Source organism: Rhodoferax ferrireducens, from assembly GCF_049302455.1.
In the GTDB taxonomy this organism is placed as follows: Bacteria; Pseudomonadota; Gammaproteobacteria; order Burkholderiales; family Burkholderiaceae_C; genus Rhodoferax; species Rhodoferax ferrireducens_B.
In genome coordinates, this window is sequence record NZ_JBAQMD010000024.1 from 1 (window position 1) to 56637 (window position 56637).

Below are 56637 nucleotides of genomic sequence, written 5' to 3' on the forward strand. Positions count from 1 at the left end.
GTTTTTGCGCGGCTTGAGTTCCAGTCGCCGAATTTTTGAACGTCTGAGCCTGCCATTGCCGCTGCGTCTGGCTTTGGGTGGCTTGGTGGTCGGGCTGATCTCGCTCTGGTGGCCCGAGGTCTGGGGCAACGGGTACAGCGTGGTGAATTCGGTCCTGCATTCACCATGGTCGATCACGGCATTGCTGTTGTTGCTGGTAGCCAAGGCGATTGCTACCCTGTCTACCGTGGGTTCGGGGGCCGTCGGCGGGGTGTTTACGCCAGCCCTGTTTTTTGGCTGCATGATGGGCGACGTTTTCGGCCAGGCGGTCCAGGTGCTTTGGCCTCAGACCACTTCGGCGCCCTTCGCCTACGCCATCGTGGGCATGGGAGCGTTTCTGGCAGGTGCTACCCAGGCACCGCTGATGGCCATCCTGATGATCTTTGAGATGACACTGAGCTACCAGGTGATGCTGCCCCTGATGACCGCCTGCGTGGTGGCTTACTTTGTGGCCCGGTCGGCCAACGCGGGTTCGATGTATGACATCACCCTGCTTCGCATGACCAAGCGCGACGAACAGCTACGTCTGCGCACCCTGCACATGCGCGATCTGGTGCAGCCGGCACGGACCGTGGTGCACCCGGATGCAGGCCTGGAAGCGATGAGCCAGCTGTTTCTGCAATACCCCGTTAAATACCTCTATGTCACCGACACGCTGGACCGGTTTCTTGGCGTGGTTCCTCTGAAAAAACTCGGCGCGGCTGCGGGCGTCAGCGACCTGGCGCAAAAATGTGCAGCTGATTTGCTGGCGGATGAAGTCACACCACTGACGTCGGACATGACGCTGGCCGAAGCGCTGCAACGCTTCATGGATCACCGCGGTGAACGCTTGCCCGTGATCGACAGCCTGGCCTCGCCGGTCTTGCTGGGCGTGGTCAACAAAAGCACCTTGCTGGCCACCTATGTCCGGCTTAGTGAGTAGCCAGTTGGGGTTCCGTGATTTCTTGGGCCAACAGCTTGGTAAAACCCCAGTGGCCGTAAAAAAAGCGGCCTCGGCCGCTTTTCTTTTAAGGTGCTTGCGGGGCCTATTCGACTTTGGCCTTGGCGCGCAGTTCTTCCTGGTATTTGGCCATTTTTTGCTGCTGCAGTTGCTGTGCAATTTGCGGTTTGACATCGTCAAATTTTGGCAGTTGGGCATCGCGCACATCGTCCAGGCGGATGATGTGGTAGCCAAACTGTGACTTGACGGGCGTCTCGGTCGTCTGGCCCTTGGTCAGCTTGATCAGGGCTTCTGAGAATTCAGGCACGTAGTTGCTGGGGTTGGCCCAGTCGAGGTCGCCGCCGTTGGCACCGGAGCCCGGGTCCTTGCTGGACTTCTTGGCGATTTCGTCAAATTTCCCACCCTTTTTCAACTGGGCGATGATGGCTTTGGCCTGGTCTTCTTTTTCAACCAGGATGTGACGGGCACGGTATTCCTTGCCACTGTTGGCGGCTGCGAACTTGTCGTACTCGGCCTGGATGTCCGCATCGGTGACGGGACTGGTTTTTTGATAGTTGGCAAAGAGTTCCCGGATCAGCAGCGTTTGGCGTGCCAGGTCCATCTGGGTTCTGAAGTCTTCCGTGGTGTCAAGACCCTGTTTTTTGGCCTCTTGCATGAAGATTTCACGTGCAATCACTTCTTCTTTCAATTGCCCCTGCATTTCAGGTGTGATCGGGCGGCCCGAGCGGGCCACTTGCTGGGCGAGCGCGTCCACGCGTGCGGTGGGCACTGCCTTGCCGTTGACGATGGCCACGTTTTGCGCCGATACCGCCGGTGCCAGCGTGCTCAGGAGTGCGGCCGCGGCGATGGCGGAAAGACATTTCATTTTCATTCGGGATCCCTGGTTAACAAAGTTTAAAAAAGATCAAGCAGTTGGCGCCTGGGCTTCAATGGCCAGGGCGTGCAAGCCGCGTGCCATGAAATCGTGCAGCGCATCATACACAAGGCGGTGTCGCATCACGATTGACTTGCCGGTAAATAAGTGTGAAGTGATGCGCACCCGAAAATGAGTGCCAAAACCGCTGCCGTTGGCACCGGCATGGCCGTGGTGCTGACAGCTTTCGTCGATCACCTCCAGCGCGCTGGGTTGCAGGGTGTCGCGCAAACGTTGTTCAAGCTGCTGTGCGGTGGGGGCTGTGGAGAGGGCGGCGGCGGTCATGGTGGTTGGTGGGGTCAATGGGTTCAGGCCTTGGGTTCATCGGTCTTGAGGTAGCGCGAAATATAGAAACCCTGGGCGACGATAAAGACCAGGGGAAACGCGTAGCCCCAGAGCTTGAAATTGACCCAGGCTTCCGTGCTGTAGTAGGCCGCCACGTAGGCATTGATGAGCGACATGAAGACGCAATACACGACCCAGACCAAATTGAGCCGCATCCACACCGCGTCCGGCAATTCCATCTGGCTGCCCAGCAGCAGCTTGAGGAAATTTTTCTTCCACACCCACACTGCCAGCGCCAAACCAATCGCCATGGCGGCGTACAAGACAGTAGGTTTCCACTTGATAAAACGTTCGTCGTGCAATACCAGGGTCAAGGTGCCAAAGACCAGTATCAGGGCCAGCGTGATCTTGTGCATGACCGTCAGTTTGCGGTCCAGCGTGTAGATCAGGCCCATTTGAATCAAGGTGGCCGCCATCAGGACGCCAGTGCCGATATAAATGTCATAGGCCTTGTAAGCGCCAAAAAACAGCAGGATGGGGAAGAAATCAATCAGTATTTTCATGTGGGGTGAATTTTAACGAAGCTGAGTTCATGCAGTAGCGCAAGCCGGTCGGGGCCGGGCCGTCCTGAAACACATGGCCCAGATGCGCGCCGCAATCGGGGCAATGCACCTCGGTGCGTTGCATCCCCATCCTGCCATCCACTTTGGTTGCCACGGCCGCCTTGTCGATGGGCTGAAAATAGCTCGGCCAGCCGCAATGGGATTCAAACTTGGTACTGGAGTCAAACAGGGGTTTGTCGCAGCAAATACAGCTGTAGATGCCCGCCGCCTGGTTGCCTTCGAGCCGGCCGGTGTAGGCGCGCTCCGTGGCTTCATGGCGAGTGACTTCAAACGCCAACGGCTCGGCGCCTTTGGCCGCCAGCAGGGCCTGCCACTGGGCGTCGGTTTTTTCAATTTTGTAGGTCATGGTATTTTTTGCCTGATGAGGGCTCAGGTACATCTGTCACCGCGAGCCCACTGTGAAACGGTTCAGTCAAGAGCTGCAACTGATTTCGATGCCGCCGGCCCAGTCGGGTGGGAAATCGGCGTATTTATCAAAACCCGGATGTTCCTCAAAGGGTGATTCAAGCAGCATCAGCAAGGTTTCGACTTGAGAAAAGTCTTTTAGTTTTGCGGCCTGGATAGCTTGTTCGCCCAAATAGTTGCGGAGTACAAATTTCGGATTTGTTTTAAGCATCAAATCAGCCGCTAGCCCCCGTGGAATATGCTCAAGCCGCTCTGAATAGCGTAGCAAACACGCGTCCGCGGCGGATCGGTCAACAAACAAGTCCCGGACCGTTTGAGCGTCCGTATCGGCGTTGCAATGGCTCAATCGCCGCCAGAAGATGGTGTAGTCAACCTGCTCCTTGGCCAGCAGTTGCAGGATGTCCTGCAGCAGTGCCCGGTCGGCAGTGGCCGTGCTGTCACTGGCATCGATCAGACCGAGCTTGGCAAACATCCGGCGCTCGAATGCGGCAGGAAATACGGTCTTGTAGGACTCCAGCGCGGCGATGGCGAGCTCCTGTTCACCGATCAGGGGAAGCAGAGCCTGCCCCAGACAAAACAGGTTCCAGTAGGCGATGTTGGGTTGCTTGTCGAACGCGTAGCGGCCTTCCTGGTCCGAGTGGTTGCAGACGTGGCCGGGGTTGAATGCATCCAGAAATTGAAACGGCCCGTAGTCGATGGTCAGACCCAGAATGCTCATGTTGTCGGTGTTCAAGACGCCATGGCAAAAGCCCACCGCCTGCCACTGTGCGACCAGTGCCGCCGTGCGTTCACTCACCGCCTCCAGCAAGGCTGCGTACGGGTTGCCTGCGAATTTGTCGCTTGCGCGGCACGCCGGGTAAAACCGGTCAATGACATAGTCGGCCAGGACCTTGAGTTGCGCATGCTGGCCATGATGGGAAAAATGCTCAAAGTGGCCAAACCGGATGAAGCTGGGCGCCACCCGCGTCACCACCGCTGCGGTCTCAACAGTTTCGCGCCGTATCGGCGCATCCGAGCCGACGACACACAGGGCGCGCGACGTGGCAATGCCCAGGCCCTGCATGGCCTCGCTGCACAAGAATTCGCGGATGCTGGAGCGCAACACGGCACGCCCGTCGCCCATGCGGGAGTAGGGTGTCAACCCGGACCCCTTCAGTTGCACCTCCAGGCCGCCGGTTTCCCCCAGCAAAATAGCGCGGCCATCACCGAGTTGTCCCGCCCACTGGCCAAATTGATGACCGCTGTAGACGCTGGCCAGTGGCTGTGTGCCTGCCATCGGCTGGTTGCCGGTAAGCACCTGCAGCAGTTCTGGTGAATCCAGCCACGACTCATTGAGACCCAACTCACGGGCCGTCGAGGTGCTGCGGCCCACCCAGTAAGGCGCGGGCAGCGGCCAGGGCGCCAGCGGCGTGTAAAAGCTTTTGCCCAACTGGGCGAAGCTGTTGCGCCAGGCTAATCCCACATCGAGCGCCGTCAAGTTTTGTGTGGCCATGGTCATGGCCGAATTGTCTCGCAGTACGGCGTTGCACAAAGTCCGCAGGGTTATCCACGCGCCAAGCTGCGCCCGGTTCAACTGTCAGGTCAATCCGATGGATTTTCGGGCGCTGAAAAGATGAAGCGTGTCAGTGCGTCGTCGTCGACAATATCCACGCGCCCGAATTCAAGTGTCACCAGCCCACGTTGTGCCAATGCCTGCAAAGCCCGGTTGGCGGTCTGACGCGATACCCCGACCAGACTGGCCAGTTCGTCCTGTGACAGGCCAAGTTTGCGGGTCCGGCTCCAGAACTGGCGGCTCAGGGACAGCGCGACACGCTGCTCGGGCGTGCGCAGACGGCTGGCTTCGATGAGCGCCATGGCCTGACTCACCCGAAGATTTAACTGGCTCACCAGAAACTGGTTGAACTCAATGCTGGTCGCGCGCAGGTGGTCAAATTCGGCCAGCGGCAGGCACAACAACTCGGTATCGCGCAACGCAATGACTTCATACCTGCGCGGCTCGGTCTTCAGTGCCGAGCCTTCCCCAAACCATTCGCCGCACGCCACACCCAGAAAACTGGATGACCGCCCCTTCACGGGAACGGTCTGTACCTTGATCAGGCCCGACAGAACCGCGTAGCAGCCCTCTACCTTCGCATTGGCCTGCAGCATCACATCGCCACGTCTTGCGGTCGTGCGCAAGAGGCTTTCATCGACCCGTATTTGAGTCAAACGCGGCAAGCCGGCGAACCAGGGTTGCGCGGCAAGAAAGCGTGAAGTTGATGAGGCGGTGCTGGGAAACATGGGTAAGGGTAAACACAGATCAATTGTCAGCTCAATGACAACTTGTCGCGTACGTGACAAGTTTTGCATACGTCCGCCATGGACGTCAGACTCCAGTTGCAGACGCAGCGTGGATGCTATGAAATGCGAAGCTGGCAATGCCAGCGTCGCATGGCGTCACGGTGTTAACTTGATTGGAAACCGCAGTACCATGCGAGTGGACCCATAGACCAATTTACAGGAGAAATTTCATGCTCGGGTTGATGCAAAACCACCAGTTGTTGATTTCGTCGCTGATCGAGTTTGCGCAGCGCCACCATGGCGAGGGTGAAATCGTGTCGCGGCGGGTGGAAGGCGATATTCATCGCTGCACCTACAAGGATATTGCGTCGCGTTCACGCCAGGTTGCCAATGCGCTGGATGGCATGAAGCTGCCCTTCAGCGACCGGGTGGCCACACTCGCCTGGAATGGCTACCGCCACCTGGAAATGTATTTTGGCGTGAGCGGTTCGGGTCGTGTGCTGCATACGCTCAATCCGCGCCTGCACCCGGACCAGATTGTCTGGATTGCCAACCACGCCGAAGATTCCGTGCTGTGTTTTGACATGAGCTTTGTGCCCATTGTCAAAGCCATCCACAGCCGTTGCACCACCATCAAACACTTTGTGGCGATGTGTGACGCCGACAAACTGCCTGCCGACAGCGGCATTCCCGGCCTGATCAGCTATGAAGCCTGGATTGGCGCCCAATCGAGCATTTACCAGTGGCCCTCATTTGATGAAAATTCGGCGTCCAGCATGTGCTACACCAGCGGCACCACCGGCAACCCCAAAGCAGCCCTGTACAGCCATCGATCCACCATGCTGCACGCGTTTGCCGGCGCTTTGCCAGATGCCTTGAACATGAGCGCGCGTGATACGGTGTTGCCCGTGGTGCCCATGTTCCACGTCAATGCCTGGGGCCTGCCGTATTCAGCGGCTATGACGGGGGCCAAACTGGTGTTTCCGGGGCCGGCCATGGACGGAAAGTCCATCTTTGAATTGATCGAGAGCGAACGCGTGTCGTTTGCGGCCGGTGTTCCCACCGTGTGGCAGATGATGCTCAGTCACATGCACAGCGGCGGTCTGCGTTTCAGCACACTCAAGCGCACTGTCATCGGTGGCTCGGCCTGCCCGCCGGCCATGATCACGGCGTTCAATGACCTCTATGGTGTGGAGGTACAGCATGCCTGGGGCATGACGGAAGTGTCGCCCCTGGGCACGGTTTGCACCCTCAAGAACAAGCATCTGACGATGACGCCAGAGGAAAAAATGAAGGTCCGGCTCAAGCAGGGACGCGGCATTTTTGGCGTGGACATGAAAATTGTGGACGGCAACGGGGATGAGTTGCCTTGGGATGGCAAGGCGTACGGTGACCTGATGGTCAAGGGCCCCTGGATCATCAGTGACTATTTCAAAGGGGAGGGCGGCTCCCCACTGGTAGACGGCTGGTTCCCGACCGGTGACGTCGCCACCATTGATGCCGATGGCTATATGCAGATCACCGACCGGAGCAAAGACGTCATCAAGTCCGGGGGCGAGTGGATCAGCTCCATTGATGTCGAGAACGTTGCCATGGCGCACCCCGCCGTGGCGATGGCGGCCTGCATCGGCATGAAGCATCCCAAGTGGGATGAGCGGCCCATCATCGCCGTGATGAAGAAGCCGGGCGCGGAGGTCTCGCGTGACGAACTTCTTGCTTTTTATGAGGGCAAATGCGCCAAATGGCAGATACCGGACGACGTCGTGTTTGTTGACGCGATTCCGCTCGGTGGCACCGGCAAGATGCAGAAGAGCAAATTGCGTGAGTTGCTCAAGGATTACAAGCTGCCGGATGCTTGAAGCCTGAGTCGAGCCGTGTCGCCTGGGTGATTCATCGTACGGGAAATCCCTCATGGGGCAAGCCACAAATGCTTGTACGCTGGACGGGTGTTGATGTATCAAAACCCAGGAGATTCTTATATGAAATTGGTCAGGAATGTTGTCGCTGCCACGGTGGCTGCTCTGTGCGCCGGTGGTGCGTTGGCCCAGGCTGGATCAACCGTCAAAATCGCTTTTATTGATCCGCTGTCCGGCCCGTTTGCCAATGTGGGTCAAAATCAGCTCAAAAGCTGGCAGTTTGTGGCAGAGCGCCTGAGCGGCGCCAAGAACCCGGCTGGCGTGAAGTTTGAAGTCACAGGTTTTGACAACAAGGGGTCTCCCCAGGAAAGTCTGAACTCACTCAAGGCCGCCATCGACCAGGGCTTTCGCTATGTGACCCAGGGCAACGGCTCAGGCGCCGGTCTGGCGATTTCTGATGCCGTGTCCAAGCACAATGCGCGCAATCCGGGCAAGGAAGTGGTGTATCTCAATTACGCCGCCGTCGATCCGGCCTTGACCAACGACAAATGCGACTACTGGCATTTCCGTCTGGACGCCGATACCACGATGAAGATGGAGGCCTTGACCGCTTTCATGAAGGACCAGCCGAGCGTCAAAAAAGTGTATTTGATGAACCAGAACTACTCGCACGGCCAGCAGGTGTCCAAGTATTTCAAGGAAGATATTGCCCGCAAGCGTCCCGACGTGAAAATCGTCGGCGACGATCTGACTCCGATCGGTCAGGTCAAGGACTTTTCGCCTTATGTTGCCAAGATCAAGCAAGCCGGCGCCGATGCTATCGTGACCGGCAACTGGGGTGCGGATTTGACGCTGCTGGTCAAGGCGCTCAATGACGCGGGTCTCAAAATTCCCATGTATACCTACTACGCGCAGGTCACCGGTACACCAACCGCATTGGCGGCTGGCGGCGACAGCGAGGTTTATGTGATTGCCTATGGCCACGCCAACCAGCCCGGTGAAATCGGCAAAATCGCTGAGGATTTCAAGCAAAAATTCAACGACGATTACTATACCTACGCGACATACAACGGCATCAACCTGATGGCGGCCGCGATGGCCAAAGCCAAGTCCAGCGACCCGGTCAAGGTAGCAGCTGCGCTGGAGGGCTTGACGGTCAAGAGCTTTGCCGGTGAAGTGCAAATGCGCAAATCCGATCACCAGTTGCAGCAGTCCATGTTTGTGACCAAGTGGCAAAAAGTAGACAAGAAAAACCCTTACAGCGTTGAGAACACCGGCTACACCTTTGCGCCGGTCAAGCAGATGGACGCTTTCATTGCGAGCACGCCAACCAGCTGCCAGATGAAGCGCCCGGGCTAAGCTTTTCGCGCTATGGCACTTTGACGCTTTCTCGTACGGTTGAGCTTTGCCGCTTCTTGGCAATGCTCACCTTTGTGATCATGCGTTGCGAGTCGCATGGGCGATAAGCGATGCTGGAATTTGGTCGTGGTGCAGCGCAGAATCACTTTCCGACGATTACATATTTCTAGGAGATTTTGAATGACATTTGCTATGAAAATTGTTGCTGCCACGACCGCTGTGTTATGCGTCAGCGGTGCACTTGCCCAAAAAGGTGAGACGGTCAAAATTGCCATGATCGAGGGCCTGTCCGGGCCGATGGCCAACGTGGGCCAGAACCAGTTGAAAAACTGGCAATTTCTGGCCGACCCAGGCAACGGCGTCAGGAACCCGGCAGGTGTGAAGTTCGAAATAATCGGCATGGACAGCAAAGGGTCGCCACAAGAAGCGCTCAACACCTTCAAAGCAGCGGTTGACCAGGGCTTTCGCTACATCGCGCAGGGAAACGGGTCCGGCGCGGCGCTTGCCTTGTCCGATGCAGTCGCCAAGCACAACGAGCGCAACCCCGGCAAGGAAGTGGTCTACCTGAATTATTCAGCGGTGGATCCGGCGTTGACCAACGAGAAATGCAATTATTGGCACTTCCGGCTGGATGCAGACACGTCGCAGAAGATGGAGGCATTGACCAGCTTCATGAAAGACAAGCCCGAAGTCAAAAAAGTGTACTTGCTCAACCAGAATTACTCACACGGCCAACAGGTCAGCAAGTATTTCAAGGAAGGTATGACCCGCAAGCGGCCCGATGCCCAGATGGTCGGCGATGATCTGGTGCCCATGGGTCAGGTCAAGGATTTTTCGCCCTATGTCGCCAAGATCAAGGCATCGGGTGCCGACACCATCGTGACCGGCAATTGGGGGCAGGACCTGACGCTGTTCGTCAAGGCATTGAACGACTCCGGCCTCAAGCTGCCGATGTATACCTACTATGCCGGCGTGTCGGGCACACCCACCGCGCTGGCCGCCGGCGGTGAGGGCGAGGTCTATCAGATCGCGTACAACCATTCCAATTACACGGGGGCCATGGGCAAACTGGCGAACGACTTCCAGAAGAAGTTTGGCGACGACTTCTACACTTTCTCCATCTACAACGGCCTCGTGCTTTTGAGTGAAGGCATGGCCAAGGCAAAGTCCACCGACCCGGTCAAGGTGGCCGCCGCGATGGAAGGGCTGAAGTTCCAGGGCTTCAACGGAGATTCCGAGATGCGCAAATCAGATCACCAGATGCAGCAGGGCTTGTACATCTCCAAATGGCAAAAAGTGGACAAAAAGAACCCCTACAGTGCAGAAAAAACCGGCTACACCTTTGCGCCGGTCAAATACATTGAGGCGTATGTGGCCAGCACACCCACCAGTTGCCAGATGAAACGCCCAGGCTAAAACCGGCCAACATCTGAACCCAGGGTGACCTTGGTCGTTACCCTGGCGTTCATTGCCGGCGCTTGATGGCCGGTTTTTTTTGTATCAGCCCTGCACGTTTGTTGCGTTGGCTTTTGTTCACTACTTCACGGGTACTGCATGGAGTTCTATACCATTTCACTGCTGAACGGCATCAGTTACGGCATGCTGCTGTTCATGCTGAGTTCCGGGCTGACGCTGATCTTCAGCATGATGGGCGTTCTCAATTTCGCCCATGCTTCCTTTTACATGTTGGGCGCTTATTTCGCGTACACGGTCACTTCGCTGATTGGATTCTGGGCGGCCCTGCTGGTGGCGCCTGTGTTGGTCGGCCTGGTGGGCGCTGCGTTTGAAAAATATTTCCTGCGCCGGGTTCACAAGTTTGGGCACGTCCCTGAACTGTTGATCACCTTTGGCCTGAGTTACATCATTCTGGAATTGGTGCAACTGGTGTGGGGACGCAGCTCGGTGGACTACCGGGTGCCGGTGGCGCTGGATGGCCCCCTGTTTACCCTTTTCGGCACCCAATTTCCGATGTACCGTGGTTTCATGATGGGTGTCGCGTTATTGATGTTGATGGCCATCTGGCTGTTGCTCACCCGCACGCGGATCGGTCTGGTGATTCAGGCGGCCCTGACGCACCCGGAGATGGTGGAGGCCTTGGGGCATAACGTGCCGCGGGTCTTCATGCTGGTTTTTGGTGGTGGCTGTGCGCTGGCGGGCCTGGCGGGTGTGATTGGAGGCAATGCCTATGTGACGGAGCCGAGCATGGCATTTTCGGTGGGCGGTGTCATCTTTGTGGTGGTCGTGGTTGGCGGCATGGGCTCCTTGGCCGGTGCGTTTCTGGCCTCCATACTCATTGGTGTCTTGCAGACTTTTGCGGTGGCCATTGATGCGTCCCTGATGTCGGCGCTGCAGACGGTTGGGGTGACACTGACGCCCTCAACATTCGGCTATGCGTTGTGGAAGCTCAAGCTCAGCCAGGTAGCGCCTATCTTGCCGTATCTGTTTTTGGTGCTCATCCTTATTTTTCGGCCCAAGGGTCTTCTTGGCACGCGGGAGGGCTGATCCATGAGTAGCAAGGTTTATCAGTTCAAGCCGTTTAATGTCGGTCGTGTTGTTATCTGGACGCTGTTTGCCCTGGTTTTGCTGACGGCGCCTCTGTTGTTTACCAGCAGTCTGAGCCAGACCATGCTGAGCCAGATGGGCATTGCCATCATTGTTTGCCTGAGCTACAACATCCTGCTGGGGCAGGGTGGCATGTTGAGTTTCGGCCATGCGGTTTATTCGGGCATGGGCTCGTTTCTGGCCATTCACACCCTAAATCAGGTCAGTGGTGGATGGCCCTTGCCGGTGAGTCTGGTTCCCATTGCGGGTGGCCTGGCCAGTATGGCGGTTGCCATCTTGTTGGGCTGGGTCACAACCAAGAAAGCAGCAACGCCGTTTGCCATGATCACGCTGGGCATTGGCGAGCTGGTGTGGGCCATGTCCTTGATGTTTCCGGAATTTTTTGGCGGTGAAGGCGGTGTATCTGGCAACCGTGTGGCGGGTGCCAAGACCTTTGGCATCAGCTACGGGCCCCAGATCGAGTTGTATTACCTGATTGCCGTCTACACTTTTATCTGTACCGGCCTGATGTTTGCGTTTACACGCACGCCGCTGGGGCGCATGCTCAACGCCGTGCGTGACAACCCCGAACGGGTGGAATTTGTGGGCTATGACACCCAGAAGGTACGCTACATCGCTTTCATCATTGCGGCTTTTTTTGCCGGCATCTCGGGCGGTCTGGCAGCCCTGAATTTTGAAATTGTCACCTCGGAGGTGGTCAGTGGTTATCGCTCGGGCGCCTACCTGCTGTTTACCTTTCTGGGCGGCGCGACCTTCTTCTTCGGACCGATCATTGGCGCCATTCTGATGGTGCTGGCGTTTGTGCTGTTGTCCGAATTCACCAAGGCATGGCTTTTGTACCTGGGCCTGGTTTTCCTGTTCATGGTGATGTACGCGCCGGGTGGCGTCGCCTCCTTGCTGATGATGAATCTGCGCGTGGCTAAATTTGGTCACCTGCGAAAACTCTGGGTCAGCTATCTTGCGTTGGGTCTGACGGCACTGGTCGTGCTGCTGGGTGCGGCCGCGATGATCGAGATGGTCTATCACCTGCAGCTCAACTCGGCACTCGGGCCTGAATTGACCTTCCTGGGAGGCACTTTGAACTCGAAGAGTCTCAACAGTTGGTTTGGCTCCGGGTTTGTGATGTTGACCGGTTTGGGCCTGTTTGAAATCTGCCGCCGACAGTTCGCACGCGAGTGGGGGCAGATTCAGGAGAGTATCGAAAAGGAAATCAAACGGATGGAATCGCTATGACCTTTGCCCTGGAATTAAAGGACTTGCGCAAGAGTTTTGGCAAGACGGCCATCATTCGTGGCATTAATCTGGCGGTGCCGCAGGGCGAGCGGGTCGGCATTATTGGCCCGAATGGCGCTGGCAAATCGACCTTGTTCAACCTGATCAGTGGCCGCTTTGAACCCACCAGCGGCGATGTACTTCTTAACGGTCAACGCCTGAATGGGAAAAAACCGTTTGAGATCAACCGCATGGGTTTGAGCCGCAGTTTTCAGATCACCAATATTTTTCCCAAGCTTAGTGTGTTCGAGAATTTGCGCTGCGGCGTGCTGTGGAGTCTGGGCTACAGGTACACCTTTCTGAAGTTTCTGGCCGACCTGGACGACGCCAATGAGCGAGCCGATGAATTGATGAAAATGGTCAAGCTGGATAAAAAACATGATGTGCTGGCCATCAACCTGACCTACGCCGAGCAGCGTGCGCTCGAAATCGGTATCACCATTGCGGGTGGCGCCAACGTCATCCTGCTCGATGAACCGACCGCCGGGATGAGCAAGTCAGAGACCAGCCGCTTCATCAAGTTGATCAAGGAGGTGACGGTTGGTAAAACCCTTTTGACGGTGGAACACGATATGGGTGTGGTGTTTGGCCTGGCCGACAAGATCGCCGTGGTGGTTTACGGCGAATTACTGGCCTACGACACACCCGAGGCCGTGCGCGCCAACCCGCTGGTGCAAGAGGCCTATCTTGGCTCTTCAGTGGCCGACTTGCAGGCAGGGGGGCAGCAGGCATGCTGAAAATAGAAAATCTTCATGCCTTTTATGGCAAGAGCCATGTGCTGCACGGTGTTCATTTTGGTGTGTCGGCGGGCGAAATCGTCTCGCTGTTAGGGCGCAACGGGTCCGGCCGGTCCACTACCGCCAAAGCCATCATGGGCCTGGTTGATTGCGAGGGTTCCCTGCTGTGGCGCGGGCAGGAGCTATTGGGAAAGAAGACCTTTGAAATTGCGCATCTGGGTCTTGGCTACGTGCCCGAAAGCCGTGATATTTTTCCCAATCTGACGGTGGAACAAAATTTATACCTGGGTCAAAAAAGTGCCCGTAAAGCGGGGCGCTGGTCACTCGATGACATGTACCAGATGTTTCCCCGGCTCAAGGAGCGGCAAAACATGCTCGCCGGGGTGATGTCGGGTGGCGAGCAACAGATGCTCACGCTGTGCCGGTCCCTGATGGGGGACCCTGATCTGATCATCATTGACGAGCCCACTGAAGGCCTGGCGCCAAAAATTGTTGAACTGGTGGCGCACTACCTTAAGGAGCTCAAGAAACGGGGTATTTCGGTGTTGCTGATTGAACAGAAATTGACCATTGCGATGGATATTTCTGATCGCTGTCTGGTCATGGGCCACGGCAGTATTGTTTTCAGCGGCACCCCGGATGAATTGCGCAAAGACAGCTACACCCGCAAGGAATGGCTGGAGGTCTGAAAGCCTTGTCCCACCTGTGACAAACCCGAAGTGCACTCGTGGGTATAGTTGCCCCTTGCAATTAATCGCACGATCGTTCTATTTTTATTTCCGAGGAATGCAAGCATGACCGCTGACTACAAAGTGCATGGCGACATCGCCGTACTGACGCTCAATAACCCACCCGTCAATGGACTGGGCTATGCCACACGATTGGCACTCACCGATGGTCTGGCCAAGGCCAATGCCGATGGGGCCGTGAAAGCGATTGTCATCACCGGCGCGGGCAAAGCGTTCTCGGGCGGCGCCGACATCAAGGAGTTTGGCAGCCCAACGGCCTTGCAGGAACCCAACCTGCTGAGCGTCATTCTGACGATTGAAAATTCGAGCAAACCGGTCATTGCCGCTATTCACTCGGTCTGCATGGGCGGCGGGCTGGAACTGGCCCTGGGTTGTCATTACCGTATTGCCGCGCCTGGGTGTAGCGTTGCGCTGCCCGAGGTTAAATTGGGCTTGGTGCCGGGCGCTGGCGGTACGCAGCGTCTGCCGCGTGCGCTCGGGGTCGAGCCGGCATTGAACATGATTGTCAGTGGTGAGCCAGTCAAAAGCGAGTTGCTGGCGATGCTGCCGGGGCAACAGTTGTTCAACAAAATGGCCACCTCGAACGAATCCCTGGCTGAAGAGGCACTGCTCTATGCGCGCTCGGTCGCCGAAACGCGGCCGCTGCCACTGGTGCGCAACCTGCCTTGCAAACACCCGCAAGGTGATGCTTATTTCCAGTTCGCCCGCAATATGGTGGGCGGCATGTCCAAAAATTTCCCGGCGCCGCTCAAATGCGTGGATGTCGTCGAAGCAGCCACCAAGCGCAAGTTCGACGCAGGCATGGCGTTTGAGCGCGAGAGCTTCATCAACCTGATGTGGACTCCCGAGTGTCGCGCCCTGCGGCACATCTTCATGGCCCAGCGTGCAGCCTCCAAGATCCCGGATGTGCCCGCGGACACGCCGCAACGCGCGATCAACTCAGTAGCGATCATTGGTGCCGGCACGATGGGCGGCGGTATCTCGATGAATTTCCTCAACGCCGGCATTGCGGTGAAGATGCTGGAAATGAAGCAAGAGGCGCTGGACCGCGGCATTGCCACCATTCGCAAGAATTACGAAGCCCAGGTCAAAAAAGGCAAACTCAAACAGGACAAATACGAGCAGCGCATGAGCCTGCTGAGTACCACATTGAGCTACGACGACCTCAAAGACGCGGACATGGTCATTGAAGCCGTGTTTGAAGAAATTGGCGTGAAAGAGGCCGTGTTCAAGGAACTTGATCGGGTGATGAAGCCGGGCGCGATCCTGGCGTCCAACACCTCCACGCTGGATGTGAACAAAATCGCATCGTTCACCAAGCGCCCGCAAGACGTGGTCGGCATGCACTTCTTCAGCCCGGCCAATGTGATGAAGCTGCTTGAAGTGATACGCGGTGAGAAAACGGCCAAGGACGTGCTGGCCATGGTGATGGCGCTGGCGAAAAAGATCAAGAAGACGGCCGTGGTATCGGGCGTGTGCGACGGTTTCATTGGCAACCGCATGATCGAGCAATATGGCCGCCAGGGTGGCTTTTTGCTGGACGAGGGTTGCACCCCGGCGCAGGTTGACAAGGCGGTGGAGAAGTTTGGCTTCGCCATGGGCCCGTTCCGCATGGGTGACCTGGCGGGCAACGACATTGGCTGGGCCATCCGTAAGCGCCGCTACCTTGAAAAACCCGACATGAAGTACAGCAAGACCGCTGATTTGTTGTGCGAAAAAGGCCGCTTTGGCCAGAAGACCGGTGCGGGCTGGTATGACTATGTGGCTGGCAAACGCGATGCCATTCCGAATGCCGAAGTCGTCAAGATGATTGAAGACCATCGCGCCGCACTGGGCATCACCCCGCGCAAGATTTCGGATGAAGAGATCGTGCAGCGCCTGGTCTATTCGCTGGTCAATGAGGCCGCGCACATTCTGGAAGAAGGCATTGCGTCCAAAGCCAGCGACATCGACATGGTGTATCTGATGGGCTACGGTTTCCCCATTTGGCGCGGCGGCCCGATGAACTATGCCGATGAGGTGGGTCTGTTCAATGTGGTGCAAGCCATGCACCGCTTTGCCAAGAACCCGCTCGACGATGCCAAGTTCTGGCAGCCTGCGCCCTTGCTGGCCAAACTGGCGGCTGAAGGCAAAACGTTTAATTGAAAACTTGCGGGACAGACCGTCGCCACACGAAGTGGGCCAACTCTGTCCCCAACACTTTAGGAAATCAAAATGACTGCAGCCGTAATCGTTTCCACCGCCCGCACGCCGCTCGCCAAGAGCTGGAAGGGTTCTTTCAACATGACCCATGGCGCCACGCTGGGCGGCCACGCCGTCGAACATGCCATCAAGCGCGCCGGCATTGAGGCCGCTGAGGTCGAAGACGTCCTCATGGGCTGTGCCACACCCGAAGGTGCCACTGGCGCCAATATCGCGCGTCAGATCGCCCTGCGCGCTGGTTGCCCGGTGACCGTGCCGGGCATGACGGTCAATCGTTTTTGTTCCTCCGGTTTGCAAACCATTGCGCTGGCTTCGCAACGCATCATCGCGGGCGAGGGCGATATTTTTGTCGCCGGTGGCGTGGAAGCCATCTCCTGCGTCCAGCAAGAGATGAACCAGCACATGCTGACCGATCCTTGGCTGGTGAAAAACAAGCCCGAGGTTTACCTCAACATGCTGCAAACGGCAGAGATCGTCGCCAAGCGTTACAACATCAGCCGCGACGCGATGGACGAGTACGGCGCTGCCAGCCAGCAGCGTGCCACGGCCGCACTGGCCGCGGGCCTCTTCAACGACGAGATTGCCCCGATTAGCGTCATCATGGGCGTGGCCGACAAAGTGATGGGTCTGACGACCAAAAAAGTCACGGTCAGCCAGGACGAAGGTATTCGCGCGGGTACCACCAAGGAGGGCATCAGCGGCCTGCGCTCGGCCGTGCCGGGTGGCCTGATTACCGCCGGCAATGCCAGCCAGTTTTCCGACGGGGGTGGCGCTGTCGTGGTGATGCACGAGTCCATCGCCGCGAAAAAAGGTCTCAAGCCGCTGGGTCGTTTCCTTGGCTTTGCTGTCGCCGGTTGTGAGCCGGACGAGATGGGCATCGGCCCTGTGTTTGCCATCCCGAAAGTGCTGGCGCGCCTGGGTTTGAAGATGGACGACATCGACCTGTGGGAGCTCAATGAAGCCTTTGCGGTGCAGGTGATTTACTGCCGCGACCGGCTTGGCATTCCGAATGACCGGCTGAACGTCAACGGCGGCGCCATTGCCGTGGGCCACCCCTACGGCGTCAGTGGTCAGCGCCTGACCGGCCACGCCCTGATCGAGGGCAAGCGCCGTGGTGCCAAACGCGTTTGCGTCACCATGTGTATTGGCGGCGGCATGGGCGCGGCAGGCATTTTTGAAGTGTTGTAAAACGTTGCGGGACAGACGGTAGCTTCACGCAGCGGGCAAGCTCTGTCCTCAATTGAACCGCCGTTGCAGAAAGAACCACGTACATGACTACTCACGTGTCCCCTGAAGCCTTTCTTGCCATGGGTCAGGCGGTGCTGGCCTCCCAGCCTTTCAGCGTGCTGATCGGCGCTGAGCTGCACAGCCTGGCGCCGGGGCAGTGCGAACTGCATGTGCCGGTGAGCGACAATATCCGCCAGCAACACGGCTTTGTGCACGGTGGCGTTGTCAGCTATGCGGCGGACAATGCACTGACCTACGCAGGCGGCACCGCCTTGGGCGTGCCGGTTGTCACCTCCGAGTTCAAGATCAACTATCTGCGCCCGGCCGTCGGTGAGCGCCTGATGGCGCGGGCCCACGCCGTCCATACTGGCAAATCCCAGGCGGTCTGTCGTTGCGATGTGTTTGTGGTCCAGGACGGCAAGGAAAAGCTGTGTGCGGTCGCGCAGGGCACGATCGTCGCCATGCCAACGGGTTCTGCGAATTTGTAATTATCTGGCACCGGCAACTGGCAGTTGCCGACCCTTCCGGCCATCTTCTGAGAGGCGCCCATGAGTCTGCGTTCCACCCTTGAATTTCTCCTGTACCAGTGGCTTGATGCTGAGTCGCTGAACCGGCGACCCCGTTTTGCCGACCATTCGCGCGAGACTTTTGATGCTGTGCTCGACACCTGCGAGCGTATCGCGCGTGAAAAGTACGCGCCGTTCAATCGCCTGGTGGACACGCAGGAGCCGCGTTTTGACGGCGACCAGGTGATCCTGCCGCAAGCCACGCATGACGCACAAAAAGCCTACGCTGAATCCGGCATGTTGAGCGCGGCGCAAGATTTTGAGCACGGTGGCATGCAACTGCCGTACACGATTGAGGCGGCGGCGAATGCTTTTTTTGCCATGGCCTCGGTCAGTATCGGCTCGGGCATGCTCAGCACCGGCAACGCCAATTTGCTGATGGTGCATGGCACGCCGCTGCAAAAAGAGGTGTTTGCCAAGAATGAATTTTGCGGGCGCTTCTCGGGCACCATGTGTCTGTCTGAGCCGCAGGCAGGGTCTTCTCTGAGTGACGTGGCCACGCGCGCCACACCGGACGGCGAGGACTATGCGCAGGACCCGCTCGGTGCGCGCTATCGCCTGCGCGGCAACAAGATGTGGATCTCGGCTGGCGACCACGAGTTGACTGAGAACATCATCCACCTGGTGCTGGCCAAGATCCCCGGAGCGGACGGTCAGTTGCCGACGGGCACGCGCGGCATTTCCCTGTTCATCGTGCCCAAAAAATTGGTGAACGAGGCGGGCGTTCTTACCGGTGAGCGCAACGACGTGGCCCTGGCGGGCCTGAATCACAAACTGGGCTGGCGCGGCACGGTCAACACCTTGCTTAATTTTGGCGAGGGCAAATACCCGGTTCGCAGCACGGGCGGTGGACTCGATGGCAAGGGCGCCGGCGCCGTCGGCTACCTGGTCGGCCAACCGGGCGAGGGCCTGCGCTGCATGTTCCATATGATGAACGAGGCGCGAATCGGCGTCGGCATTGCAGCCACCATGCTCGGACTGGCAGGTTATGAAGCCGCGCTGGACTATGCCAAAAGCCGACCCCAGGGTCGGCCGGCGGGGCCCGCCGGCAAAGATGCCACCCAGCCGCAAGTGCCCATCATTGAACACGCCGACGTCAAGCGTATGTTGCTGGCGCAAAAATCTTACTGTGAAGGTGCGTTGGCGCTGGAGCTGTATTGCGCCCGTCTGGTCGATGAGCAACACAGCGGCACACCCGAGGCCGCCGATGAGGCACGCCTGCTGCTCGAAGTTCTGACCCCGATCGCCAAGAGCTGGCCGAGTGAATGGTGTCTGGAGGCCAATTCGCTGGCGATTCAGGTCCACGGGGGTTATGGCTACACGCGTGACTTCCCGGTTGAACAGTATTGGCGCGACAACCGTCTGAACATGATCCACGAAGGCACGCACGGCATTCAGGCGATGGACTTGCTCGGACGCAAAGTGTTGATGGAGAGCGGGCGCGGGCTGGCGCTGCTGGAAGGGCGCATCCAGGCCACGGCCGCGCAGGCACAACAGGTGGCAGAACTGGCGGCGCACGCAGCGGCTTTGACAGCCGCCTGGCAGCAGGTCACAGACGCCACCCGGGCGGCCTGGGCCAGTGGCAAGCCGGGTGACGCCCTGGCCAACGCGGTGCCGTATCTGCAGGCTTTTGGCCATGCCGTGCTGGCCTGGATCTGGCTCGATGTGGCGTTAAGCGCGCAGCGCCAGAATGCTACACAATCAATAGCTGCTAACGTAGGAAGGACGAGGGCTGCAGCCTATTTTTATCATTATGAATTGCCCAAAATAGGCGCGTGGCTGCAGGTGGTGGCCAACCGTGACCTGACCTGCGCCAACATGCCTGAAGACGCGTTCTGAGGTGGCCGCTCTCAATCGGTGCCGTGGTGGTTTGCGTGTAGGATAAAAAATGCACATCAACAAAAACCCGCGCCTCAATGAGTCACCGTCGTAACCCGCGCACCTTGCTGACGCCTGCCATGCACAGTGTGCTGGACCGCATGACGCGGGCCAACCAGATGCCTTTGCATGCGCTCACGCCCGCTCAAGCACGCATCGCCTATGAGGTTGGTGCCGGCTTTCTGGAAATCACCTCGCCGGCGTTGCAGCGGGTGGAGAATTTCAACATTCCGGCACGCGATGGCTACAGCGTGCCGGTGCGACTCTATGCCGACAGCGCTGAAAAGCTGCCGGTATTGGTCTATTTTCATGGTGGTGGTTTCACCATCGGCAGCATCGCCACGCATGACGTGCTGTGCCGCACCCTGAGCCACCTGGCGCATTGCGCGGTGCTCTCGGTGGGTTACCGGCTCGCACCCGAACATCAATTCCCGGTGGCGCATGACGATGCCTGGGATGCGGTGCAGTGGGTCGCCCGGCACGGCGCCGGCCTGGGCCTGGATGCGACTCGCCTCGCGGTCGGTGGCGACAGCGCCGGGGGCACGCTGGCCGCCGCCTGCGCTTTGCAGGCGCGGGAGGTGGGCCTGCCACTGGCGCTGCAGTTGCTGTTTTACCCCGGCTGCACCGCGCACCAGGACACGGCGTCGCACAAGACCTTTGCCCACGGTTTTATGCTCGAAGAACCTCACATCCGCTATTTTTTTGATCACTACATTCCCGTGCACACAGATCGAGATGACTGGCGCTTTGCACCCCTGAATGCACCCGATGTGGAAGGTGTCGCGCCGGCCTGGTTTGGCCTGGCCGAATGCGACCCGCTGGTGGATGAGGGCGTGGCTTACGCCGATAAATTGCGCGCCGCCGCCGTGCCGGTCGACCTGGAAATTTACCGTGGCGTGGTGCACGGCTTTGCCCTGATGGGGCGCGCTATTGCAGAGGCGCGCCGCGCCCATCTGGATGCAGCACGCGCGCTGCAACATGCTTTTCAGAGCACCACTTCAACCCATACGCACCATGACTGATACCAGCCGCCAGGAGTTCCGCTTTTTCCACCGCCTGCGTGTGCGCTGGGCTGAAGTGGACATGCAAAAAATTGTTTTCAACGCGCATTACCTGATGTACTTTGACACTGCCATCACCGACTACTGGCGGGCTCTGGCCCTGCCGTACGAGGCCACTTTTGCGGCACTGCAGGGTGACTTGTACGTCAAGAAAGCCAGCGTGGAATTTCACGCGTCGGCACGGGTCGACGATCAACTGGACGTGGCGCTCAAATGCCATCGCATCGGTACCTCGTCCATTGTTTTCACCGGCTCTATTTTTCGGGGTGAAGAACATCTGATCAGTTGCGAGCTGATTTACGTGTTTGCCGATCCCGCCACACAGACTTCCAGGCCGGTCCCGGCGTCCCTGCGTGACATCCTGCGGGGCTATGAAGCGGGTCAAACCATGATTGAGGTCGCGGCGGGCAATTGGCAGACGCTGGCTGATGGCGCGCGCGTGGTACGGCGTGAGGTGTTCGTACAAGAACAGCAGATACCGATTGAGATGGAACAGGACGATGCTGACGCGCACGCGCTGCACGTGCTCATTACCAACCGGCTGGGCCTGCCGGTGGCCACCGGGCGACTGTTGCAGCCGATACCGGGTGTTGGCCAAATTGGCCGTCTGGCCGTGAACCGCGTGCTGCGCGGCTCACATCTTGGCCGCGCGGCGCTGCAAGCCTTGATGACTGCGGCCGCCCATCGTGGCGACTTTGAGGTGATGTTGCACGCGCAAAGCAGCGCCCAGGGTTTTTATGCGGCACAAGGGTTTGTGCCGCGCGGCGGACCCTTTATGGAAGCCGGGATTAGACACATTGAGATGGTGCGTGTGCTGAGGTAATTTAAAAAAATGCTATTGTTTAGATAGCTGCTAGTGCTTTATTTGTAGGGGCTAGAGGCTGATTTCGTACAAATTTGTGCATTCTGGAATGTTTTTTCGGGCCAGCCGGGGAAGACGGCGAATTCATCACCGAGGACTGGGCCGGCGCCTGCTGAGATAGACTTCATATGACGGATAAGTTCCTGCCTGTGTTCCTGTTGCGCTGGCAGGTTTTTTATTGAGGAATTCTCTTTGCAATCATCCAAACCCATTGAATTACACGGTCAGCCCATCGCGGGCGGCAAGCTGCCGCTGATCTGCGTCCCGCTGGTCGGACACACACTGGACGAGGTGATGGTTGAGCTTGCCATTGTTCTGTCCAAGAAGCCCGACGTGCTGGAATGGCGGGTTGATTTTTTTGAGTCAATTGGTGACGCAGCTGCAGTCATTGCCGCGGCCAAAGCCATAAAGAGCAAAGCAGGTGACATTCCGTTGCTATTCACCCGCCGCTCGGTCATGGAGGGCGGTGAAAAGATCGCCTTGAACGAAGACCAAGTCATTGCCCTGTATGGGGCGGTGTGTGAGAGCAAAGCCATTGATTTGATCGACTACGAGATGGCCAATGACACGGCCAACATCGCCCACGTGCGCGCGGCGGCCAGGTCCAACGACATCAAGCTGGTGCTGTCTTTTCACAATTTTTCGAGCACGCCGGGGCTGGAAGCGCTGGCGAGCAAGTTTCTCATGGCCGACCAGCTGGGTGCCGATATTGCCAAAGTGGCTGTGATGCCGCGCGATCCTAACGATGTGCTGATACTGCTTGCTGCCACGCAGCAAGCCAGTCAGAAATTGAGCATTCCACTCATCAGCATGTCGATGGGGCCCTATGGTTCACTTACCCGTCTGTTTGGCTGGGCCTTTGGATCAGCCCTGACCTTTGCCGTGGGGGCTCGCAGTTCAGCGCCCGGCCAGGTGCCGATTGAAGACTTGAACACCGTGCTTGGCATCTTGCACAAGGCCATGGGAGACGGGCAGACCACTCCATAGTGCAGCTTGCCGGTGCTGCACTCCTCCCATGTTCAGTTGCCGCCGCCGATCCGGCTGACCAGCGCCTTCGTGAACGCGGCGGTGCTGGCCGTGCCGCCGAGGTCGCCGGTGCGCACCTTGTCGATGTTCAGGGTTTCATCGATGGCCTGGCGCAGGCGAACGGCCAGTTCGGGTAACTTGCAGTGATCGAGCATCATCGCGGCTGCCAGCATCAAGGCGATGGGATTCGCAATGCCCTTGCCCGCAATGTCCGGGGCCGAGCCATGCACCGCCTCAAAGATGGCCGCATCGGCCCCGATGTTGGCGCCCGGCGTCATGCCCAGGCCACCCACCAAGCCGGCGGCCAGGTCGGACAGGATGTCGCCGAACAGGTTGGTGGTGACCAGCATGTCGAACTGCCAGGGGTTGATCACCAGTTTCATGGCGCAGGCATCAATGATCACGGTATCGAGTTCAAAGCGGCCCTTGTACTTGCGTTCGTACAGTTCCAGACCGGTGTCCAGGAAGAGTCCGGTGAGCGCCTTCATGATGTTGGCCTTGTGCACGATCGTGACTTTCTTGCGGCCGTTTGCGACGGCATACTCAAAAGCGTATTCAAGCAGGCGGCGCCCGCCCGCCCGGGTATTGATGCCGGTGGCCATGGCCACCGCACGCGGGTCGTCGTCGATCGGAATGTAGTATTCATGACCGATGTACAGGCCTTCCAGGTTCTCGCGCACCACCACCAGATCGATGTTGTCGAAACGTCCGCCCGGGATGATGGTGCGGGCAGGGCGCAGGTTGGCGTAGAGCTGGAACTCTTCGCGCAGTCGCACGTTCGACGAGCGGTAGCCGCCGCCTGAAGGCGTTTCCAACGGGCCCTTGAGCGCAAGCCGGGTGCGACGGATGCTGTCGAGCGTGGCGGCTGGCAGGGGGTCGCCCGCGGCCTGGATGCCGCCCAGACCGGCGATCTGACGGTCCCAATCGAAGGGCGCATGCAGCGCATCAAGTGCAGCCAGGGTGGCGTCAACGATTTCGGGGCCGATGCCGTCTCCTGGGATCAAGGTAGCGGGAATAGTGTTTGACATGTTTAGGCCTCTCTAATGGTTGGTTGATCAACTCCGATTATCGCGGGCACGGTAATGACCGGGCCGCACCGGTACGTTATGCTCGTGAAAAAACTCCCTATCACCTATGAAATTTTTTATCAGAACTTTTTTTAAAACCTTGCGGCTGGTGCTTGGCCCCGTGATGCTGCTGCGCGAAAGACTCACCCGCCCTGTTGGACCGGTGCGCCCGCCCGCAGTGCAGGCACAGGTGGATCAGCAGTGTGGTGGCCTGGTGCTGTACCAATTCACGACCTGTCCCTTTTGCATCAAGGTACGCCAGGAAATGCGGCGTCTGTCCTTGGACATTGAACGGCGAGACGCACAGCATGATGTCAAGAATCGCGAGGATTTGGTGCAGCAAGGCGGGCAGGTCAAGGTGCCCTGCCTGAGAATTGATGATTCGACGGGTGAAAGCCAGTGGCTGTATGAATCCGGCGCGATCATCAGTTACCTGCGCGGTCGATTTGCCACTGCTTGAGACAACAAAAAACCCGCTATGCCTATGAAACATGCGGGTTCTGAGGGGTTTTTGATACTGTCTGATATCACCAAATGGTGCCCGGGGCCGGAATCGAACCGGCACGCCTTGCGGCGCGGGATTTTGAGTCCCGTGCGTCTACCAATTCCACCACCCGGGCGACGCTTTGTGCAGCCGCGAATTATGGCACAGTGTGGGGTATGAAATATCCAACTATTGAAGATTCCATCGGAAAAACCCCCCTGGTCAGGCTGCAACGCATCGGTGCACAAGAAAACGCTGCCCGTGGCAATGTGATTTTGGGAAAACTGGAGGGCAATAACCCCGCCGGCTCGGTCAAGGATCGACCTGCCTTGTCCATGATCCAGCGTGCGCAGGAGCGTGGCGAGATCAAGCCGGGCGACACGCTGATCGAAGCCACCTCGGGCAACACCGGCATCGCATTGGCCATGGCCGCAGCCATCAAGGGCTACCGCATGATTTTGATCATGCCTGAAGACCTGTCGATCGAGCGTGCGCAAACCATGAAAGCGTTTGGCGCCGAGTTGATCCTCACACCCAAAAGCGGCGGCATCGAGTATTCACGCGATCTGGCCGAGCAAATGCAGCGCGATGGCAAAGGCCGCGTATTGGATCAGTTTGCCAATGCCGACAATCCGCGCATCCATTTTGAAACCACTGGCCCCGAAATATGGGCTGACACCAAAGGACAAATTACCCATTTTGTAAGTGCCATGGGCACCACCGGCACCATCACGGGCGTTTCGCAATTTTTGAAAAAGAAGAACCAAGCCATCAAAATCATTGGCGTGCAGCCCAACGAGGGCTCCCGTATTCCCGGTATCCGCAAGTGGCCACAGGCGTATTTGCCCAAGATTTACGACCCGGCCAATGTGGATGAGTTGGTCTACGTGAGTCAGGAAGATGCTGAAGACATGTGCCGACGGCTGGCGCGTGAAGAAGGTATTTTTGCCGGCATTTCAGCGGCCGGTGCGTGCTGGGTGGCGCAGGAGATTGCCAAGCGTGAATCCAATGCGACCATTGTGTTCATTGTGTGCGACCGCGGCGACCGCTATCTGTCCACCGGTGTCTTCCCGGCCTGAACTTTAGAATCGCCCCAATTTCAAGAAAATTCAAGGAAATTCGATGCAAATAGACAAAGAACTCGACGCCCGAGGTCTGAACTGCCCGCTGCCCATTCTCAAAGCCAAAAAAGCATTAAGCGACATGCAAAGCGGGCAGACGCTGCGGGTGGTGGCGACCGATGCTGGCTCGGTGCGTGACTTTCAGGCCTTTGCCAAACAGACTGGCAATGAGCTGCTGGAGCAGCAGACGGTGGGCGCCGATTTTATTCACGTGTTGCGCCGGCGCTAACCTGACATCAGGCCTTTGTTGCGGCCTGTGATGCCCTAGCCCAGGCGCGCGAGTTGGTCTTTTATTTTCGCCAGGGTCGCACCAAAATCAGCCATGCGCTTGCGTTCTTGTTCGATGACGGCGGCCGGCGCGCGGGCGACAAACGCCTCATTGCTCAACTTGCCTTCGGTCTTGGAAATTTCACCTTCCAGACGCGTTGCCTCCTTACCCAGACGCGTTTTTTCGGCGGCGACGTCAATTGCCATGAACAGGCAAATGCGTGCCTCACCCACCACGGCCACGGGTGCGGCTTGAGCGGCGGCGGCCCAGGCGGCTTCGTCGTCAAACACGCGAACCTCGTTCAGCTTGGCCAGCGCCTTGAGGACCGGCGCCGATTGCGTCAAAAAGGCCGCTTCATCTGCCTGGTTGGCGATCACGAACAAGGGCAGCCGGGTGGCCGGTGACACGCTCATCTCGCCGCGCAAATTGCGGCAGGCATCGACCAACTGTTTGAGTTTGCCCACATGCGCCAGCGCCGCTTCATCAATGCGCTCGGGCTGCGCCTGAGGGTAAACCGCGATCGACACCGATTCGCCGGCCCGGCCGGCGACCGGAGCTACTTTTTGCCATAGCTCCTCGGTCACAAAAGGAATCACGGGGTGCGCCAGGCGCAGGATGGTTTCCAAAGTGCGAATCAGGGTACGGCGCGTGGCGCGCTTCTGTGCGTCATTGCCACCCTGAATCTGCACCTTGGCGATTTCCAGATACCAGTCGCAGAACTCGTTCCAGACGAAGTCGTAAATGGTGCTGGCGACGTTGTCCAGCCGGTACTCTTCAAAGCCTTTGGCGACCTCGGCTTCGGCGCGTTGCAGCAGCGAGACGATCCAGCGGTCGGCCGGGCTGAACTCCAGGTAGCCGTGCGCGGCACCGCCGACGGCGCATTCTTCCTTGGTGTGCTCGTTCAGGCCGCAATCCTGGCCTTCGCAGTTCATCAGCACAAAACGGCTGGCGTTCCAGAGTTTGTTGCAGAAGTTGCGGTAACCCTCGCAGCGTTTGGCATCGAAATTGATGCTGCGGCCCAGCGAGGCCAGTGAGGCGAAGGTGAAGCGCAGCGCATCGGCACCAAAGGCCGGGATGCCGGCCGGAAATTCTTTCTCGGTGTTTTTTCGCACTTGCGGCGCGGTTTCGGGTTTGCGCAGGCCTTCTGAGCGTTTGACCAGCAATTCGGGCAGCGCGATGCCGTCGATCAGGTCCACCGGGTCAAGCACATTGCCTTCCGACTTGCTCATCTTGTGGCCCTGCGCGTCGCGCACCAGGCCGTGGATGTAGACGTGTTTGAACGGCACTTTTCCTGTGAAGTGGGTGGTCATCATGATCATGCGGGCGACCCAGAAGAAGATGATGTCGTAGCCGGTGACCAGCACGGAGGAGGGCAGGTACAGGTCGAAGTCTTGTGTCTTTTCGGGCCAGCCCATGGTGGAGAAGGGCACCAGCGCCGAGGAATACCAGGTGTCGAGCACGTCTTCGTCGCGCGTCAAGGTCCCGGTATACCCAGCTTTTTCGGCCTTGGCCCTTGCCTCATCTTCGTTCCTTGCTACAAAAACAGAACCATCTTCAGCATACCAGGCGGGAATCTGATGACCCCACCAGAGCTGGCGGCTGATGCACCAGTCCTGGATGTTGTTCATCCACTGGTTGTAGGTATTGACCCAGTTCTCGGGCACAAACTTGACGTCGCCGGACTGCACGGCGTCGATGGCTTTTTGCGCGATGGATTTGCCAGTCGGGTCAATCGGGCTGACCTTGCTCATGGCGACAAACCATTGGTCGGTCAGCATGGGTTCGATGATCTGGCCGGTGCGGGCGCAGCGCGGCACCATCAACTTGTGTTTTTTAACCTCAATCAGCAAGCCCAAAGCTTCCAGGTCTTTGACAATTTTCTTGCGCGCCACAAAGCGATCCATGCCGACGTAGGCGGCGGGTGCCACCGCATCAATCTTGGCATCCAGTGTCAGCACACAAATCATCGGCAACTTGTGGCGCTGGCCCACCGCGTAATCGTTCTGGTCGTGTGCGGGCGTGACCTTCACCACGCCGGTGCCAAACGCCTTGTCCACGTAATCGTCTGCAATCACGGGAATGGTGCGGTCGCACAAGGGCAGGGTAACGTGTTTGCCGATCAGGTGCTGGTAGCGCTCGTCGTCAGGGTGCACCATCGCAGCCACGTCACCGAGCATGGTTTCCGGGCGGGTGGTGGCAACGACCAGGCCGGGCGCCAGTTCACCGTTGACCAATTGCGGGCCGTCAGCAAATGGATACAGGATGTGCCACAGAAAGCCGTCTTCCTCTTCGCTTTCCACCTCCAGATCGCTCACCGCGCTTTGCAGCACCGGATCCCAGTTCACCAGCCGTTTGCCACGGTAAATCAGGCCCTGCTCGTAGAGTTGGACAAAGGTTTCGGTCACGGTCTTGGACAGTTTCGGGTCCATGGTGAAGTATTCGCGGCTCCAGTCCACGCTGTCGCCCATGCGGCGCATCTGGGTGGTGATGGTGTTTCCGGATTTTTCTTTCCATTCCCAGACCTTGGAGACGAAATTCTTTCGTCCCAAGTCATGGCGGCTGACCTTCTGGTCCTGCAACTGCCGCTCCACCACGATTTGTGTGGCGATGCCGGCATGGTCAGTGCCCGGAATCCACACCGTGTTGTCGCCGCGCATGCGGTGGTAGCGCGTCAGCGAGTCCATGATGGTCTGGTTGAACGCGTGCCCCATGTGCAGCGTGCCGGTGACATTGGGCGGCGGCAGCTGGATGGCGAACGACTCGGCGCCGTCTTTGGGCACGCCCGTGCCCCGGTAGCCGGCGTGCGCGTAGTTGCGGCGCTCCCATTCCGGTCCCCAATGGGCTTCCAGGGCGGCGGGCTCAAAAGATTTGGACAGGCTGTTGAGGCCGGGTTGTTGCAGTTCGTCGTTCATGGTGTCTTTGGCTGTTTCGCTTCCCATGCCCAATGTGGGCAACTGGATGCGAAAGCGGCACCGTCATAGAGGCGCCACTGTTAAGGTAAGGCTGGGAGAGGCTGATTTTATTCGACGCTGGGGAATGTCTTTCACATAGGCCACAAGTTCGGTTGGCGGCTTGGGGCGACCCAGCAGATAGCCCTGCAGGATGTCGCAACCACAGGTGGTCAGGAACTCGGCTTGCGCCTGCGTTTCAACGCCCTCGGCCACCACCTTCAGACTCAGGGCCCGTGCCATCTGGATGACCGCCATAACGATCGCCGCATTCTCACAGTCCCCGGGGAGGTCGCGCACAAAACTCTGATCGATCTTGAGCTTACTCACCCTAAAACGCTTGAGATAGCCAAACGAAGAATAACCGGTGCCGAAATCGTCGATGGACAGTGAAAACCCAGCCGCGTGGAAAGCATCGAGCACAGCCGATCCATCTTCGTCCATCAGCGCACTTTCGGTCAACTCGAATTCAAAACGCGTGACGGTTTCACCAAAGCGCGAAATGGTTTCGCAAAAACGCTCGACCAAAGCACTGCCGTGCAGCAATTGGCGCGGCGAAACATTGACCGCAACTTTTGGCAACTCGACTCCGCTCGCGCGCAGGGTCGCCAGATCCCGACACACCTGCTTCAACACCCAGTCGCCAAGCTCGTCTATCAGGCCGGTTTGCTCGGCCACCGGTACAAACTCTGCTGGCGACATCTGTCGCCCATCCTCGCGCTGCCAGCGCACCAAGGCCTCGACCCCGACCAACTGCCTGGTTTGCGCACAGAGCTGTGGCTGATACGCCACCCACAGTCCGCGCCCATCCGCTTGCAGGGCCTGACGCAGGCCGGCTTCAAGCGCCAGGTCGCTGCGTACCCGTGCATCGATAGCCTCCGAATAAAAACGGAAACCATTCTTGCCATGGGTCTTGGCCACATACATGGCCCTGTCGGCGCGCTGCAGCAAGACCGTTGGATCGCAGTCGTCGCACGGCAGCAAGAGCACACCAATGCTGAGCCCGATATGGCTCGGGGTCGGTTCGGTCGGCAGCGGCACCGTCATGGCCTCGATCATCAGGCGTGCCACCCTCGCTGCATTGTCCGGATCCCCGATGCCGTAGAGAATGACACCAAACTCGTCTCCCCCAAGGCGGGACACCACGTCGCCTGAACGCAATACGCCAGACAGACGCTGGCCAATCAGCAATAGTGCCTTGTCGCCCACCGCATGCCCCAGGGAATCATTCACTTTTTTGAAATCATCAATATCAATGAACAACAGCGCAGCTCCCGCCGACTCGCGCGCAGCGTGCGCCACGGCCAAGCGCAACTCGCGTTCAAACAAGCGCCGATTGGGCAGGCCAGTCACGGGGTCATGGAAGGCCATCAGCTCCAGTTGCTCCTCTGCCCGCATCATGCGGCGGCGCAATCCGCTGGTGAGGCGATAAGCCAGCGTCAGGGCGACGGCCGCAATACCCAGTACCCCCAAGGCGTATTCGAGCATGCGCCAGTAGAGCGAAGAAAAACTGACATGGAGCAGCAAAGTGCCAACCTTGCCGCCCTCGATGTCAATGTCCCCGCGCAAAAATTCGCCCGACAAACTGTAAGACGTTGATGTTGGCTCGACTGACAGCTTCAGGGACGTCGTGCCGTCATCGCGGGGCAGCTTCAAGGGGAAATCCCGGTCTCCAGCCGACGCCAGGCGCGCGTCATCAGCCCGATACAAGGCTCCTCCGGTGATGCGAGGGGTTAGCCGCACCGCACCCAGTGTTTCTTGTGCCGCCTTGGGGTCGTTGAAAATCAGCGCTGCCGCGCTGTTGGCGCCAATAATCGCCGCCTCGGTATTCAACTCTTCAAGCATCTGCTGGTGACCAATGACATACTGGTGCAGCATCAGTAAAAAGAAGGCAATCAGCAAGGCCAGGCCTGTTGACAGCAGGCTCAATCGATTCGAGCGTCCGATGCGGGCTTCCTGAGTTTCCATACGTCTACTCCAGAACCTGCCGCGCCAGACGAAGCACTTTGGAACTCATCGTCAGTTTGGCCTGGCGAATTGAGCGCAGATCGATATCAAAAACGATCCGTCCATGATCAACGTCCAGGTTGAGCATCACGCCACGTTCCAGATAACCTGGTGAATCGCTTGCCAGCAGAATGCCGCTGGCTGGCAAATTGGGGACGATGCGTGGCAGACTTGCGCTGTCAAAGGGCGACAGGTAAAGGGCGTGGCATGCTTTCATCATTTCAGTATCAACGCGCACCACCTGAAGCGGCTTGCCTTTGAGCAGCTTGCCGCCCAGCTGTTCAAGCGCAGTGGCAACAGGCCCTGCATCGAGATAACACACGGTCAGCCGGTCCGTCGCTTGCCCCCCTTGGGTCGGCCAGTCCACAAATAGCAGCATGTTGGCCAGAATGGCAGCCTTCAGTTCGGGCTCGGGCGCCTGCCGCTGTGCCAGCGCAAGCGGTGCCATCACCAACAACGCCAGTGCACACAACTTTCGCCAGGAACGGCTGGCAGACATCAACATATGCAGCACTTCACAGAGGCAGTGTCCAGCGCAATCTGAGCTGCCGCCCATCCTGGGCCAGTGCGTCCTGCGTAAAAGCCGACGATGTCGGATCAAGATACTCACGATTGCCGACGTTATGGATTCCCAGAGTCAGCTCCCCCAGTCCAGCCAGACGCACGGAAGTGAGCGTCAGATTGAGCACGCCAAACCCAGGTACGCGACCCGCCAGCGAACGCCGGCCGGACATGCCCTGCCACTCTGCGGCGACGGTCCAGCCAGCCACCAGCGGCATGCCAACTACCAGCTTGCCGAGCAGATTGGGGGAATTTCCAAGCTCGCTGCCGTCAAACGCGCTCGACCATTGTCGCGACAGGCTGGCCCGCAGGCGATACCCGCCGGCCCAGCGCTTCTCGGCATCAAGCTCGATGCCACGGGTTTGCACGCGTGACTGATTGGAAAACACCAACAAGCCATCGACCGGATCAAGCACCTGGTCGATCATGTCGCGCACGTCATTGCGGTAAAAACTCACCCCGAAACGACCACCCTGACCCACGCGGAAATTCGCCGCCAGTTCAGCACTGCGGATTCGTTCGGGCAGCAGGGCCGGATTGGCTTTTTGCAGCACACCGCCATCGTCGTAAAAACGCTCGTAGGCATTGGGCGCACGGTAAGCGCTGCCGATCGTCATCTTCAGGCTTGAGCCTTCGCTCGGTTGATAGATCAGCGCGGCGCGCGGCGACATGATGGCCGCATAGTCGCTGTGTTTGTCGTAACGCACACCGAGATTCATCAGCCAGTGCCTGGACAAGCGCCATTCGTCCTGCGCGAAAAGACCATAGGTATTGGAGGGATGGTTGCTGTCAAGGTAACTGGCGGCAGGGGAAACATCAAAATTACGCTGTTCCAGCAGCGTGTTCCACTGTGTCTCAACGCCCAGCATCAGCTTGTGAGCGGGCAGCGTGGTTACGATCAGCCGGTAATCGGCGCCCGCCCAGTTGGCACGACCCGTATCGCGGTTGTCGATCTGGCCCGCATAAATGTAATCACCGTTGTAGCGATAACTGCCGTTGAAGACCCGGAACTGCTGCTGCCAGCCATTGGCTTGTGGACCGGCGTAAGCCAGCTCAATCAGTGCATGCTGGTCCACCGTGTGCGTGCCGGGTTCACCAAAGGCGGTCAAGTACGGGGCGTTGGGCAGATTCTTGTCGCGCGAACTCAGGCTGGCGCTCAGGCGCCAGTTGCCAAAGCGAAACTTGCCGTAGGCTTTCTGGTAGTCCTCGCCATCAAGGCCATGCGCCCAGCCATTGCCGCCTGTGTTGTCGAACTCGGGAAAGTAGAGATCATTGCCGCGCGCACCGGAGGCAGCAAGCGCAAAAAACCAGTCGTGTTCAGCATCGACACGCCGGCCGGCCAGCAGCCCCAGACGGCGGCTTGCTCCGCTGCCTGCATCAGCCGTCAGCCGTGTGCCATTGATGTCACCGCCATCGAACATCACGGCATTGACAATGCCGAACAGTGCATTGGCGCCATAAACCGCCGACGCCGGTCCGGACACGAACTCCAGCCGCTTGACCCAATCGATTTCGATCGGCGCTTCATTGCCAATATGCGCCTGGTCGTAAAGCGCGTCATTGCGCCGTGCACCGTCGGTCAGCAGGAGAATGCGGGAGTTGTAATCGCCGGGACGGCTGAAGCCGCGCACCCCGAGATAACTGTAGTTGCGGTCGTTGCTGACATAGAGACCCGGCACCGTGGACAGCGCCTCGGCCAGATTGCGGTAGCTGTGGCTGCGCAACTCTTGCTGGTCGATCACTGTCACCGAGGATGGCGAGTCAGCCAGCGGTTGTGCGTAACGCGATGCACTGAGCACCTCGACACGAAGCAGATCGTCAAGCGACATCTGCGCCAACTCACTTGCATCAGCCGCAGACAGGGTGGTCTGAGCCGACGCGCCGCAACACAGCGCCAACAGCGCAAGCGAGCAGTTGAAACGCAAACGAATCCAGTCTGATTGCATCCACACCTTTGCGCTGATCATTTAGAAAAGAAATTTCATTGGGCTTTTCGCCGGGGGTCAAAAGTTGGTCGCTTGTGTGGAATGGGTCAGGATTCTATGCGACAGCTGCGGCTTCGCTGGGTCAATATTCCTTCCCGATATCGGCGCGTGGTGCCGCGAATTGAGTTGCCGATGATTATCAAAAATAATGTTTTCATAGTCAAAAACAATTCGCGGCATTGAGGCAGCCAATTAGACGCCGCCCCCGATCCTGGCTAAGCTTTCATCGTCTTTGACAAACGGTTGTTCAAGGCAAGCGCTTCAAATTTTTAACTGATGAAGGAGATTTCCATGGCAGCACTCAAAGGCTCCAAGACGGAAGACAACCTGAAAGCCGCCTTCGCAGGCGAGTCCCAGGCCAACCGCCGTTATTTGTATTTTGCAAACAAGGCCGACGTTGAAGGCCAGCCCGACGTGGCTGCCTTGTTCCGCTCCACCGCCGAAGGTGAAACCGGCCATGCGCACGGTCACCTGGAGTGGCTGGAAACCTGCGGCGATCCCGCCACCGGTCTGCCGTTTGGCGGCACCCGTGACAACCTCAAGTCGGCAGTCGCGGGCGAAACCCACGAATACACCGATATGTACCCCGGCATGGCCAAGACCGCGCGCGACGAAGGTCATGACGAGGTGGCCGACTGGTTTGAGACCCTGGCCAAGGCCGAGCGTTCGCACGCCAATCGCTATGCCAAGGCATTGCTTGAACTGGTCGATTAATCCCGGTTGAATCGTTTGTGTTGGGCGTTGCTGGCAGCGCCCAATGCAGAAAATTCAATACCTGATAAACACCAACCATCCACGGTATCCCCACATGGCACGCGAAGGCAATTTATCGGCCCCCACCCGACACCCGATCGACTGGAAGGGGCGGGACTACTACAACGAAGAGGCGACTTTCCATGAGCTGGAGCGTATTTTTGATATATGCCACACCTGCCGCCGCTGCGTGAGCCTGTGCGGCGCTTTTCCCACATTGTTTGACCTGGTCGATGAGAGCCGGACGCAGGAGGTGAATGGGGTTGACAAAAGGGACTACTGGAAGGTGGTGGACCAGTGTTACTTGTGTGATATGTGTTTCATGACCAAGTGCCCATATGTGCCGCCGCATCAGTTCAACCTCGACTTTCCGCACACCATGCTGCGCGCCAAGGCGATCAAATTCAAAAAAGGTGAGGTGTCAACGGCCGAGAAGTTTTTGGCCTCCACCGATGTACACGGCCAACTGGCCGGCATCCCGGTCGTGGTGCAGGTGGCCAATGCCGTGAATCAGACCAAGCTGGCGCGCAGGGTGATGGAAAGCGTGGCAGGCGTCGATAAAAATGCCTGGCTGCCCTCGCTGGCGACCAGGAGGTTTCGCTCGGGCACGCCTGCCGCCAAAGCCACGGTGGTGAGGGACGGCGAGAAAACACCGGGCAAGGTCGCCATTTTTGCCACCTGTTTCATCAACTACAACGAGCCTGGCATTGGCCTGGATTTGCTCAAAATTTTGGATCACAACGACATTCCTTATGTGATCGTCGAGAAAGAAAAATGCTGTGGTATGCCCAAGCTGGAGTTGGGTGACCTGGATTCAGTCAACTCAGCCAAGGAGGCCAACATCCCGGTGCTGGCCCGTTACGCCAAGGATGGCTATGCCATTTTGGCGGCAGTGCCCAGTTGCGCCCTGATGTTCAAGCAGGAAATTCCCTTGATGTACCCGGATGAGCCGGACGTGCAACTGGTCAAGGATGCGATGTGGGACCCGTTTGAATACCTGATGCAGCGCAAGCGCGATGGCCTGCTCAAAGCTGATTTTCCGGTGCCACTGGGCAATGTGAGTTACCAGATTCCGTGTCATGGGCGGGTGCAGAACATCGGCAAGAAGACCGAAGAAATGCTCAAGATGATTCCGGGCACCACGGTCAACACCTTTGAGCGTTGCTCCGGTCATGCCGGCACTTTTGGTGTCAAGAAGGCGCACCACGAGCAGGCCATGAAGATCGGCAAACCGCTGTTCAAAGGCATGGCAGCCATGAAGGATGGCAGCAAGCCGGACTTCATCAGCTCCGATTGCCCCCTGGGCGGCCACCATATTGCGCAGGGTTTTGAGGTCAACCAGCTTGGCACGCCCGAGTTGCTGCACCCCTTGAGCCTGGTGGCCAAGGCCTATGGATTGAAGTGAAACTCAACCTGAGTTGCTCGCAGATCGGGCATGGGGTGTGAACAGCCCAAAAAGCACGCCGAAGCGTGCAATCATTTGGTCTATTCACACCCCATGCCCTCAAGCCCTGACTGTTGATATTTTGGAGCATTCATGCAAATGACCGGAACCATCACCCCCGAAAATCTCATGTCGCTGGAGGCCTACAGCAAGTGGCGCAAGGCCAACAAACCGGTCGTCATGGCGCACCGCAAACTGCGCAGCGTGCGCCTGGGCGAGTTCATCAACCTGCAGTTCGAGAGCGAAATGACCATTCGCTATCAGATCCAGGAGATGCTGCGCATCGAGAAAGTGTTTGAAGAAGACGGCATCCGGCAAGAGATTGACGCCTACGCGCCGCTGGTGCCCACCGGCAGCAACTGGAAAGCCACGGTGATGCTGGAGTACCCCGATGTGAACGAGCGCAAACGCGAGTTGGCGCGCTTGATCGGGGTTGAAGACCGTTTGTTTGTGGAAGTCGAGGGCCAGGCACGCGTTTATGCCATTGCCGACGAGGACATGGAGCGCGAAAACGACGAAAAAACATCGGCCGTGCATTTTGTGCGCTTTGAGTTGACGCCGGCCATGTGCGCTGCCGTCAAGGCCGGCGCCAGCGTCAAGCTTGGCTGCGACCACACCCATTACCCGGCGCATGTCACGATGGCACCCGAAACGCTGGCCTCGCTGGCCGGTGACCTGACGTAGCCGATCGGCCCACTGTCACGATAATCAAGGCTTCGTCATGAAGCCTTTTCTTTTCTTAACGCGCCCTTGAAGCGAGTTTGTCCGCCATGCTTTTTTTGCTGTCCCCCGCCAAATCCCTTGATTTTGAAAAACCTGCCGCTCCCGTGCCGCACACGCAGCCGCTGTTCATCCCCCAAGCGGCCGAATTGATCGATATCCTGAAGAAGAAATCACCGCGACAGATCGCCTCCCTGATGAGTCTGAGCGACGCTCTGGCCGGCCTGAACGTGGCGCGCTACCAAGCCTGGGTGCCCAAATTTACCGCCAAGAACGCCAAACAAGCGGTGCTGGCCTTTAATGGTGATGTTTATGAAGGCCTTGATGCCAAGAGTCTGCCCGTTGACGATTTGAAGTGGTTGCAAGACCACGTTTGTATCCTGAGTGGCTTGTACGGCGTGCTGCGCCCGCTCGACTACATGCAGCCCTATCGGCTGGAAATGAGCACAAAATTGGTCAACCCGCAGGGCAAAGACCTGTACCAGTTCTGGGGCGCACAAATCTCCGATTACCTCAACACCCGCTTGCACAAGAATGCCGCCCCGGTGGTGGTGAACCTGGCGTCGCAAGAGTATTTCAGGGCGGTGGACTGCAAGGCGCTGCAGGCCCGGGTGCTTGAATGCGTCTTCCAGGAGTGCCGGGGCGGCCAGTACAAAGTCATCAGCTTTTACGCCAAACGGGCGCGTGGTCTGATGGCGCGTTTCGCCGCCGAGCACCGGCTGAGCAAGCCCAAACAGCTTGAAGGCTTTGATGCTGAGGGCTACGCGTTTGACGCAGCGGCCTCCGAGCCGGACCGACTGGTTTTCCGGCGTCAGCAGCCTTTGTCATGAATTTATAACAAATCAGGTCGTAGCCCCCGTGAAATATACGTAAGTAGCTATGAAAATAAGAGCAAACAGCATTGACATCGAAGTTGAAGACAGCGGCCCTGGCGCAGCTGGCCAAGTGCGTCCGGTCGTCCTGCTGATCATGGGCCTGGGCATGCAGTTGGTGGCTTGGCCACCCGCGTTTGTCCAGGGGCTGGTCGATGCCGGTTACCGCGTCATCCGCCACGACAACCGCGACGTCGGCTTGAGCCACCATTTTGATGCCTTGGGCCAGCCGCATCTGCTCTGGCAGGGCCTCAAGTACAAGCTTGGCTTGAGGCCGCGTGCACCCTACAGCGTGGCGGACATGGCTGCCGATTCGCTCGGTGTGCTGGACGTCTTGGGCATTGAAAAGGCGCATGTGCTGGGTGTCAGCATGGGCGGCATGATTGCGCAACGCATGGCGCTGGCCGCACCCGAGCGCGTGTTGAGTTTGAGCAGCGTGATGAGCACCAGCGGCGCCAAAGGCCTGGCGCAGGCGCGCCCCGAGGTGATACGCGTTTTGCTCAGCCGACCCACGGGCCGCGATCCGCAGACGGTGCTGAACCATTACGTCCGCTTGTTCAAAGCCATTGGCAGCCCGGGTTTCCCGATGCCTGAGCATGAGCTGCGCGAGCGTATCTTGCTGGGGGTGCAACGCGGCTATTACCCGGTCGGCACGCTGCGGCAAATGCTGGCCATCATGGCCGACCAGACCCGTGCCACTCAGTTGCGGCGTATTACGTCGCCAACGCTGGTGTTACACGGCAAAGCCGACCCGCTGTTGCCGTTTATCCATGGCGAGGATACGGCCCGGCGCATCAGCGGCGCCAGATTGGTCGGTATTGAAGGCATGGGACACGACCTGCCGCCCGGTGTGGTGGCCCATCTGCTGGCGGCTCTGCTGCCGCATCTGAAGGCTGCTGAGGCCAGCCGCATGGCCTTGTCCCCAACTTAAACTCCAACCCCCGCCCACTTTTCAGACCAAAGCCCACACCCATGAACACGCCGCAAAATTCCCCCTTGGGCCAAGCCACCGCCTACCTTGACCAGTACGATGCCTCGTTGCTGTTCCCGATCGCGCGCGCAGCCAAACGCGCTGAGGTCGGCGTGACCGGGGCATTGCCGTTTCTGGGCGCCGACATGTGGACCGCGTTCGAGTTGAGCTGGCTCAATTTGCGCGGCAAACCGCAGGTGGCGCTGGCACGCTTCACGGTGCCGTGCGAGAGCGCCAACATCATTGAGAGCAAGTCCTTCAAGCTCTACCTCAACAGCTTCAACAATACCCGCTTTGTCGACGTAGACGCAGTGAAAGCCCGTCTGCGCGCGGACTTGAGCGAAGCGGTCTGGCGTGATGTCGAGAAAAGTGTTTCACCCGACGCCGCCGCGCCAGCCGTGGGCGCAAGCGCCACCGCGCCCCCCAGCATTGGCGTTACCCTTTTGCTGCCAGAGTTGTTTGACCGTGAACCCATTTACGAGCTTGATGGCCTGAGCCTGGACCGGCTCGATGTCGAATGCACACACTACACCCCGGCGCCTGATCTGTTGCGGGTCGTGCCGGACGAAGCGCCGGTGAGCGAGGTGCTGGTCAGCAACCTGTTGAAAAGCAATTGCCCGGTCACCGGCCAGCCCGACTGGGCCAGTGTGCAGATCAGCTACAGCGGTGCGCCGATTGACCAGGAGGGCTTGTTGCAGTACCTGGTGAGTTTTCGCAACCACAACGAGTTTCATGAGCAATGCGTCGAGCGCATCTTCATGGACCTCTGGACGCGCTGCAAACCCGTCCGGTTGGCGGTGTACGCGCGTTATACGCGCCGCGGCGGGCTCGACATCAATCCGTTTCGAACCAGCTATCCGCAGGCGCTACCAGCCAACGTCCGCAACGCGCGGCAGTAAAAAGTCACGCTGACCTGAGGTTTTCAGCCCTGGGTCATCACTTTCAGCGCTGGGCAGTGGCTCAGCGTCAGCTGTTCAGACAGGGGTGTCCCCCGACGCCAGGCCGGATATTTCCTCGATCATGAACCGGCCATAGTGTTGTGCCGCGACTGCTTTTGTGGTTCGCGCCACGCTCGCCACTGACTCGGCTTGCGCGTCTTCGGGCGCATGCACGATCAGGAAGCTGCATCCATCCTCCGCCAGGGCCCGGTGCATCTTGATGAGGTCGAGTTCATAGCCAAATCCGGCAAGCGCGCTCGCCTTCTGCAGTTCCGCATCGACCTGCGCCTTCATCTCCTCGGGGGAGTAGCGCACCAAGTCTGAGTCCGAAAACTTCTGATCGAGCAGTGCGTTCACGGCAGCCTGCTGGTCAATGGCGGACCGAAACGCCATAACGGTGTGCCCCACCGGTTTGAATACCCCAAATGTTTCAGGGGGATGTGTTTTGTCCATGGTTGTTACCTTCCAATTTGTCACGGCATCAGGCCGCGTGCTTTTTCACCCAGGCAAGGTACTTGTCCATCCAGCCTTGCAGGAATTTATGGCTTTCGGAGCCAATATTCCCGGACGCATCAAACAATCCATCCTTGGCCTGGATGAAGGCTTCCGGCTGGCCCAGCGTCGGAACGTCAAGATAAGCCAGCACATTGCGCAAATGCTGTTGTGCGATGGCCGTACCGATGGCGCCCACCGAAACGCCCAACACACCCGCTGGTTTACCTGCCCAGGCGTTTTGCCCGTACGGGCGTGAGGCGTGGTCAATCGCGTTCTTGAGAACGCCAGGGATGGAGCGGTTGTACTCGGCCGTCACGAACAAAAGGCCCTGAGCGGTCCCGATATCGCTCTTGAGTCGCTTGACTGATTCGGCCTGGTTGGCGTCATCGTCCTGGTTGTAAAGCGGCAAGTCGCCGATTTGTACCTGCTTGAACGAGAACTCCGAAGGTGCCAATTTCACAATGGCGCTGGCCAGCTTGCGGTTGAATGAGTCCCGACGAAGACTGCCGACGATAACGGCTATCTGGAATTTGCCCATGAATATCTCCATTGAACGAGGAAAGTGGTCAAGGTACAGGGGATTTGCATTGGGGTCTGTGCGGCAGATAACACAAGCCGACACACAAGAGGCCTGTTTGTAGCGAACTTGGCCCAGCCCTTTGTTCGGCACCGCACAGACCATTGGCTTCGGTTTGCGTAACGTACGGCCAGTCATGTTGTATTGCGCCTGACGGCTTGGTCAATGTTGTGCGTTCTTGTAGTAGCCCGTCCACACTGGAGATATCCATGGAAGACATCCTCGCTCCCAGATCTGAGCCATCGCGAAGCCCGTGGATGCTCGGCCGTGTCCCTGAAACAGCGTGCAGCCAGCCCGGATACACAAAGGAGGATCCGACCGACCACCAATTCATCGCGACGCTGGATTCCTATCGGGACGCTGGCGGGCTCGCACCGGTGCAAGAGGTGGTCGCACTGTTCAAACGCTGCAAGGGTTCCGATCTCACGACGCTTGCAAGCCTGATTGCCGGCAAAAAGGTGATCTGCTTCGGTTGGGAAGCAAGAGTGTGGCTTCCCCTGTTTCAGTTCAACCGCGTCGACATGACGCCGCATATCGGACTCGGCCAGGTGCTGGCGCAGCTGAGCTCCGTTTTCAGTGCGTGGGAGCTGGCGAACTGGTTTGCGCAGCCCAACCCATGGCTTGGGGATCGTGCCCCGGCGGCCAGGCTTGGATGGGACCTGTCGGCGGTCCTGCATGCTGCGCGCGCTGACCGATTCGTTGTGGATGGACAAGACCATCCACGGACAAGTGTTGTAACAGGTGGGCAGGACATGGATTACGCCAATTGACGGCGCCTGCATTGTTCCTGCCATATCCTGCAAGCAAGGGTGGGGCGCAAGCCTCAAATTTTCAACTACTGACATACAAAAAGGACTCCCATGAAAACATCTTTTACCTTCAAGACTTCGCTCATCTTTGCCGCCCTGCTATCCCTTTCGGTGGCACAGGCAGCCACCATCAGCAAGGATGAGTACAAGGCCGACAAGACCCGCATCAGCGCCGAATACAAGACCGACAAGGCGGCCTGCGCCACATTGAAAGCCAATGCCAAAGACATCTGCGTTGCAGAAGCCAAGGCCAAGGAAAAGGTCGCACGCGCCGAGCTGGAATACAGCCTCAGCGGCAAAGCCGCCGACCAGACCAAGGTGCTAGAGGCCAAGGCCAAGTCTGCCTATGCAGTCGCCAAGGAAAAGTGCGACGACAAGGCGGGTAATGACAAGGACGTTTGTGTCAAGGAAGCCAAGGCTGCCGAGACCAAGGCCCTGGCAGACGCCAAGACGGGCAAACAGATCGGTGAAGCCAAGAAAGACGCTTCTCTGGAAAAACTTGATGCCGACTACAAGGTTGCCGTGGAGAAGTGTGATGCCGAGAAGGGCGATGCCAAGACCAGCTGCGTTGCAGCCGCCAAAGCAAAGTTCGGCAAGAACTAAACCCCGCAACGCCGGCAAAGAGGACAGTCCTGCATAAGCACCACGCGCATCGAATCCGGCAGCTTCGACCCCATTGAATTCCCGTTCGATGCGTTGCAGGGTGTGCAAAGAGTGCACAGCCTGCGCGCGCGCTGGCGCAAGGAAGTCCCATTGCTTGCCTGGGCATCTCCGGCGAAAATAGGCCCATTGATGTCTAGCCAGGAGATTGCCATGCCGCACGCCTTTGCCGCTACCCTCAAGACCTTCAAAACCGCCTCTGGCAAGGCGGGCAAATTCTTTTCGCTGCCCGCACTCGCGCGGCAGTTCCCCAACATCAAGCGCCTGCCGGTGTCCCTGCGCATCGTGCTCGAATCGGTGCTGCGCAACTGCGACGGCAAGAAGGTCACGACCGGCCATGTGGCGCAGTTGGCGGGCTGGCAGCCCCACGCGATGCGCACCGACGAAATTGCATTTGTGGTGTCGCGCGTGGTGCTGCAGGACTTCACCGGTGTCCCGTTGCTGGCCGACCTGGCCGCCATGCGCAGCACCACGCAGCGCCTGGGGCTGGACCCGCGGCGCATCGAGCCGCTGGTGCCGGTGGATCTGGTGGTGGACCACTCGATCATGGTGGACCACTATGGCCAGAAGAATTCGCTGGACCTGAACATGAAGCTTGAATTCCAGCGCAACCGCGAGCGCTACGAGTTCATGAAATGGGGCATGCAGGCCTTTGACACATTTGGGGTCGTGCCGCCGGGTTTTGGCATCGTGCACCAGGTCAATCTGGAATTCCTGGCGCGCGGGGTGCACAAAACGAAGGACGGCGTCTACTACCCCGACACACTGGTGGGCACCGACAGCCACACCACCATGATCAACGGCATTGGCGTGGTCGGTTGGGGCGTGGGCGGCATCGAGGCCGAGGCCGCCATGCTGGGCCAGCCGGTGTACCTGCTGACGCCCGATGTGGTGGGCTTTGAGTTGAGCGGGCGCCTGCGCGAGGGCGTGACCGCCACCGACCTGGTGCTCACGGTAACCGAGACGCTGCGCCAGCACCGGGTGGTCGGCAAGTTCGTGGAGTTTTTTGGCGCAGGCACGCGTACCCTGGCGTTGCCCGACCGGGCAACAATAGCCAACATGGCGCCCGAGTATGGCGCCACCATGGGCTTCTTCCCGGTGGACGAGAAAACCATCGCCTACTTCACGGGCACCGGCCGCACCAAGGACGAGATCGAGGCTTTTGAGGCTTATTTCAAGGCGCAAGGCCTGTTTGGCGTGCCGCTCGCCGGCGAGATTGACTACTCGCAGGTGGTCAAGCTCGACCTGGGCGATGTCACCCCCAGCCTGGCTGGCCCCAAGCGCCCGCAGGACCGCATCGAGCTGGGCCAGGTGGCCAGCCAGTTCGCCTCGCTCTTTAGCAAGCCCAATGCCGAGAACGGGTTCAACCAGAGCGCCGAGCGTCTCATGCAGCGCTACCCGGTCAATTGTGGCGCGGGCGAGTCGGCGGGCGAGGCGCCGCCGCTGGCGCCCGGCGCCCGGCGTGACGTGGAGGAGATGGTGAGCAACCGGCCAGCGCTGGCGGCGGTCGAGGGGCCCTCTTCGGTGGTGTGCGACATCAAGGCCCCGGCAGAAGCCGGGTTCACCTTGGGCCATGGCGACGTGCTGATCGCCGCCATCACCAGTTGCACCAACACATCCAACCCCAGTGTCCTGCTGGCGGCAGGCCTGTTGGCCAAAAAAGCCGTCCAGGCGGGACTGCGGGTGCAGCCGCACATCAAGACCTCGCTGGCACCGGGCTCGCGCATCGTCACCGAGTACCTCACGCAAACCGGCTTGCTGCCCTACCTCGAGAAGCTCGGCTTTGCCCTGGCTGGCTACGGCTGCACCACCTGCATTGGCAATTCCGGCGACCTGACGCCCGAACTCAATGCCGCCATCACCCAGCACGACCTGGTCTGCGCGGCAGTGCTGTCAGGCAACCGCAACTTCGAGGCGCGCATTCACCCCAGCCTCAAGGCCAATTTTCTGGCCAGCCCGCCGCTGGTTGTGGCCTATGCGATTGCAGGAACGATCCTGCGCGACCTGATGACCCAGCCAGTGGGGCAAGGCACAGGCGGCAAGGATGTGTACCTGGGCGACATCTGGCCCAGCAGCGAGGAAATCAGCGCGCTGATGCAGTTCGCCATGAACGGCCGCGCCTACCAGGAAAACTACGCGCGTGTTGCCTCCACGCCCGGCCCGCTGTGGGAAGCCATCACCGGCGTGACCGGCACCACCTACACCTGGCCCAGGAGCACCTACATTGCCGAGCCGCCGTTCTTTGCCACTTTTGCTATTGATAATATAGCTACTAAGTCAGATAAGACGGGGGCTAGAGGGCAAAAAGGCTCTGAATCTGTGCGGGGTGCGCGCATCATGGCGCTGTTTGGTGATTCCATTACCACGGACCATATTTCTCCGGCGGGCGCGATCAAAGAGAGTTCACCGGCGGGCCAGTGGCTGCTGGCGCATGGCGTGCAAAAGGCCGACTTCAATTCCTATGGCGCGCGCCGGGGCAACCATGAGGTGATGGTGCGCGGCACCTTTGCCAATGTGCGCATCAAAAACCTGATGATCGCGCCGCTGGCCGACGGGTCGCGCGAAGAGGGTGGCCTCACCCTGTACCAGGCGCCCGCCGAGGGCCCGGGTGTGGGGGGGCCGGGTGAAAAGCTGTCCATCTTTGACGCCGCCACCCGTTACATGGCGGCGGGCATACCGACCGTGGTGTTGGCTGGTGAAGAATACGGAACCGGGTCGAGCCGGGACTGGGCGGCCAAGGGCACACAACTGCTGGGCATCAAGGCGGTGGTGGCACGAAGCTTTGAGCGTATCCACCGCAGCAACCTGGTCGGCATGGGTGTGTTGCCCTTGCAGTTCAAGGCCGGCGACAGCTGGCAAGGTCTGGGCCTGACCGGCAACGAGGTCATTGACATCGTGCCCGATGTTGACCTGCGCCCGCAGAGCGACGCCCAATTGCTGGTCATCCGCGCCGATGGCAGTCGCCTCACGCTGACGGTGCTGCTGCGCATCGACACGCCGATTGAGGTGGATTACTACCGTGCGGGCGGCATTCTGCCCTTTGTACTGCGCCAGTTGCTGCAGGCTTGACTTTCCAACTCAATAAGTCTGGAGTCGATTCATGGCCCTCACACGCACCGAGTCCGACAGCTTTGGTCCCATCGAAGTCCCTTTCGAGGCCTTGTGGGGCGCACAGACGGCGCGCAGCCTGCGCTTCTTCGCCATTGGCGAGCAGCGCATGCCGCTGCCGGTGATTCACGCGCTGGCCTGGGTCAAGTGGGCCGCGGCCATCATCAATTGTGATCTGCACCTGCTGGACGGCGGCAAGTCGCAGGCGATCGCGGATGCTGCACGGCGCGTGGCCAGTGGCGAGTTTGATGCCGAATTCCCGTTGTCGCTGTGGCAGACCGGCTCGGGCACACAGAGCAACATGAATGTCAACGAGGTGGTGGCCAACCTGGCCTCGCGCGCACTTGGCGGTGACGTGGGTGCAGCGCGAAAAATTCACCCCAATGACGATGTCAACCTTGGGCAGTCGTCCAACGATGTCTTCCCCACCGCCATGCACATCGCGGTGACCCTGCAGGCCAAACTGGATTTGCTGCCGGCGCTGCAAGCCTTGCGTAGCGCGCTCGCGGCCAAGGCCCTTGAATTCGAAGCGGTCGTGAAGATCGGCCGCACGCACCTGCAAGACGCGACGCCGGTGACGCTGGGCCAGGAGTTTGGTGGCTACGAGGCGCAACTCGCGCTGTGCGAGAAAAGCATCCGTTACGCCCTGTTGGCGCTGCACAGGTTGGCGATTGGCGGCACGGCGGTGGGCACCGGGCTGAACACCCACCCGCAGTTCGCCGCGCGCGTGGCTGCCCTGCTGGCAAACCAGCTCGACCTGCCACTAGCGCAGGCGGACAATTTATTTGCCGCGATGGCGGGTCACGAAGCGCTGGTGGGCTTGCATGCCAGTCTGAAGATGCTGGTCATTGCCTTGACCAAAATTGGCAACGACATTCGCTTGATGGGCAGCGGGCCACGGGCGGGTCTGGGCGAACTGCAATTGCCCCAGAATGAGCCCGGCAGCTCGATCATGCCCGGCAAGGTGAACCCGACCCAGGTCGAGGCGCTGACCATGGTGTGCGCCCAAGTGATCGGGCATGACGCCGCCATAGGTTTTGCCGCGAGCCAGGGCCACTTTGAACTCAACGTGTACAAGCCCCTGATCATTTTCGACACACTCGACAGCCTGCGTCTGCTGACGGACACGATGCGCAGCTTTAACCAGCATTGCGTGGCGGGTCTGTCGGTCAACGCGGCGCGGGTTGAAGAATTGTTGCAAAGCTCGCTGATGCTGGTCACTGCGCTCACGCCACATATCGGTTACGACCGCGCGGCGCAGATCGCCAAGCATGCGCATAAAAATGGCACGACGCTGCGCGAAGCGGCGCTGGAGATGGGGGCCGTGAGCGCCGAGCAGTTCGACGCCTGGGTGGATGCTAGGCAGATGCTGGGACCGCGCGCCGACCCAAGCAGTCTGATCGGCAAGTCATGAGGGACGTGATACCGCCGGCTTCAGCCCCGGGCGGCTAAATCTATTACATGGCCTATTAAATGGCTATCAGTTTAATAGCATGCTACGCATGGTATACGGGGGCTGGAAGGCTATTTGGCCACAAGCAAAAGACCCAGCGGCGGCGGCCATCCGGCCAGCGCCGCTGGCTCTTTCCGGTTGTCAATATTCCCAGAAAATGCGCTGCAGCTCTCTGCTGTCGTCGGTCTTGGCCAACGCGACCGCCGCGAGGATTCGGGCTTTTTGTGGATTCAAATCATGCGCGACCACCCAGTCGTACTTGTCATCGGGTTGTTCGGCATTGCGCAGCACAAGGCCTTCGGGAACACGGGACGAGCGAATCACCTGGATGCCTGCGCTGCGCATGGCTTGCAGGGCAGGCACGATGCGGTCTGCCACCGATCCGTTGCCGGGACCGCCATGGATCACTGCCTTGATGCCGGTCTTGGCCAGTGCATCAAAGCCGGTGCGGGGCACATTGCCATAGCTGTAAATGATCTCGACTGGAGCCAATTCATTGATGTTGTCGATGTCGAACTCGGACTGCGCCGTGTGGCGCTTGACGGGGGCGCGGAACCAGTAGTTCTTGCCCTCAATCACGAAGCCCAGCGCGCCCCATTGGCTGCGAAAAGCTTCGACCTTGAGGTTGACGGACTTGACCACGTCACGACCACTTTGAATGCTGTCATTCATGGTCACCAAAACGCCTTTGCCCGCTGCGTCTTTGCTGGCGGCCACCGTGACTGCGTCCAGCAAGTTGAGTGCGCCATCCGCTGAGAGGGCGGTACCGGGACGCATTGAGCCGACCACCACGATCGGCTTGTCGGTGTGGACCACCAAGTTCAGGAAGAAGGCGGTTTCTTCCAACGTGTCGGTGCCGTGGGTGATGACCACGCCGTCCACATCGGCTTGCTTGACCAGCGCCGACACCCGTTTACCCAAGGTCATCAGCTGGGTGTTGGTAAAGCTCTCCGAGGCAATCTGAAATACCTGCTCGCCCTTGACGTTGGCCACATTGGCCAATTCAGGCAGGCCCGCGAGCAATTTGTCGACCGGCACTTTGGCGGCGGCGTACGTGGCGCTGTTGAGCGCCGAGGCGCCCGCACCGGCAATGGTGCCGCCGGTGGCCAGCACCACGACGTTGGGCTTGGGGACTTGGGCCTGGGCCAGAGAAGTCAGCGCCGACAGGGCCGCCAAAGTGGCCCCCGCAATGAGCTGTTGGATACTGAAATGGACGCGCATGAAGATGTTCCTGTGATGGTTGTGTTTGTGAAAAAACGCCTCTGATCAGGGGTGCCTGATGGTATCGACGTCGTCTCCAAATGGACAGGGGAACGCCATGCTTTTTGCTTATAACCTCATCACATGCCAGCACCCGGCGAGCCATGCAAGGCTTACGTCAGGGCGGCAACACACCAGCCTGGCTGGTGGTCGACGACGTGGGCAATGTGGCCTGGCGCGTGACGTCAGAGCGCTGAGCCGACCGATCCGGCCTGCGCTGTCAGGTGTCCGTGTCCCGCGCCTGCGCCCGGGCTTCTTCGTTCTCGCCCCACATGGCGTTCAGAATGGCCAGCAGCACCGCAAAGCTGACGCCCAAAATCCAGGCAAAGTACCACATGTGATGTCCTTTTATTAGTAGGCGCCGTGCTCGTTTTCCTTCACATACGCCGCCGTCACCTTGCCGCGCATCACGCGGTAAGCCCAGGACGTGTAGAGCACGATCAAGGGCATGAAGATGAGCGTGACCCCCAACATGATGCCCAGCGTCAAGTGGCTCGACACGCTGTCCCACACGGTCAGGCTGGCGCCCGGCATGGAGCTTGATGGCATGATGAACGGAAACATGGACGCGCCGGCCGTGCCGATGACGCCCAGCAGAGCCAGTGCCGAGCAAACAAAAGCAGTCAAAGTGCGGCGCAGGCGCAACTGCAGCACTGCCAGCAGCGCACCCAGCACGCCGATCACGGGCAGTAGCCACAGCAGGGGTTGATGGCCATAGTTGGCCATCCAGGCACCGGCCTCGCGCACCACGGTCTTGTTCATCGGATCAGGCAACGCGCCCGGCTCGATGATGGATGTGATGCGGTAGCCATCCAGGAATTGAAGCCAGACACCTGCAGCGACAAAGGCCAGCACCATGACGAGGGCCGCGCCCGTGGCACCCTTGATGGCGCGCGCCTGAATCACCCCTTCGGTGCGGTGCGCCAGATAGACGCCGCCGTGCATCGTGATCATGGCGCTGCTCAGCACGCCGGCCAGCAGGGCAAACGGGTTGAGCAATTGCCAGAAACTGCCGCTGTAGGTCGAGGCCAGATAGGTGTCAAACTGGAATGGCACACCCAGCAGCAGGTTGCCAAAGGCCACCCCAAAAATCAGCGGTGGCACCGCACCACCGACAAACAGGCCCCAGTCCCACGCGCTGCGCCAGCTGGCGTTATGAATCTTGCTGCGGTAGTCAAAACCGACCGGGCGAAAGAACAAGGCCCACAGTACCACCAGCATGGCCCAATAGAAGCCGCTGAAGGCGGCCGCGTAGACCAGCGGCCAGGCCGCAAACAGGGCGCCACCGCCCGTGATGAACCAGACCTGGTTGCCCTCCCAGTGCGGCCCCACGGTGTTGATGATCACGCGGCGTTCCATGTCACTGCGGCCAACAAAGGGCAGCAGCGTGCCCACCCCCATGTCGTGGCCGTCCATGATGGCAAAGCCGATCAGCAGCACGCCGATCAGAAGCCACCAGATGATTTTGAGAGTTGAATAATCAAACATGGCTGCTTCCTTAGACTGGCGCCGGGGTGGCGTGCGTGATGGACTCGTCCTGGTAGCGGCCGGTACCCAGGCTGCCCGGGCCCATGCGCGCAAACTTCACCATGAGAAACATCTCGACGACCAGCAGCGCGGTGTAAAAAACAATGAACCCGGCCAGCGAACCGTACAGGTTGTTGACGCTGAGTGTTGACACACTCAAGTGCGTGGGCAAGACGCCGTAAATCGTCCAGGGCTGGCGACCATACTCGGCCACGAACCAGCCCAACTCGGCCGCAACCCACGGCGCTGGCAGCATCCACAGCGCCCACTTGAGCAGCCAGGGCTTTTGCATGTTGGACGATTTGATCGTGCTCCAGAAGGCCAGGCCGAACAAAGCCAGCATGGCAAAGCCCAAACCCACCATGATGCGAAAGCCCCAGAACATCGGTGTCACGCGGGGCACGGTGTCGTTGACGGCGCGCTCAATGATCTCGGGTGTGGCTTGATTGACGTCGCTCACATATTTCTTGAGCAGCAGGCCAAAGCCGAGGTCGGCTTTGTGACGCTCAAACACTTGTTTCGCCACCACGTCATCGCGTTGGCCGCGCAGGGCATCGAGCGCGTTGACCGCCACAATGCCGCGCAGGATGCGCTCACGGTTTTTGGCCTTGATCTGGTGAATGCCCGGAATTTCCTTGGTGAGGGAGCGTGTCCCGATCAGGCCCATCACCCACGGGATCTCAATCTCCCAGTTGTTCTTTTGCGCCGCTTCGTTGATGCTGGCCAACACCGTAAGCCCGGCCGGTGCAGGCTTGGTCTCCCACATCGCCTCCATCGCCGCCAGCTTGGTCTGTTGGGATTCCCCCACCGTGTAGCCCGATTCGTCACCCAGCACAATCACGCTGAGCGCCGAGGCCAGTCCAAAGGCGGCGGCGACCCGAAAGCTGCGCTTTGCAAACTCGACATCACGTTTCTTCAACAGGTACCAGCTGGAGATCGACAACACAAACATGGCGCCCGTCACATAGCCCGCCGACACCGTGTGCACAAACTTGGCCTGCGCGTCGGGGTTGAACACCACGACCCAGAAGTCGACCATTTCCATGCGCATGGTCTGATAGTTGAATTCGGCACCCACCGGGCTCTGCATCCAGCCGTTGGCAATCAAGATCCACAGCGCACTCAAGTTCGAGGCAACCGCCAACAGCAGCGTCACCATCAAGTGCTGGGTTTTTGACAGGCGGTCCCAGCCAAAGAAAAACAGCCCGATCATGGTCGATTCGAGAAAGAAGGCCATCATGCCCTCTATCGCCAGTGGGGCGCCAAAGATGTCACCCACGTAATGCGAGTAGTAGGCCCAGTTGGTGCCAAACTGGAACTCCAGCGTGATGCCGGTCGTCACGCCCAAGGCAAAGTTAATGCCAAACAGCTTGCCCCAAAAGCGCGTCATGTCCTTCCAGACCACGTTGCCGGTCATCACATAAACGCTTTCCATGATGACCAGCAGCCAGACCATGCCGATGGTGAGCGGCACAAAGAGGAAATGGTAAAGGGCGGTGACGGCGAATTGCAGTCGCGACAAATCGACCAGTTGTTCAGAAATCAAGGTTTTTCTCCTTTGGCCGGTGTTGCAACCGGTTGTAGAAACTGTGCCGCGACGCTGTCCCCGTCAACGTGAACACGCTGTTCACGCACAAAACCCACCCACAATGCCGTCAGCACGACGAGTTTGAGAACCAGCACGACGGCCAGTTTTTTGGCGAGATTCTTATCCGGTGATTTCATGACAGTCGATACCGGTCGGTCGCATTGAGAAAAATTGCATACAGATGGTATGTGTACAGAATACCAGAAGGGTAGTCCTCTCCACGTTGAACCGGAGAGTCTGTACGCAAGCGCACAGAAAGATTTTTCATTATTCTTTAACATGACCACGAGTCGTTGATTTTTGATCTGCCGGTGGGGTCGTCGATTGACTATTCGTAAACACATGAAAGAAAAAGGAGTCTGTATGAAGGGATTTGTGCAAGACATTGAGGGCCTCGCCCACAAGAACGACTTGTTTCGGCGTGTGCTTTACACGGCAAAGAACTGCCAGTTGGTGCTGATGACCTTAAAGTCCAAAGAGGACATTGGCGTCGAAGTCCACAAGCTGGATCAGTTTTTTCGCGTGGAGGAGGGCAGTGGCGAGGCGGTTCTTGATGGTGTTCACACACCGATCCATGACGGCTTTGCGGTCCTCGTTCCGGCCGGCACGACACACAACATCATCAACACCGGCACGGTGCCCATGAAGCTCTATACCTTGTACTCACCACCCAATCACCGGGACGGTGTGGTTCATCTCACCCGCGCCGATGCGCTGGCTGACGAGGAACATTTCGACGGTGTAACGACAGAACAGATCAAGTAACCAGGGGAATCAACATGCCGGATTTCGGATCACCCTTTTCAGGGTTGGCCCATGACAGAAAGCTCACGGATGAGGAACTCATCAGAGCCATTCGTTTCATGGTGGCTGCGGAATATGAAGCGGTTCAGTTGTACACGCAGCTGGCCGAGTCCACCGACAACCAGCTCGCCGTCACGGTGCTCAAGGAAATCGCGGACGAAGAACGGGTCCACGCAGGGGAATTTCTCAGATTGCTTCACGAGCTGGCGCCCGATGAAGCCAAGTTCTATGCCAAAGGGGCCAAAGAGGTAGAAGAAGAAATCAAGAAAATGAAGTAGCCAGACGTTTGTCCAGGCAATGCCGCATGGGTGTGCTGACGAATGGATTGTCTGACGGTCACGTCGCGCCCGCAGAACCTCAGTTGCCGCGCGTTCCGGAAATAGATCCTGCGGCGCCGCTGTTGTTCATCATCAATGCGGCTTCGGGCCGCCACGATTCCGATACAACACGCCAGCAGATCGAAGCGGCGCTGCGCGCCAGTGGGAGAACGGGTGAGTTGCTGTTCACCCACCCCGATCAGTTGGCACAGGTCGCCCAGCAGGCCGCTGTGACGGCGTTCGCCCGGCACAGTGCCGTGGTTGCCGTGGGGGGCGATGGCACCATCAATTCGGTGGCGCAGGCCGCGCACGCCCAAGGCTGCGTCATGGGCGTTCTGCCGCAAGGCACCTTCAACTACTTTGCCCGCACGCACGGCATTCCCGCCGATGCCGCGCAGGCGGCGCAGGTTCTGCTGCGTTGTGAGCCCGTGCCGGTACAGGTCGGCTTGATCAACGAGCGCGTGTTTCTCGTCAACGCCAGCCTCGGCCTTTATCCCGAGCTGTTGCAGGACCGTGAGGCCTACAAGACGCGTTTCGGCCGCAGTCGGGTCGTGGCGTTCGCCGCCGCCTTGGTGACCTTGCTGGGGCAGCACCGACAGTTGCGGCTTCGCATCGAACGCGGCACCCACGTACGCGACCTGACGACGCCGACGCTCTTTATCGGCAACAACCGGCTGCAACTGGAACAGGTCGGCCTGGCACAGGCAAGCGCGCTGGACCAGGGTTGCCTGGCAGGGGTGATGCTGCGGCCCATCGGCGCGCTGGCGATGCTCTGGTTGCTGCTGCGCGGGTCCTTCGGCACACTGGGCGAGGCCGACACGGTGGAGAGCTTCCAGTTCCATCGCATGCTCGTCAAGCCACGGCTCGCGTGGGGTGGGGGCAGGGTCAAGGTGGCATTCGACGGCGAGGTGAACTGGATGCGCGCGCCGCTTGAATTCCGGGTCTCGCCCAAGCCGCTTTACCTCATCAAGCCGATGACCGAAGACGGGGCAACCGGCCGCGCCGGAGGCGGCGCATGAGTGTTTTGTTGCAGATCTCCGACCCCCATTTCGGCACTGAGCAGGCGGCAGTTGTTGAAGCTTTGGTGGCACTGTCGCAGCACCAGCAGCCCGATCTTCTGGTGCTCTCGGGCGACATCACCCAGCGCGCCCGTCGCGCCCAATTTGCCGCGGCGCGGGCCTTCATGGATCGGCTCGGCGCGCCGGTGCTGGCGATCGCAGGCAACCACGACATTCCCCTGTTCGATCTGGGCCAGCGTTTCTTTCATCCGTACGCCCGGTACGGCCATGCGTTTGGCGACGAATTGGAACCGGTGTATTGCTCGCGTGATCTGCTGGTGCTGGGCGTCAACACCACGCGCTGGTATCGGCACAAGAGTGGAGAAGTGTCTTTGGCCCAGATTGAGCGGGTGGCCATGCGCCTGGGCGGCGCAGAGCCGCAGCAACTGCGTGTGGTGGTGGTGCATCAACCGGTTGCCGTACAGCGCGCCGGGGAAGACCACAATCTGCTGCGCGGGCACGCCGGAGCACAGCAACGCTGGGCCGCCGCCGGCTGCGACCTGGTCATGGGCGGCCACATTCACCTGCCCTATGTGATGCCGCTGGCGGGCCTGACGCGTCCCATGTGGGCCGTGCAGGCCGGTACCGCCGTATCAAAACGCGTGCGCGACGGCGCGCCGAACTCAGTCAACTTGTTGCGTTGGGGTTGCCATGCACCGTCTGGGTGCTGCATGATTGAACAATGGGACTACACGGCCTCTGCCCAAGCCTTCGTTTGCACCCGCGTCACCGAAGTCAATCCGTCGCGTGCGGCTGGAGTGTCCATTGAAAGCTGACGCAGGCTTGGTCGTGCAGCTCGCAATTTGGGCCGGTCAGCATGCGCTGCCTCTATTCTTCTTGCTGTTGACGCTGTTACTGGCGGCAACGGTTGCTGGTTGGTGGTTCCTGCTGCGAGCCGGTTCGCCCAGGCCTGCCATCGGCCGACGTCTCGCAGCCGGTATTTTTATCATCCTGGCTGGCGCCGCGGTCTTCGCCGGGCTGGCCACACAACTGGGTGCGGCGCAAGCACTGGTCCGCGCTGACCAGGCGCTCACCGATGCGTTAGACACCAGTGTGGCGCCGCTGACGCAGCAGGTGTTTGCCGCACTCACGCACCTGGCCGATACCGCCACGCTCACCGTGTTGTGCATTGGCATGGCGATTGTGCTCATCGCCCGCAGGCGTCGCGGTCTCGCCCTGGGCTGGGTGGTAGCGCTGGCGGGCAATGGCTTGTTGAACCAGACCCTCAAGCAGATGGTTGGCCGTGCCCGGCCGCTGGAGCAGCACAACATGGTGCAGGCCACAGGACTCAGCTTCCCCAGTGGCCACAGCTCCGGCGCGGTTGTGGCCTACGGCATGCTGGGTTATCTGGCGCTTCGACTGCTGCCGCGGCGCTGGCAGTTGCCGACGCTGCTCGTAGCGGTCACGCTGGCCTTCACGGTGGGTGCCAGCCGCTTGCTCCTGCGCGTGCATTTCGCCAGCGATGTGCTCGCCGGTTTTGCCTCGGGTACGGCTTGGCTTGCGTTGTGCATCACGGGTGTTGAGCTCGTGCGTTGGTGGCGCTCAGGCCGTGCCTGAGTTCCAGTGGCTCAGATCCTCAGGCCTGAGCCTGCGCAATGCGCACAATTTCTTTGGCAATGTCTTCGGGCGACAAGACAAAATCAATGCAGCCGCTGTCAATGGCGCTTTCAGGCATGTCGGGTTGACCCGCTGTGTCAGGTTTTTGCGCGATGGTGATACCACCCACTTCCTTGATGCCACGCAGTGCGGCGGCGCCGTCGCCGTCAAAACCCGACACAATCACGGCAATCAGCTTGCCGTCCCAGTACTGGGTGAGGGACTTCAAAAAAACCGTGATCACATCCGGCCAGCCGCGCGGCTTGGAGATGGGTCTGAGCTGGAATACTTCGCCATCAACATGCAAGTCGCGGTTGGCCGGGATGATGTAGACATGGTTGGGCTCGATCACCAGGTTTTCGGTGATCAGCTCCACCGGCATCTTGGTGAAAGGCGGCAGCACCTCATGCAGCTGAGTTGGCATGAGGGTGATGTGATTGACGATGACGATCGCCACCCCCATATCGGGCGGCAGGTTTTTCAGCAGCCGGATATAGGCGTCCAGTCCACCGGCCGAACCACCCACGCAGACAATCGGAAAATTTTTCATTGGGGCAGCTTTGCAGCTTCCAGCGCCACATCGAACGCCTGCATCAGCTCCTTGATCTTGATGGGCTTGGTCAGGTAGCGGAGAAAGCCTGCCGCCAGGCCGGCTTGAATGTCGTGTGGCATGGCATTGGCACTCAGGGCCAGCACCGGGATGTGTTGGGTTGCAGGGTCCTCACGCAGGGTTTTCAATGCCTGAAAGCCATTGATGCCAGGCAGATTGATGTCCATCAGGATCACCTGGGGCCGATGCATGCGCGCCAGCGCGATACCGCTCGAACCATTGCCCGCCTTTAACAAGCGCAGGTCGGAACGCCGCTCAAGGAGCCGCTCGACCAGTTCCATGTTGGCGGGGTTGTCCTCGATATACAGCAAGGTGCTCACCTCGGCCCCATCCTGAACTTGCGCTTGCGTCAGCTCTGACGCCTCACCGCTAACGCCCGTTTGCGGTGGCGCTGCGAGCTTCAGCTCAAACCAGAACTCGCTGCCAATCCCAACGCGGCTATGGACGCCGATTGCACCGCCCATCATTTCAACCAGCCGCTTGCAAACCACCAAGCCAATGCCGGTGCCCTCCTGCGTGCCAGCCTCCTGGCCGAGACGATTGAAGGGCTGGAACAGTTGGGCCAGTTTGTTGTCGGACAAACCGGGTCCGGTATCAATCACGCTGATGCGGATGCGCCCCGCTGTGGGCGTGCTGCAGCTCACTTCGACCGAGCCGCCAGCGCGGTTGTATTTGATGGCATTGCTCAGCAAATTGACAATCACTTGTTTCAGGCGGGTGCGGTCGGCCTCAACAAAACACGGACTGTCGAATGACGCAAAGCTGACACGGATGCCGGCTTTTTGCGCCTGCGGGTCGATCATGGCCCGGCAATCGGAAAATTTTTCGGACAGCAAGATCGGTTCCATCGACAGCGACAGCTTGCCGGATTCGACCAGGGACAGGTCAAGAATTTCGTTGATCAGCGTCAGCAAATACCAGCCTCCCCGCAGAATCTGTTCCAGGCTGGCTTGCTGGTCTGGCGTGGGCGCAGGCGTGCCCGTCTCAATCAACTGCGCAAAGCCCAAAACCGCATTCAGTGGTGAGCGCAACTCATGGCTCATGCCCGACAGAAATTCCGACTTGGCAAGGTTGGCTTTGTCCGCCAGAAACAGGGCACTCTCCAGCTTGACGTTGGTCTCCCGCAGCGACTGATCCAGCAACTTGCGCTCGGAGATGTCGTTCAGCACCACGCGCAATACGGTCGATTCATCGGTTTCCTGCGCGACGGTGGCGGCCAGACTGACCCAGAGCGCGGAGCCCTCACTGTGCAGCACCTGCAGCTCGCAGGTCTGGGCTTGGCCCGTTTCCATGAGCTGTTTGCGGTACTGGTAGTAGATGTCCTGCTGCGACTTGACAATGAAGCGGCTGATCGGCCGCTTGACCAGCGCGCTGCGCGGCACGCCCAGCAGGGTGGCTGCGGTGAGGTTGGCCTCCAGGATCACCCCGGCGTCGCTGACGGTGATGTAGCCCACGGGGGCCAGGTCATACAGGTCGAAATAGCGTGCGCGTGAGGCTTCCAGTTCCAGTTGTACCCGGCGCAGTTCGTCGTTTTGCATCTCCAGCTCAATCTGATGCACGGCCAGCTCGTGCATCAGTTGTTGCATCTCCTCGGGTGACAGCACTTGCAGACTCTGGGGCAATTGCGCCAATTTCTCAAGGGCCATGTCTTCGGCCCGCCGACGCATCAGCTGCGCCGCATTGGGCGCGTCGTGGGTGACAGAAGACTCACGACCATTGCTGATGGGGGTATCAGGATTACTCATGGATGCCTCCGAAATATGACTTGGGCATTCTCGCATGCCTTCTAGCGCAT

The 56637-nt window shown here is 59.1% G+C and carries 53 protein-coding genes and 1 tRNA gene; 33 read left to right on the forward strand and 21 right to left on the reverse strand.

Features of this window, described 5'->3' with window-relative positions; all coding sequences use genetic code 11:
• On the forward strand, window positions 1-961 hold a 961-nt coding region (locus WA157_RS03650), incomplete at its 5' end, for a chloride channel protein (protein WP_422619665.1).
• Window positions 962-1064: 103 nt separating this feature from the next.
• Here the strand turns inward: WA157_RS03650 and WA157_RS03655 are convergent.
• The 6 genes from WA157_RS03655 to WA157_RS03680 form a co-directional block, all read right to left on the reverse strand.
• Window positions 1065-1850 carry a peptidylprolyl isomerase gene (locus tag WA157_RS03655; RefSeq protein WP_422619666.1) on the reverse strand — a complete coding sequence of 262 codons (786 nt, stop codon included), beginning with the start codon at window positions 1848-1850 and terminating at the stop codon, window positions 1065-1067.
• Window positions 1851-1883: 33 nt separating this feature from the next.
• Window positions 1884-2177, reverse strand: a complete 294-nt coding sequence (locus WA157_RS03660; protein WP_422619667.1) for a BolA family protein — start codon at window positions 2175-2177, stop codon at window positions 1884-1886.
• A gap of 23 nt (window positions 2178-2200) precedes the next feature.
• Complete coding sequence (locus tag WA157_RS03665) at window positions 2201-2740, reverse strand: septation protein A (RefSeq protein ID WP_422619668.1); 540 nt, start codon at window positions 2738-2740, stop codon at window positions 2201-2203.
• Complete coding sequence (msrB, locus tag WA157_RS03670; RefSeq protein ID WP_422619669.1) at window positions 2724-3146, reverse strand: peptide-methionine (R)-S-oxide reductase MsrB; 423 nt, start codon at window positions 3144-3146, stop codon at window positions 2724-2726. Before msrB ends, WA157_RS03665 begins: the two co-directional genes overlap by 17 nt.
• 66 nt (window positions 3147-3212) lie before the next feature.
• Window positions 3213-4703: a protein adenylyltransferase SelO gene (locus WA157_RS03675; RefSeq protein ID WP_422619670.1), complete on the reverse strand. Its 1491-nt coding sequence runs from the start codon at window positions 4701-4703 to the stop codon at window positions 3213-3215.
• An 83-nt stretch (window positions 4704-4786) separates the two neighbouring features.
• On the reverse strand, window positions 4787-5485 hold the full coding sequence (locus tag WA157_RS03680; RefSeq protein ID WP_422619671.1) for a Crp/Fnr family transcriptional regulator: 699 nt from the start codon (window positions 5483-5485) through the stop codon (window positions 4787-4789).
• A gap of 230 nt (window positions 5486-5715) precedes the next feature.
• On the opposite strand from WA157_RS03680, the gene WA157_RS03685 reads away from it, so the two are divergent.
• The 14 genes from WA157_RS03685 to aroD all read left to right on the forward strand — a co-directional run bounded on the left by WA157_RS03685 (window position 5716) and on the right by aroD (window position 22803).
• The gene (locus WA157_RS03685) at window positions 5716-7344 is read left to right on the forward strand and encodes a 3-(methylthio)propionyl-CoA ligase (RefSeq protein WP_422619672.1); all 1629 of its coding nucleotides are present in this window, start codon (window positions 5716-5718) and stop codon (window positions 7342-7344) included.
• 120 nt (window positions 7345-7464) lie between these two features.
• Window positions 7465-8700 carry a branched-chain amino acid ABC transporter substrate-binding protein gene (locus tag WA157_RS03690; protein ID WP_422619673.1) on the forward strand — a complete coding sequence of 412 codons (1236 nt, stop codon included), beginning with the start codon at window positions 7465-7467 and terminating at the stop codon, window positions 8698-8700.
• 180 nt (window positions 8701-8880) lie between these two features.
• Complete coding sequence (locus tag WA157_RS03695; protein WP_422619674.1) at window positions 8881-10116, forward strand: branched-chain amino acid ABC transporter substrate-binding protein; 1236 nt, start codon at window positions 8881-8883, stop codon at window positions 10114-10116.
• A gap of 138 nt (window positions 10117-10254) precedes the next feature.
• Entirely contained in the window at window positions 10255-11202 is a 948-nt protein-coding gene (locus WA157_RS03700; RefSeq protein WP_011464675.1) for a branched-chain amino acid ABC transporter permease, read from the forward strand.
• Window positions 11203-11205: 3 nt separating this feature from the next.
• A complete protein-coding gene (locus WA157_RS03705) occupies window positions 11206-12495 on the forward strand; it encodes a branched-chain amino acid ABC transporter permease (protein ID WP_011464674.1) in 1290 nt (429 codons plus the stop codon).
• On the forward strand, window positions 12492-13271 hold the full coding sequence (locus tag WA157_RS03710; RefSeq protein ID WP_422619675.1) for an ABC transporter ATP-binding protein: 780 nt from the start codon (window positions 12492-12494) through the stop codon (window positions 13269-13271). Before WA157_RS03705 ends, WA157_RS03710 begins: the two co-directional genes overlap by 4 nt.
• On the forward strand, window positions 13265-13960 hold the full coding sequence (locus WA157_RS03715) for an ABC transporter ATP-binding protein (RefSeq protein ID WP_422619676.1): 696 nt from the start codon (window positions 13265-13267) through the stop codon (window positions 13958-13960). Before WA157_RS03710 ends, WA157_RS03715 begins: the two co-directional genes overlap by 7 nt.
• Window positions 13961-14065: 105 nt before the next feature.
• Window positions 14066-16165 carry a 3-hydroxyacyl-CoA dehydrogenase NAD-binding domain-containing protein gene (locus tag WA157_RS03720; RefSeq protein WP_422619677.1) on the forward strand — a complete coding sequence of 700 codons (2100 nt, stop codon included), beginning with the start codon at window positions 14066-14068 and terminating at the stop codon, window positions 16163-16165.
• A gap of 69 nt (window positions 16166-16234) precedes the next feature.
• The gene (locus WA157_RS03725) at window positions 16235-17410 is read left to right on the forward strand and encodes an acetyl-CoA C-acyltransferase (RefSeq protein WP_422619678.1); all 1176 of its coding nucleotides are present in this window, start codon (window positions 16235-16237) and stop codon (window positions 17408-17410) included.
• Between the two features lie 83 nt (window positions 17411-17493).
• Window positions 17494-17937 (forward strand): PaaI family thioesterase, encoded by a 444-nt coding sequence (locus WA157_RS03730; RefSeq protein WP_422619679.1) that lies wholly within the window; start codon window positions 17494-17496, stop codon window positions 17935-17937.
• A gap of 60 nt (window positions 17938-17997) precedes the next feature.
• On the forward strand, window positions 17998-19854 hold the full coding sequence (locus WA157_RS03735; RefSeq protein ID WP_422619680.1) for an acyl-CoA dehydrogenase: 1857 nt from the start codon (window positions 17998-18000) through the stop codon (window positions 19852-19854).
• Window positions 19855-19931: 77 nt separating this feature from the next.
• Window positions 19932-20915 carry an alpha/beta hydrolase gene (locus WA157_RS03740; RefSeq protein ID WP_422619681.1) on the forward strand — a complete coding sequence of 328 codons (984 nt, stop codon included), beginning with the start codon at window positions 19932-19934 and terminating at the stop codon, window positions 20913-20915.
• The gene (locus WA157_RS03745; protein WP_422619682.1) at window positions 20908-21777 is read left to right on the forward strand and encodes a YbgC/FadM family acyl-CoA thioesterase; all 870 of its coding nucleotides are present in this window, start codon (window positions 20908-20910) and stop codon (window positions 21775-21777) included. Before WA157_RS03740 ends, WA157_RS03745 begins: the two co-directional genes overlap by 8 nt.
• 231 nt (window positions 21778-22008) lie before the next feature.
• A complete protein-coding gene (gene aroD, locus WA157_RS03750; RefSeq protein ID WP_422619683.1) occupies window positions 22009-22803 on the forward strand; it encodes a type I 3-dehydroquinate dehydratase in 795 nt (264 codons plus the stop codon).
• A gap of 32 nt (window positions 22804-22835) precedes the next feature.
• Here the strand turns inward: aroD and WA157_RS03755 are convergent, their stop codons facing one another.
• Window positions 22836-23870 carry an isocitrate/isopropylmalate dehydrogenase family protein gene (locus WA157_RS03755; RefSeq protein WP_422619684.1) on the reverse strand — a complete coding sequence of 345 codons (1035 nt, stop codon included), beginning with the start codon at window positions 23868-23870 and terminating at the stop codon, window positions 22836-22838.
• A gap of 106 nt (window positions 23871-23976) precedes the next feature.
• On the opposite strand from WA157_RS03755, the gene WA157_RS03760 reads away from it, so the two are divergent.
• Window positions 23977-24369, forward strand: a complete 393-nt coding sequence (locus tag WA157_RS03760) for a glutaredoxin family protein (protein WP_422619685.1) — start codon at window positions 23977-23979, stop codon at window positions 24367-24369.
• 75 nt (window positions 24370-24444) lie between these two features.
• On the opposite strand, the gene WA157_RS03765 is transcribed toward WA157_RS03760, so the two are convergent.
• Window positions 24445-24529 (reverse strand) — tRNA-Leu (locus tag WA157_RS03765).
• 40 nt (window positions 24530-24569) lie between these two features.
• Here WA157_RS03765 and cysM point away from each other — a divergent pair.
• Together cysM and WA157_RS03775 are read left to right on the forward strand one after the other, a co-directional pair.
• Window positions 24570-25472: a cysteine synthase CysM gene (gene cysM, locus WA157_RS03770; protein ID WP_422619686.1), complete on the forward strand. Its 903-nt coding sequence runs from the start codon at window positions 24570-24572 to the stop codon at window positions 25470-25472.
• A gap of 43 nt (window positions 25473-25515) precedes the next feature.
• Window positions 25516-25743, forward strand: coding sequence for a sulfurtransferase TusA family protein (locus WA157_RS03775; protein ID WP_422619687.1), 228 nt, complete (start codon window positions 25516-25518; stop codon window positions 25741-25743).
• Window positions 25744-25778: 35 nt separating this feature from the next.
• Here the strand turns inward: WA157_RS03775 and WA157_RS03780 are convergent, their stop codons facing one another.
• The 4 genes from WA157_RS03780 to WA157_RS03795 all read right to left on the reverse strand — a co-directional run bounded on the left by WA157_RS03780 (window position 25779) and on the right by WA157_RS03795 (window position 33265).
• Window positions 25779-28694, reverse strand: coding sequence for a valine--tRNA ligase (locus tag WA157_RS03780; RefSeq protein WP_422619688.1), 2916 nt, complete (start codon window positions 28692-28694; stop codon window positions 25779-25781).
• Window positions 28695-28757: 63 nt separating this feature from the next.
• On the reverse strand, window positions 28758-30698 hold the full coding sequence (locus tag WA157_RS03785; RefSeq protein ID WP_422619689.1) for a putative bifunctional diguanylate cyclase/phosphodiesterase: 1941 nt from the start codon (window positions 30696-30698) through the stop codon (window positions 28758-28760).
• 4 nt (window positions 30699-30702) lie between these two features.
• A complete protein-coding gene (locus WA157_RS03790) occupies window positions 30703-31236 on the reverse strand; it encodes a YfiR family protein (protein WP_422619690.1) in 534 nt (177 codons plus the stop codon).
• A gap of 16 nt (window positions 31237-31252) precedes the next feature.
• On the reverse strand, window positions 31253-33265 hold the full coding sequence (locus tag WA157_RS03795; protein WP_422619691.1) for a TonB-dependent receptor plug domain-containing protein: 2013 nt from the start codon (window positions 33263-33265) through the stop codon (window positions 31253-31255).
• Between the two features lie 309 nt (window positions 33266-33574).
• Between WA157_RS03795 and WA157_RS03800 the strand changes: the two genes are divergently transcribed.
• The 6 genes from WA157_RS03800 (at window position 33575) to WA157_RS03825 (ending at window position 38941) form a co-directional block, all read left to right on the forward strand.
• Complete coding sequence (locus tag WA157_RS03800) at window positions 33575-33997, forward strand: rubrerythrin family protein (RefSeq protein ID WP_011464660.1); 423 nt, start codon at window positions 33575-33577, stop codon at window positions 33995-33997.
• A gap of 94 nt (window positions 33998-34091) precedes the next feature.
• Window positions 34092-35441, forward strand: coding sequence for a (Fe-S)-binding protein (locus WA157_RS03805; RefSeq protein ID WP_422619692.1), 1350 nt, complete (start codon window positions 34092-34094; stop codon window positions 35439-35441).
• A 132-nt stretch (window positions 35442-35573) separates the two neighbouring features.
• Window positions 35574-36164, forward strand: coding sequence for a DUF3501 family protein (locus tag WA157_RS03810; protein WP_422619693.1), 591 nt, complete (start codon window positions 35574-35576; stop codon window positions 36162-36164).
• Between the two features lie 86 nt (window positions 36165-36250).
• Window positions 36251-37030: a peroxide stress protein YaaA gene (gene yaaA, locus WA157_RS03815; RefSeq protein WP_422619694.1), complete on the forward strand. Its 780-nt coding sequence runs from the start codon at window positions 36251-36253 to the stop codon at window positions 37028-37030.
• Between the two features lie 49 nt (window positions 37031-37079).
• Window positions 37080-38003 (forward strand): alpha/beta fold hydrolase, encoded by a 924-nt coding sequence (locus tag WA157_RS03820; RefSeq protein WP_422619695.1) that lies wholly within the window; start codon window positions 37080-37082, stop codon window positions 38001-38003.
• Between the two features lie 41 nt (window positions 38004-38044).
• Complete coding sequence (locus WA157_RS03825; RefSeq protein ID WP_422619696.1) at window positions 38045-38941, forward strand: NADPH-dependent 7-cyano-7-deazaguanine reductase; 897 nt, start codon at window positions 38045-38047, stop codon at window positions 38939-38941.
• A 75-nt stretch (window positions 38942-39016) separates the two neighbouring features.
• Here the strand turns inward: WA157_RS03825 and WA157_RS03830 are convergent, their stop codons facing one another.
• Window positions 39017-39433, reverse strand: a complete 417-nt coding sequence (locus tag WA157_RS03830; RefSeq protein WP_422619697.1) for a hypothetical protein — start codon at window positions 39431-39433, stop codon at window positions 39017-39019.
• A 28-nt stretch (window positions 39434-39461) separates the two neighbouring features.
• Complete coding sequence (locus WA157_RS03835; protein WP_422619698.1) at window positions 39462-40013, reverse strand: NADPH-dependent FMN reductase; 552 nt, start codon at window positions 40011-40013, stop codon at window positions 39462-39464.
• 248 nt (window positions 40014-40261) lie between these two features.
• Here WA157_RS03835 and WA157_RS03840 point away from each other — a divergent pair, with 248 nt between their 5' ends.
• From WA157_RS03840 to fumC, 4 genes are all read left to right on the forward strand, one after another.
• On the forward strand, window positions 40262-40822 hold the full coding sequence (locus WA157_RS03840) for a hypothetical protein (RefSeq protein WP_422619699.1): 561 nt from the start codon (window positions 40262-40264) through the stop codon (window positions 40820-40822).
• A gap of 90 nt (window positions 40823-40912) precedes the next feature.
• The gene (locus WA157_RS03845; RefSeq protein ID WP_422619700.1) at window positions 40913-41464 is read left to right on the forward strand and encodes a hypothetical protein; all 552 of its coding nucleotides are present in this window, start codon (window positions 40913-40915) and stop codon (window positions 41462-41464) included.
• A gap of 210 nt (window positions 41465-41674) precedes the next feature.
• On the forward strand, window positions 41675-44590 hold the full coding sequence (locus tag WA157_RS03850; protein WP_422619701.1) for an aconitate hydratase: 2916 nt from the start codon (window positions 41675-41677) through the stop codon (window positions 44588-44590).
• Between the two features lie 31 nt (window positions 44591-44621).
• On the forward strand, window positions 44622-46043 hold the full coding sequence (gene fumC, locus WA157_RS03855) for a class II fumarate hydratase (RefSeq protein ID WP_422619702.1): 1422 nt from the start codon (window positions 44622-44624) through the stop codon (window positions 46041-46043).
• A gap of 180 nt (window positions 46044-46223) precedes the next feature.
• Here fumC and WA157_RS03860 read toward each other — a convergent pair whose 3' ends face one another.
• From WA157_RS03860 to cydP, 5 genes are all read right to left on the reverse strand, one after another.
• Entirely contained in the window at window positions 46224-47303 is a 1080-nt protein-coding gene (locus tag WA157_RS03860) for a type II asparaginase (RefSeq protein ID WP_422619703.1), read from the reverse strand.
• A 259-nt stretch (window positions 47304-47562) separates the two neighbouring features.
• Complete coding sequence (cydX, locus tag WA157_RS03865; protein ID WP_422619704.1) at window positions 47563-47679, reverse strand: cytochrome bd-I oxidase subunit CydX; 117 nt, start codon at window positions 47677-47679, stop codon at window positions 47563-47565.
• A gap of 14 nt (window positions 47680-47693) precedes the next feature.
• Window positions 47694-48830: a cytochrome d ubiquinol oxidase subunit II gene (cydB, locus tag WA157_RS03870; protein WP_422619705.1), complete on the reverse strand. Its 1137-nt coding sequence runs from the start codon at window positions 48828-48830 to the stop codon at window positions 47694-47696.
• A gap of 10 nt (window positions 48831-48840) precedes the next feature.
• Window positions 48841-50415, reverse strand: coding sequence for a cytochrome ubiquinol oxidase subunit I (locus WA157_RS03875; RefSeq protein WP_422619706.1), 1575 nt, complete (start codon window positions 50413-50415; stop codon window positions 48841-48843).
• On the reverse strand, window positions 50412-50594 hold the full coding sequence (cydP, locus tag WA157_RS03880) for a cytochrome oxidase putative small subunit CydP (protein WP_422619707.1): 183 nt from the start codon (window positions 50592-50594) through the stop codon (window positions 50412-50414). The genes WA157_RS03875 and cydP overlap by 4 nt, the downstream gene beginning before the upstream one ends.
• A gap of 226 nt (window positions 50595-50820) precedes the next feature.
• On the opposite strand from cydP, the gene WA157_RS03885 reads away from it, so the two are divergent.
• Genes WA157_RS03885 through WA157_RS03905 form a run of 5 tightly spaced genes read left to right on the forward strand, consistent with a single transcriptional unit; the run spans window position 50821 to window position 54193 of the window.
• Window positions 50821-51222, forward strand: coding sequence for a cupin domain-containing protein (locus WA157_RS03885; RefSeq protein ID WP_422619708.1), 402 nt, complete (start codon window positions 50821-50823; stop codon window positions 51220-51222).
• A 14-nt stretch (window positions 51223-51236) separates the two neighbouring features.
• Complete coding sequence (locus WA157_RS03890; RefSeq protein ID WP_422619709.1) at window positions 51237-51539, forward strand: ferritin family protein; 303 nt, start codon at window positions 51237-51239, stop codon at window positions 51537-51539.
• A gap of 26 nt (window positions 51540-51565) precedes the next feature.
• Window positions 51566-52597 carry a diacylglycerol/lipid kinase family protein gene (locus WA157_RS03895; protein ID WP_422619710.1) on the forward strand — a complete coding sequence of 344 codons (1032 nt, stop codon included), beginning with the start codon at window positions 51566-51568 and terminating at the stop codon, window positions 52595-52597.
• Window positions 52594-53412, forward strand: coding sequence for a metallophosphoesterase family protein (locus WA157_RS03900; RefSeq protein WP_422619711.1), 819 nt, complete (start codon window positions 52594-52596; stop codon window positions 53410-53412). Before WA157_RS03895 ends, WA157_RS03900 begins: the two co-directional genes overlap by 4 nt.
• Window positions 53402-54193 (forward strand): phosphatase PAP2 family protein, encoded by a 792-nt coding sequence (locus tag WA157_RS03905; protein WP_422619712.1) that lies wholly within the window; start codon window positions 53402-53404, stop codon window positions 54191-54193. Before WA157_RS03900 ends, WA157_RS03905 begins: the two co-directional genes overlap by 11 nt.
• Window positions 54194-54212: 19 nt before the next feature.
• Here the strand turns inward: WA157_RS03905 and WA157_RS03910 are convergent, their stop codons facing one another.
• Together WA157_RS03910 and WA157_RS03915 are read right to left on the reverse strand one after the other, a co-directional pair.
• Window positions 54213-54782 (reverse strand): chemotaxis protein CheB, encoded by a 570-nt coding sequence (locus tag WA157_RS03910; protein ID WP_422619713.1) that lies wholly within the window; start codon window positions 54780-54782, stop codon window positions 54213-54215.
• Window positions 54779-56587, reverse strand: coding sequence for an ATP-binding protein (locus WA157_RS03915; protein ID WP_422619714.1), 1809 nt, complete (start codon window positions 56585-56587; stop codon window positions 54779-54781). The genes WA157_RS03910 and WA157_RS03915 overlap by 4 nt, the downstream gene beginning before the upstream one ends.
• Window positions 56588-56637: the final 50 nt, after the last annotated feature.

Excerpts from the sequence above, each read along its gene's own strand:
- WA157_RS03700 (WP_011464675.1), top strand. The coding sequence starts at position 10,255 with ATGGAGTTCTATACCATTTCACTGCTGAACGGCATCAGTTACGGCATG.
- WA157_RS03745 (WP_422619682.1), top strand. The coding sequence starts at position 20,908 with ATGACTGATACCAGCCGCCAGGAGTTCCGCTTTTTCCACCGCCTGCGT.
- WA157_RS03840 (WP_422619699.1), top strand. The coding sequence starts at position 40,262 with ATGGAAGACATCCTCGCTCCCAGATCTGAGCCATCGCGAAGCCCGTGG.
- WA157_RS03655 (WP_422619666.1), bottom strand. The coding sequence starts at position 1,850 with ATGAAAATGAAATGTCTTTCCGCCATCGCCGCGGCCGCACTCCTGAGC.
- WA157_RS03695 (WP_422619674.1), top strand. The coding sequence starts at position 8,881 with ATGACATTTGCTATGAAAATTGTTGCTGCCACGACCGCTGTGTTATGC.
- msrB (WP_422619669.1), bottom strand. The coding sequence starts at position 3,146 with ATGACCTACAAAATTGAAAAAACCGACGCCCAGTGGCAGGCCCTGCTG.
- WA157_RS03850 (WP_422619701.1), top strand. The coding sequence starts at position 41,675 with ATGCCGCACGCCTTTGCCGCTACCCTCAAGACCTTCAAAACCGCCTCT.
- WA157_RS03830 (WP_422619697.1), bottom strand. The coding sequence starts at position 39,433 with ATGGACAAAACACATCCCCCTGAAACATTTGGGGTATTCAAACCGGTG.
- WA157_RS03780 (WP_422619688.1), bottom strand. The coding sequence starts at position 28,694 with ATGAACGACGAACTGCAACAACCCGGCCTCAACAGCCTGTCCAAATCT.
- fumC (WP_422619702.1), top strand. The coding sequence starts at position 44,622 with ATGGCCCTCACACGCACCGAGTCCGACAGCTTTGGTCCCATCGAAGTC.
- WA157_RS03800 (WP_011464660.1), top strand. The coding sequence starts at position 33,575 with ATGGCAGCACTCAAAGGCTCCAAGACGGAAGACAACCTGAAAGCCGCC.
- WA157_RS03900 (WP_422619711.1), top strand. The coding sequence starts at position 52,594 with ATGAGTGTTTTGTTGCAGATCTCCGACCCCCATTTCGGCACTGAGCAG.
- WA157_RS03795 (WP_422619691.1), bottom strand. The coding sequence starts at position 33,265 with ATGATCAGCGCAAAGGTGTGGATGCAATCAGACTGGATTCGTTTGCGT.
- WA157_RS03895 (WP_422619710.1), top strand. The coding sequence starts at position 51,566 with ATGGGTGTGCTGACGAATGGATTGTCTGACGGTCACGTCGCGCCCGCA.
- WA157_RS03720 (WP_422619677.1), top strand. The coding sequence starts at position 14,066 with ATGACCGCTGACTACAAAGTGCATGGCGACATCGCCGTACTGACGCTC.
- WA157_RS03805 (WP_422619692.1), top strand. The coding sequence starts at position 34,092 with ATGGCACGCGAAGGCAATTTATCGGCCCCCACCCGACACCCGATCGAC.
- WA157_RS03785 (WP_422619689.1), bottom strand. The coding sequence starts at position 30,698 with ATGGAAACTCAGGAAGCCCGCATCGGACGCTCGAATCGATTGAGCCTG.
- WA157_RS03845 (WP_422619700.1), top strand. The coding sequence starts at position 40,913 with ATGAAAACATCTTTTACCTTCAAGACTTCGCTCATCTTTGCCGCCCTG.
- cydB (WP_422619705.1), bottom strand. The coding sequence starts at position 48,830 with ATGTTTGATTATTCAACTCTCAAAATCATCTGGTGGCTTCTGATCGGC.
- WA157_RS03690 (WP_422619673.1), top strand. The coding sequence starts at position 7,465 with ATGAAATTGGTCAGGAATGTTGTCGCTGCCACGGTGGCTGCTCTGTGC.
- WA157_RS03715 (WP_422619676.1), top strand. The coding sequence starts at position 13,265 with ATGCTGAAAATAGAAAATCTTCATGCCTTTTATGGCAAGAGCCATGTG.
- WA157_RS03910 (WP_422619713.1), bottom strand. The coding sequence starts at position 54,782 with ATGAAAAATTTTCCGATTGTCTGCGTGGGTGGTTCGGCCGGTGGACTG.
- WA157_RS03760 (WP_422619685.1), top strand. The coding sequence starts at position 23,977 with ATGAAATTTTTTATCAGAACTTTTTTTAAAACCTTGCGGCTGGTGCTT.
- cydX (WP_422619704.1), bottom strand. The coding sequence starts at position 47,679 with ATGTGGTACTTTGCCTGGATTTTGGGCGTCAGCTTTGCGGTGCTGCTG.
- WA157_RS03735 (WP_422619680.1), top strand. The coding sequence starts at position 17,998 with ATGAGTCTGCGTTCCACCCTTGAATTTCTCCTGTACCAGTGGCTTGAT.
- WA157_RS03790 (WP_422619690.1), bottom strand. The coding sequence starts at position 31,236 with ATGTCTGCCAGCCGTTCCTGGCGAAAGTTGTGTGCACTGGCGTTGTTG.
- WA157_RS03685 (WP_422619672.1), top strand. The coding sequence starts at position 5,716 with ATGCTCGGGTTGATGCAAAACCACCAGTTGTTGATTTCGTCGCTGATC.
- WA157_RS03810 (WP_422619693.1), top strand. The coding sequence starts at position 35,574 with ATGCAAATGACCGGAACCATCACCCCCGAAAATCTCATGTCGCTGGAG.
- WA157_RS03825 (WP_422619696.1), top strand. The coding sequence starts at position 38,045 with ATGAACACGCCGCAAAATTCCCCCTTGGGCCAAGCCACCGCCTACCTT.
- cysM (WP_422619686.1), top strand. The coding sequence starts at position 24,570 with ATGAAATATCCAACTATTGAAGATTCCATCGGAAAAACCCCCCTGGTC.
- WA157_RS03820 (WP_422619695.1), top strand. The coding sequence starts at position 37,080 with ATGAAAATAAGAGCAAACAGCATTGACATCGAAGTTGAAGACAGCGGC.
- WA157_RS03710 (WP_422619675.1), top strand. The coding sequence starts at position 12,492 with ATGACCTTTGCCCTGGAATTAAAGGACTTGCGCAAGAGTTTTGGCAAG.
- WA157_RS03755 (WP_422619684.1), bottom strand. The coding sequence starts at position 23,870 with ATGTCAAACACTATTCCCGCTACCTTGATCCCAGGAGACGGCATCGGC.
- WA157_RS03890 (WP_422619709.1), top strand. The coding sequence starts at position 51,237 with ATGCCGGATTTCGGATCACCCTTTTCAGGGTTGGCCCATGACAGAAAG.
- yaaA (WP_422619694.1), top strand. The coding sequence starts at position 36,251 with ATGCTTTTTTTGCTGTCCCCCGCCAAATCCCTTGATTTTGAAAAACCT.
- WA157_RS03665 (WP_422619668.1), bottom strand. The coding sequence starts at position 2,740 with ATGAAAATACTGATTGATTTCTTCCCCATCCTGCTGTTTTTTGGCGCT.
- WA157_RS03660 (WP_422619667.1), bottom strand. The coding sequence starts at position 2,177 with ATGACCGCCGCCGCCCTCTCCACAGCCCCCACCGCACAGCAGCTTGAA.
- WA157_RS03705 (WP_011464674.1), top strand. The coding sequence starts at position 11,206 with ATGAGTAGCAAGGTTTATCAGTTCAAGCCGTTTAATGTCGGTCGTGTT.
- WA157_RS03725 (WP_422619678.1), top strand. The coding sequence starts at position 16,235 with ATGACTGCAGCCGTAATCGTTTCCACCGCCCGCACGCCGCTCGCCAAG.
- WA157_RS03680 (WP_422619671.1), bottom strand. The coding sequence starts at position 5,485 with ATGTTTCCCAGCACCGCCTCATCAACTTCACGCTTTCTTGCCGCGCAA.
- WA157_RS03885 (WP_422619708.1), top strand. The coding sequence starts at position 50,821 with ATGAAGGGATTTGTGCAAGACATTGAGGGCCTCGCCCACAAGAACGAC.
- WA157_RS03775 (WP_422619687.1), top strand. The coding sequence starts at position 25,516 with ATGCAAATAGACAAAGAACTCGACGCCCGAGGTCTGAACTGCCCGCTG.
- WA157_RS03730 (WP_422619679.1), top strand. The coding sequence starts at position 17,494 with ATGACTACTCACGTGTCCCCTGAAGCCTTTCTTGCCATGGGTCAGGCG.
- WA157_RS03915 (WP_422619714.1), bottom strand. The coding sequence starts at position 56,587 with ATGAGTAATCCTGATACCCCCATCAGCAATGGTCGTGAGTCTTCTGTC.
- cydP (WP_422619707.1), bottom strand. The coding sequence starts at position 50,594 with ATGAAATCACCGGATAAGAATCTCGCCAAAAAACTGGCCGTCGTGCTG.
- WA157_RS03860 (WP_422619703.1), bottom strand. The coding sequence starts at position 47,303 with ATGCGCGTCCATTTCAGTATCCAACAGCTCATTGCGGGGGCCACTTTG.
- WA157_RS03835 (WP_422619698.1), bottom strand. The coding sequence starts at position 40,013 with ATGGGCAAATTCCAGATAGCCGTTATCGTCGGCAGTCTTCGTCGGGAC.
- WA157_RS03740 (WP_422619681.1), top strand. The coding sequence starts at position 19,932 with ATGAGTCACCGTCGTAACCCGCGCACCTTGCTGACGCCTGCCATGCAC.
- WA157_RS03675 (WP_422619670.1), bottom strand. The coding sequence starts at position 4,703 with ATGACCATGGCCACACAAAACTTGACGGCGCTCGATGTGGGATTAGCC.